This is a genomic window from Bordetella ansorpii (assembly GCF_900078315.1).
In the GTDB taxonomy this organism is placed as follows: Bacteria; Pseudomonadota; Gammaproteobacteria; order Burkholderiales; family Burkholderiaceae_B; genus Bordetella; species Bordetella ansorpii.
Genome location: NZ_FKBS01000029.1, coordinates 481,654 through 537,949, shown reverse-complemented (window position 1 = coordinate 537,949; position 56,296 = coordinate 481,654). Strand labels below are relative to the sequence as shown.

General features: G+C 67.1%; 52 protein-coding genes, 2 tRNA genes and 1 pseudogene (1 of these 55 cut by a window edge). 42 read left to right on the top strand and 13 right to left on the bottom strand.

Annotated features, from left to right (window positions below; genetic code table 11):
* The 6 genes and pseudogenes from dnaG to A7W11_RS24145 all read left to right on the top strand — a co-directional run.
* Window positions 1–2,095 carry the 3' portion of a DNA primase gene (dnaG, locus tag A7W11_RS24170; RefSeq protein ID WP_066420263.1) on the top strand. Its footprint begins 20 nt before the window's first position, so 2,095 of the gene's 2,115 nt are visible here — the last part of the coding sequence; the start codon falls outside the window, past its left edge; the stop codon is at window positions 2,093–2,095.
* A gap of 1,009 nt (window positions 2,096–3,104) precedes the next feature.
* Window positions 3,105–5,360: an RNA polymerase sigma factor RpoD gene (rpoD, locus tag A7W11_RS24165; protein WP_066420261.1), complete on the top strand. Its 2,256-nt coding sequence runs from the start codon at window positions 3,105–3,107 to the stop codon at window positions 5,358–5,360.
* Window positions 5,361–5,367: 7 nt separating this feature from the next.
* Window positions 5,368–5,446: transfer RNA gene (locus A7W11_RS24160), tRNA-Ile, on the top strand.
* A 164-nt stretch (window positions 5,447–5,610) separates the two neighbouring features.
* The gene (locus A7W11_RS24155; protein ID WP_066420260.1) at window positions 5,611–6,567 is read left to right on the top strand and encodes a tripartite tricarboxylate transporter substrate binding protein; all 957 of its coding nucleotides are present in this window, start codon (window positions 5,611–5,613) and stop codon (window positions 6,565–6,567) included.
* 327 nt (window positions 6,568–6,894) lie between these two features.
* Complete coding sequence (locus A7W11_RS24150; protein ID WP_066421708.1) at window positions 6,895–8,451, top strand: PAS domain-containing sensor histidine kinase; 1,557 nt, start codon at window positions 6,895–6,897, stop codon at window positions 8,449–8,451.
* 106 nt (window positions 8,452–8,557) lie between these two features.
* Window positions 8,558–9,292: pseudogene (locus A7W11_RS24145) on the top strand (YoaK family protein); the annotation flags it as partial.
* A gap of 46 nt (window positions 9,293–9,338) precedes the next feature.
* Here A7W11_RS24145 and A7W11_RS24140 read toward each other — a convergent pair.
* Window positions 9,339–9,662 (bottom strand): hypothetical protein, encoded by a 324-nt coding sequence (locus A7W11_RS24140; protein WP_235816961.1) that lies wholly within the window; start codon window positions 9,660–9,662, stop codon window positions 9,339–9,341.
* Between the two features lie 108 nt (window positions 9,663–9,770).
* Here A7W11_RS24140 and A7W11_RS24135 point away from each other — a divergent pair, with 108 nt between their 5' ends.
* The gene (locus A7W11_RS24135; protein ID WP_066420254.1) at window positions 9,771–10,016 is read left to right on the top strand and encodes a hypothetical protein; all 246 of its coding nucleotides are present in this window, start codon (window positions 9,771–9,773) and stop codon (window positions 10,014–10,016) included.
* A 115-nt stretch (window positions 10,017–10,131) separates the two neighbouring features.
* On the opposite strand, the gene A7W11_RS24130 is transcribed toward A7W11_RS24135, so the two are convergent.
* Window positions 10,132–11,589 (bottom strand): aminotransferase-like domain-containing protein, encoded by a 1,458-nt coding sequence (locus A7W11_RS24130; protein WP_066420252.1) that lies wholly within the window; start codon window positions 11,587–11,589, stop codon window positions 10,132–10,134.
* Window positions 11,590–12,117: 528 nt separating this feature from the next.
* On the opposite strand from A7W11_RS24130, the gene A7W11_RS24125 reads away from it, so the two are divergent.
* The 6 genes from A7W11_RS24125 (at window position 12,118) to A7W11_RS24100 (ending at window position 15,461) form a co-directional block, all read left to right on the top strand.
* Window positions 12,118–12,194 (top strand) — tRNA-Met (locus A7W11_RS24125).
* Window positions 12,195–12,435: 241 nt separating this feature from the next.
* Window positions 12,436–12,762, top strand: coding sequence for a hypothetical protein (locus tag A7W11_RS24120; protein ID WP_066420250.1), 327 nt, complete (start codon window positions 12,436–12,438; stop codon window positions 12,760–12,762).
* Between the two features lie 117 nt (window positions 12,763–12,879).
* Window positions 12,880–13,017, top strand: coding sequence for an entericidin A/B family lipoprotein (locus tag A7W11_RS24115; RefSeq protein WP_066420248.1), 138 nt, complete (start codon window positions 12,880–12,882; stop codon window positions 13,015–13,017).
* Window positions 13,018–13,128: 111 nt separating this feature from the next.
* Entirely contained in the window at window positions 13,129–13,554 is a 426-nt protein-coding gene (locus A7W11_RS24110; RefSeq protein ID WP_066420243.1) for a BPTD_2524 family lipoprotein, read from the top strand.
* A gap of 6 nt (window positions 13,555–13,560) precedes the next feature.
* Entirely contained in the window at window positions 13,561–14,010 is a 450-nt protein-coding gene (locus tag A7W11_RS24105; RefSeq protein ID WP_066420233.1) for a hypothetical protein, read from the top strand.
* Window positions 14,011–14,162: 152 nt separating this feature from the next.
* A complete protein-coding gene (locus tag A7W11_RS24100; protein ID WP_066420232.1) occupies window positions 14,163–15,461 on the top strand; it encodes an aspartate carbamoyltransferase in 1,299 nt (432 codons plus the stop codon).
* A 130-nt stretch (window positions 15,462–15,591) separates the two neighbouring features.
* On the opposite strand, the gene A7W11_RS24095 is transcribed toward A7W11_RS24100, so the two are convergent.
* Entirely contained in the window at window positions 15,592–16,491 is a 900-nt protein-coding gene (locus A7W11_RS24095; RefSeq protein ID WP_066420226.1) for a recombination-associated protein RdgC, read from the bottom strand.
* 152 nt (window positions 16,492–16,643) lie between these two features.
* Here A7W11_RS24095 and A7W11_RS24090 point away from each other — a divergent pair, with 152 nt between their 5' ends.
* Window positions 16,644–16,862, top strand: coding sequence for a hypothetical protein (locus A7W11_RS24090; protein WP_066420224.1), 219 nt, complete (start codon window positions 16,644–16,646; stop codon window positions 16,860–16,862).
* 357 nt (window positions 16,863–17,219) lie between these two features.
* On the opposite strand, the gene A7W11_RS24085 is transcribed toward A7W11_RS24090, so the two are convergent.
* The 3 genes from A7W11_RS24085 to A7W11_RS24075 all read right to left on the bottom strand — a co-directional run bounded on the left by A7W11_RS24085 (window position 17,220) and on the right by A7W11_RS24075 (window position 21,235).
* A complete protein-coding gene (locus A7W11_RS24085) occupies window positions 17,220–18,893 on the bottom strand; it encodes an MFS transporter (RefSeq protein WP_066420223.1) in 1,674 nt (557 codons plus the stop codon).
* A 154-nt stretch (window positions 18,894–19,047) separates the two neighbouring features.
* Window positions 19,048–20,427, bottom strand: coding sequence for a sensor histidine kinase (locus A7W11_RS24080; RefSeq protein ID WP_156523257.1), 1,380 nt, complete (start codon window positions 20,425–20,427; stop codon window positions 19,048–19,050).
* Window positions 20,428–20,545: 118 nt separating this feature from the next.
* Window positions 20,546–21,235, bottom strand: coding sequence for a response regulator transcription factor (locus A7W11_RS24075; RefSeq protein WP_066420217.1), 690 nt, complete (start codon window positions 21,233–21,235; stop codon window positions 20,546–20,548).
* A gap of 297 nt (window positions 21,236–21,532) precedes the next feature.
* Here A7W11_RS24075 and recA point away from each other — a divergent pair, with 297 nt between their 5' ends.
* Complete coding sequence (gene recA / locus A7W11_RS24070; protein ID WP_066420215.1) at window positions 21,533–22,606, top strand: recombinase RecA; 1,074 nt, start codon at window positions 21,533–21,535, stop codon at window positions 22,604–22,606.
* Window positions 22,603–23,310, top strand: a complete 708-nt coding sequence (gene recX / locus A7W11_RS24065; protein ID WP_412778746.1) for a recombination regulator RecX — start codon at window positions 22,603–22,605, stop codon at window positions 23,308–23,310. Before recA ends, recX begins: the two co-directional genes overlap by 4 nt.
* Before the next feature lie 156 nt (window positions 23,311–23,466).
* Here recX and A7W11_RS24060 read toward each other — a convergent pair whose 3' ends face one another.
* Window positions 23,467–24,387, bottom strand: coding sequence for a LysR family transcriptional regulator (locus A7W11_RS24060; protein WP_066420210.1), 921 nt, complete (start codon window positions 24,385–24,387; stop codon window positions 23,467–23,469).
* Window positions 24,388–24,533: 146 nt separating this feature from the next.
* On the opposite strand from A7W11_RS24060, the gene metE reads away from it, so the two are divergent.
* The 16 genes from metE (at window position 24,534) to A7W11_RS28195 (ending at window position 39,783) form a co-directional block, all read left to right on the top strand.
* Window positions 24,534–26,831 carry a 5-methyltetrahydropteroyltriglutamate--homocysteine S-methyltransferase gene (metE, locus tag A7W11_RS24055; RefSeq protein WP_066420208.1) on the top strand — a complete coding sequence of 766 codons (2,298 nt, stop codon included), beginning with the start codon at window positions 24,534–24,536 and terminating at the stop codon, window positions 26,829–26,831.
* 350 nt (window positions 26,832–27,181) lie between these two features.
* Window positions 27,182–27,808 (top strand): DUF2889 domain-containing protein, encoded by a 627-nt coding sequence (locus tag A7W11_RS24050; protein WP_066420205.1) that lies wholly within the window; start codon window positions 27,182–27,184, stop codon window positions 27,806–27,808.
* Window positions 27,809–27,818: 10 nt separating this feature from the next.
* Window positions 27,819–28,982 (top strand): ADP-forming succinate--CoA ligase subunit beta, encoded by a 1,164-nt coding sequence (sucC, locus tag A7W11_RS24045; protein WP_066420203.1) that lies wholly within the window; start codon window positions 27,819–27,821, stop codon window positions 28,980–28,982.
* A gap of 22 nt (window positions 28,983–29,004) precedes the next feature.
* Window positions 29,005–29,886 (top strand): succinate--CoA ligase subunit alpha, encoded by an 882-nt coding sequence (gene sucD / locus A7W11_RS24040; protein WP_066420201.1) that lies wholly within the window; start codon window positions 29,005–29,007, stop codon window positions 29,884–29,886.
* A 308-nt stretch (window positions 29,887–30,194) separates the two neighbouring features.
* The gene (locus tag A7W11_RS24035; protein WP_066420198.1) at window positions 30,195–30,893 is read left to right on the top strand and encodes a TerC family protein; all 699 of its coding nucleotides are present in this window, start codon (window positions 30,195–30,197) and stop codon (window positions 30,891–30,893) included.
* A 199-nt stretch (window positions 30,894–31,092) separates the two neighbouring features.
* Window positions 31,093–31,809: a TerC family protein gene (locus tag A7W11_RS24030; protein WP_066420193.1), complete on the top strand. Its 717-nt coding sequence runs from the start codon at window positions 31,093–31,095 to the stop codon at window positions 31,807–31,809.
* Window positions 31,796–31,918: a hypothetical protein gene (locus tag A7W11_RS29020; protein ID WP_268874744.1), complete on the top strand. Its 123-nt coding sequence runs from the start codon at window positions 31,796–31,798 to the stop codon at window positions 31,916–31,918. Before A7W11_RS24030 ends, A7W11_RS29020 begins: the two co-directional genes overlap by 14 nt.
* 5 nt (window positions 31,919–31,923) lie before the next feature.
* Window positions 31,924–32,868, top strand: coding sequence for a hydroxymethylbilane synthase (hemC, locus tag A7W11_RS24025; protein ID WP_066420191.1), 945 nt, complete (start codon window positions 31,924–31,926; stop codon window positions 32,866–32,868).
* A gap of 16 nt (window positions 32,869–32,884) precedes the next feature.
* Window positions 32,885–33,703 (top strand): uroporphyrinogen-III synthase, encoded by an 819-nt coding sequence (locus tag A7W11_RS24020; protein WP_066420189.1) that lies wholly within the window; start codon window positions 32,885–32,887, stop codon window positions 33,701–33,703.
* A 36-nt stretch (window positions 33,704–33,739) separates the two neighbouring features.
* The gene (locus tag A7W11_RS24015; protein ID WP_066420187.1) at window positions 33,740–34,963 is read left to right on the top strand and encodes a uroporphyrinogen-III C-methyltransferase; all 1,224 of its coding nucleotides are present in this window, start codon (window positions 33,740–33,742) and stop codon (window positions 34,961–34,963) included.
* Window positions 34,964–34,966: 3 nt separating this feature from the next.
* A complete protein-coding gene (locus A7W11_RS24010) occupies window positions 34,967–36,607 on the top strand; it encodes a heme biosynthesis HemY N-terminal domain-containing protein (RefSeq protein ID WP_066420183.1) in 1,641 nt (546 codons plus the stop codon).
* A gap of 3 nt (window positions 36,608–36,610) precedes the next feature.
* Window positions 36,611–37,141, top strand: a complete 531-nt coding sequence (ppa, locus tag A7W11_RS24005; RefSeq protein ID WP_066420179.1) for an inorganic diphosphatase — start codon at window positions 36,611–36,613, stop codon at window positions 37,139–37,141.
* 172 nt (window positions 37,142–37,313) lie between these two features.
* The gene (locus A7W11_RS24000) at window positions 37,314–38,009 is read left to right on the top strand and encodes a fumarylacetoacetate hydrolase family protein (RefSeq protein ID WP_066420177.1); all 696 of its coding nucleotides are present in this window, start codon (window positions 37,314–37,316) and stop codon (window positions 38,007–38,009) included.
* Between the two features lie 23 nt (window positions 38,010–38,032).
* The gene (locus tag A7W11_RS23995; RefSeq protein ID WP_066420172.1) at window positions 38,033–38,164 is read left to right on the top strand and encodes an entericidin A/B family lipoprotein; all 132 of its coding nucleotides are present in this window, start codon (window positions 38,033–38,035) and stop codon (window positions 38,162–38,164) included.
* Between the two features lie 246 nt (window positions 38,165–38,410).
* On the top strand, window positions 38,411–38,878 hold the full coding sequence (locus tag A7W11_RS23990) for a type III secretion system chaperone (protein ID WP_066420169.1): 468 nt from the start codon (window positions 38,411–38,413) through the stop codon (window positions 38,876–38,878).
* Between the two features lie 11 nt (window positions 38,879–38,889).
* A complete protein-coding gene (locus tag A7W11_RS28195; RefSeq protein ID WP_156523221.1) occupies window positions 38,890–39,783 on the top strand; it encodes a hypothetical protein in 894 nt (297 codons plus the stop codon).
* 73 nt (window positions 39,784–39,856) lie between these two features.
* Here the strand turns inward: A7W11_RS28195 and A7W11_RS23980 are convergent, their stop codons facing one another.
* Both A7W11_RS23980 and A7W11_RS28190 read right to left on the bottom strand, forming a co-directional pair.
* Entirely contained in the window at window positions 39,857–42,106 is a 2,250-nt protein-coding gene (locus A7W11_RS23980) for a phosphocholine-specific phospholipase C (RefSeq protein WP_066420164.1), read from the bottom strand.
* Window positions 42,107–42,150: 44 nt separating this feature from the next.
* On the bottom strand, window positions 42,151–42,342 hold the full coding sequence (locus A7W11_RS28190; RefSeq protein WP_156523220.1) for a hypothetical protein: 192 nt from the start codon (window positions 42,340–42,342) through the stop codon (window positions 42,151–42,153).
* A gap of 405 nt (window positions 42,343–42,747) precedes the next feature.
* Here A7W11_RS28190 and A7W11_RS23975 point away from each other — a divergent pair, with 405 nt between their 5' ends.
* Genes A7W11_RS23975 through A7W11_RS23935 form a run of 9 tightly spaced genes read left to right on the top strand, consistent with a single transcriptional unit; the run spans window position 42,748 to window position 51,466 of the window.
* Window positions 42,748–43,014, top strand: coding sequence for a hypothetical protein (locus tag A7W11_RS23975; RefSeq protein WP_066420162.1), 267 nt, complete (start codon window positions 42,748–42,750; stop codon window positions 43,012–43,014).
* Window positions 43,011–44,375 (top strand): hypothetical protein, encoded by a 1,365-nt coding sequence (locus A7W11_RS23970; protein ID WP_066420160.1) that lies wholly within the window; start codon window positions 43,011–43,013, stop codon window positions 44,373–44,375. Before A7W11_RS23975 ends, A7W11_RS23970 begins: the two co-directional genes overlap by 4 nt.
* Window positions 44,372–45,028, top strand: coding sequence for a hypothetical protein (locus tag A7W11_RS23965; RefSeq protein WP_066420159.1), 657 nt, complete (start codon window positions 44,372–44,374; stop codon window positions 45,026–45,028). The genes A7W11_RS23970 and A7W11_RS23965 overlap by 4 nt, the downstream gene beginning before the upstream one ends.
* A gap of 28 nt (window positions 45,029–45,056) precedes the next feature.
* Window positions 45,057–45,791 carry a hypothetical protein gene (locus A7W11_RS23960; protein WP_066420158.1) on the top strand — a complete coding sequence of 245 codons (735 nt, stop codon included), beginning with the start codon at window positions 45,057–45,059 and terminating at the stop codon, window positions 45,789–45,791.
* The gene (gene cpaB / locus A7W11_RS23955) at window positions 45,788–46,615 is read left to right on the top strand and encodes a Flp pilus assembly protein CpaB (protein WP_066420157.1); all 828 of its coding nucleotides are present in this window, start codon (window positions 45,788–45,790) and stop codon (window positions 46,613–46,615) included. Before A7W11_RS23960 ends, cpaB begins: the two co-directional genes overlap by 4 nt.
* Entirely contained in the window at window positions 46,612–48,084 is a 1,473-nt protein-coding gene (locus tag A7W11_RS23950; protein WP_235816960.1) for a type II and III secretion system protein family protein, read from the top strand. The genes cpaB and A7W11_RS23950 overlap by 4 nt, the downstream gene beginning before the upstream one ends.
* On the top strand, window positions 48,081–49,748 hold the full coding sequence (locus A7W11_RS23945) for an ATPase, T2SS/T4P/T4SS family (protein WP_082887457.1): 1,668 nt from the start codon (window positions 48,081–48,083) through the stop codon (window positions 49,746–49,748). Before A7W11_RS23950 ends, A7W11_RS23945 begins: the two co-directional genes overlap by 4 nt.
* Window positions 49,745–50,590, top strand: a complete 846-nt coding sequence (locus A7W11_RS23940) for a type II secretion system F family protein (protein ID WP_066420155.1) — start codon at window positions 49,745–49,747, stop codon at window positions 50,588–50,590. Before A7W11_RS23945 ends, A7W11_RS23940 begins: the two co-directional genes overlap by 4 nt.
* Window positions 50,591–50,599: 9 nt before the next feature.
* Window positions 50,600–51,466, top strand: a complete 867-nt coding sequence (locus tag A7W11_RS23935; RefSeq protein WP_066420152.1) for a type II secretion system F family protein — start codon at window positions 50,600–50,602, stop codon at window positions 51,464–51,466.
* Window positions 51,467–51,796: 330 nt separating this feature from the next.
* Here the strand turns inward: A7W11_RS23935 and A7W11_RS28905 are convergent, their stop codons facing one another.
* Together A7W11_RS28905 and A7W11_RS23925 are read right to left on the bottom strand one after the other, a co-directional pair.
* The gene (locus tag A7W11_RS28905) at window positions 51,797–52,600 is read right to left on the bottom strand and encodes a BPSS1780 family membrane protein (protein ID WP_066420151.1); all 804 of its coding nucleotides are present in this window, start codon (window positions 52,598–52,600) and stop codon (window positions 51,797–51,799) included.
* A 65-nt stretch (window positions 52,601–52,665) separates the two neighbouring features.
* Window positions 52,666–53,634 (bottom strand): homoserine kinase, encoded by a 969-nt coding sequence (locus A7W11_RS23925; protein ID WP_066420149.1) that lies wholly within the window; start codon window positions 53,632–53,634, stop codon window positions 52,666–52,668.
* 241 nt (window positions 53,635–53,875) lie between these two features.
* On the opposite strand from A7W11_RS23925, the gene dusA reads away from it, so the two are divergent.
* A complete protein-coding gene (gene dusA, locus A7W11_RS23920; RefSeq protein WP_082887456.1) occupies window positions 53,876–54,904 on the top strand; it encodes a tRNA dihydrouridine(20/20a) synthase DusA in 1,029 nt (342 codons plus the stop codon).
* A 93-nt stretch (window positions 54,905–54,997) separates the two neighbouring features.
* On the opposite strand, the gene A7W11_RS23915 is transcribed toward dusA, so the two are convergent.
* Window positions 54,998–55,486, bottom strand: coding sequence for a CBS domain-containing protein (locus A7W11_RS23915; protein WP_066420145.1), 489 nt, complete (start codon window positions 55,484–55,486; stop codon window positions 54,998–55,000).
* A 51-nt stretch (window positions 55,487–55,537) separates the two neighbouring features.
* The coding region (locus A7W11_RS28900) for a YhjD/YihY/BrkB family envelope integrity protein (protein WP_235816959.1) at window positions 55,538–56,296 on the bottom strand (759 nt) is incomplete at its 5' end.

Below are 56,296 nucleotides of genomic sequence, written 5' to 3'. Positions count from 1 at the left end.
TCAGGATCTGCTCGCCCGGGTTGATGTCGCAGACATCGTCGGGCGATACGTGCAGTTGCGTAAGGGTGGGGCCAACCTGCTTGGCCTGTGCCCCTTTCACAACGAAAAAAGTCCTTCTTTCACCGTCAGCCCGACGAAGCAGTTCTATCACTGCTTCGGCTGCGGCGCCCATGGCAGCGCCATTACGTTCCTGATGGAACATACCGGCGCCAGCTTTCCCGAGGCCGTGCGCACGCTCGCCGGCTCGGTGGGCATGACGGTCCCCGAAGAGCCCCGCAGTCCTCGCCAACAGGCCGAATCTGCTCGCCGCAAGGCGGAAGAGTCGCGCCACACCAAGGTGCTGGACGCCGCGCAGGCGCATTATCTGCGCCTGCTGCGCGCCTCTCCCCAGGCTATCGCCTACCTCAAGCAGCGTGGCCTGACCGGCCAGATCGCCGCGCATTTCGGGCTGGGCTGGTCGGGCACCGACCGCCACGGGCTTTCCAAGGTATTCGACAACTACGACGACCCCACGCTGGTCGAGGCGGGCCTGGTCATCGAATCCGAGGATGGCCGCCGCTACGATCGTTTCCGCGAGCGGGTCATGTTCCCGATCCGCAATGCGCGCGGCACGCTGGTGGGCTTCGGCGGGCGCGTCATCGGCAAGGGCGAGCCCAAGTACCTCAACTCGCCCGAGACGCCCGTCTTCTCCAAGGGGCAGGAGCTCTACGGCATGTGGGAGGCCCGCCAGGCCATCCGCCAGGAAGGCGTGGTGATCGTGGTCGAGGGCTATATGGACGTGGTGGGCCTGGCGCAGTTGGGCATCGCCAACGCCGTGGCCACGCTGGGTACGGCCACCACGCCAGATCATGTGAAGAAGCTGCTGCGCGCCAGCGACAAGGTCGTCTTCAGCTTCGACGGCGACAAGGCCGGGCGTCGCGCCGCATGGCGGGCGTTGCAGGCCTGCCTGCCGGTGCTGCGGGACGACATCAGCATCCGGTTCCTGTTCCTGCCCGACGAGCACGATCCGGATTCGTATGTGCGCGAATTCGGCGGCGAGGCCTTCCGCACCAGCCTGGGCGAGGCCTCGGCGCTGTCGCGCTTCCTGCTGGACGAACTGACCTCGCATCACAATATGGAAGAGGCCGAAGGGCGGGCGAGCTGCCTGCACGAGGCCGGTCCGCTATTGGCGGCCATTCCGGAATGCGCCCTGCGCCTGCAGATCGAGCGCGAGCTGGCGCGCCACGTCATGCTCACGCCCGAAGAGATGGCGCAGGTGCTGGCGCGCCAGCAGGCGTCTCGCGCGCCGCTGGCCGGCAGCGCGCCGGGTGGTGCCGCTGGGGCGGCCAAGGCGCCCGCGGTGGCCGCGCGCCGTCCCGCTGATGGTGACGGGGCGGCGCCCGCCGGCCACGACGCTGCCCCATCCTGGGAGAGCGAGGGCCATTTCGAGCCCGACGGCTACGTTCCCGAATACGGGGATGCCGAGCCCTACATCGATGTCGAGTCCTTCGCGGGCAGCGGCGCCTCCGGCGGCTTGCCGCAGGAAAGCCAGGGCTGGCAGGGCGGCAAGGGGGGCGGCAAGCGCGATTGGAAGAAGAACGACTGGAAGAGCAAGGGCGACTGGAAAGGCAAGGGCAAAGGCGACTGGAAGGGCCGCCGCGACCAGGAGCAGGGCTACGAGGGTCCTCGCACCATGCCGTCGCTGCCGCGCCATCTGCTGTGTCTGTTGCTGGCCCATCCCGAGCTGGTCGACAGCATGGGAGACCAACAGCTTGAAGTTATCGACCATGCCCCCCATCTGGGATTGGTGCGCGACCTGATCGTCCTGGCCCAGGCCAGCGGCGCACGGCATCTGGGCGCCTTGCTGGAGGCCGCCGACGACGATTCCGATCTGTACGTGGCGTTGAAGGGGTTGCGCGCCGAGTTGCTGGCCCAGGAGGATTTGCCCGATCCGCAGGCCGAATGGAATGACGCGCTGCAGCGCATCGAGGTCAGCGCGGTCAAGGCCGAGATCGATGCCCTGGTCAAGCAGGGCCTGGGGTCGGATGAGGCAAAAGCCCGTTACCAGGAACTGTCGAGCCGATTGATGGTCTTAAAAGCTGCAGGGCAGGGTTGATTTGGGGTAATATTTAGGGTTTTCGTCCAAGGGCGATTGCGAGCCTGGCGGTCGGAAGACGCAGGCGCGGCTGCGCAGGGATTTTCCCGGGCGGCGGCGGGCTTGAAAAGGCAGGCTGAAAGGCCGGGTTGAAAAGCGGGCTGAAGGATGAGGGCTGAATGCGGTCTCTCAGTTGTGTCTTAAGGTTGTGCCATCACATTGAAACATCGGCTGGTCCGATGCGGCGGCGGATCCGCCTGGTGGTACAACCCAAGGGCACGAACAGGGCAGCTTCTGTCCGGTCGGGCGGCAGCGGATGCGCGTAGGCAGTTTGCGCGGCGCATCACGGCATGCCGTCTGAAACCCTTTCGTGCCTGAGATGTCGACCTGCGCGTGCAAGAACCCTAAACGACGAAAGCCGTAGTAAGGCGACACGGTATCCGGCAATGGCGGCAAGCCCACCCGGATGCCTCGATGAATGACACGCAGGCCCGTGAACCGGGCTTGTGAACCACTGGCAAACTACCGGATCATGACTGCGAGGCCAGGAATCTGTTACTGTCAGTTGCCCTCGGTTGCCTGTTGCCGACGGCGGCTCGCGGAGTATTCCTGCTGAGGTGTATCCGGTACGTATTACCAAGTTTGTCAGTTTTGCAGTATAGCCAGACGGCAGGTCAGGCGGTTCGATCCGTTCCGGCTGCCGGCAATGAGGCAGGAAGTTGTATTGCGTCGAACAGCAACGCGCGGAAACCCCGGCAAAGCTGGCCAGCCTGTTACAGGCACGACAACTTCCCCCGTTGCCCGGTCGGACCCATCGAATGGAAATGCGATGCCACATGTCTTCGTGCCCCCAAGCGGGCCAGAGAGGACAGGGCTGGGCTCTCGAGAGCCGTTCCGCGCCCAACGCGGACGCGCGATTCCAGCGGACGCTGCCGGTTTTACCCGTGCCCGGGCATTGCGCGATCGCGCAAGCCGTGCATGATGACTCAGCCTCCCAACATTATGGGTTGCGATGACGACGGAAGCGATTATGACCAGATCCACAGGCAAATCCACCTCTGAAATCGATACGGACCAGGTTCAGGCCAAGGCAGCCAGCCGCACTCGTACCGCCACCAAGGCGGCCGAGAAGGCGCCTGCCAAGGTTGCCGTGAAGGTCGCGAAGACGGCGACCAAGACGGCCGCCAAGAAGGTGGCTGCCGCCGACAAGCCGGCGACGGCGCGTGCCAAGAAAGCCGAAGACAAGCTGGCTGACCTGGTTGCCGCGGCGCGTCCGGCTGGCGGCACGGGCCGCCGCCCTGGTCGTCCCGCGAAGAACGCGAACAACGACTCCGACGGTTTTGAAGACACGATGGACGGCGAAGGCGAAGTGCTGCCTGACCTGAAGCCGCCCAAGCGCGGCGGCAAGCGCGGCAAGGGGGATCCGAAGGATCTGATCGCCCGCGGCCCGGTCACGCCCGAAGAATACGAAGCCCGCCGCAACCGCCTGAAGCAGCTGATCAAGCTGGGCAAGGACCGCGGCTACCTCACCTACGGCGAGATCAACGACCATCTGCCCGACGACCTGGTCGACGCCGAGGCCATCGACGGCATCATCAGCACGTTCAGCGACATGGGGATCGCGGTCTACGACCAGGCCCCCGACGCCGAAACGCTGCTGATGAGCGAAAACGCGCCCGTGGCCTCGAACGACGACGATGTCGAAGACGAAGCCGAAGCCGCGCTGACCACCGTCGACTCCGATTTCGGCCGCACCACCGACCCCGTGCGCATGTACATGCGCGAAATGGGTTCGGTCGAGCTGCTGACGCGCGAAGGCGAAATCGAGATCGCCAAGCGTATCGAAGACGGCCTGAAGCACATGGTCATGGCCATCTCGGCCTGCCCGACCACCATCAACGAGATCCTGAATCACGTCACGCGTGTGCGCGAAAGCCAGGCGCAGATCGATGAGGTCGTCGACGGCCTGGTCGATCCGGAAGACGGCGAAGAGTACGCCGGCGCCGGCGTGACCGCCGAGGAAGACGAGAACGACGAAGGCCCGGCCGGCGGCATGTCCAGCAAGCAGTTGGAAGACCTGCGCGTGAAGGCCCTGTCGAAGTTCGACGAGGTCGGCCGCCAGTTCGATCGCATGCGCCAGTCGTACGAGAAGGACGGCTACAAGTCCGACGTGTATCTCAACGCGCAAGAGACCATCCAGAACGAACTGATGGGCATCCGCTTCACGGCCAAGATGGTCGAGAAGCTGGCCGACACGCTGCGAGCCCAGGTCGAGGAAGTCCGCCAGCTCGAGCGCGCCGTGCTGCATACCTGCGTGGACCGCGCCGGCATGCCGCGTTCGCACTTCCTGAAGGTGTTCCCCGGCAACGAGACCAACATGCAGTGGGTCATCGACGAGGTCGCCGCGGGCCATCCGTACGCCGAGACGCTCGAGCGCCAGATCCCCGCCGTGCAGGAACTGCAGCAGAAGCTGATCGACCTGCAGACCCGCGTGGTGTTGCCGCTGAAGGACCTGAAGGACGTCAACAAGCGCATGGCCACCGGCGAAGCCAAGGCCCGCAAGGCCAAGCGCGAAATGACCGAGGCCAACCTGCGCCTGGTGATCTCGATCGCCAAGAAGTATACGAACCGTGGCCTGCAGTTCCTGGACCTGATCCAGGAAGGCAACATCGGCCTGATGAAGGCGGTGGACAAGTTCGAATACCGTCGCGGCTACAAGTTCTCCACGTACGCCACGTGGTGGATCCGCCAGGCCATCACGCGTTCGATCGCCGACCAGGCGCGCACCATCCGTATCCCGGTTCACATGATCGAGACGATCAACAAGATGAACCGCATCAGCCGTCAGATCCTGCAGGAAACGGGCGCCGAGCCCGATCCCGCGACCCTGGCGCAGAAGATGGACATGCCCGAGGACAAGATCCGCAAGATCTTGAAGATCGCGAAGGAACCGATCTCGATGGAAACCCCCATCGGCGACGACGACGATTCGCACCTGGGCGACTTCATCGAGGATACGTCCACGCTGGCGCCGTCCGACGCGGCCCTGCACGGTTCGATGCGCGATGTGGTCAAGGAAGTGCTAGACTCCCTGACCCCTCGGGAAGCCAAGGTCCTGCGCATGCGTTTCGGTATCGAAATGAGCACGGACCAGACGCTGGAAGAAGTCGGCAAGCAGTTCGACGTCACGCGCGAGCGTATCCGTCAAATAGAGGCCAAGGCACTGCGCAAGCTGCGCCACCCCAGCCGCGCCGACAAGCTCAAGAGCTTCCTGGAAGGGCAGTAAGTTTTCAGGGCCTCTAGCTCATGCCTGGTTAGAGCAGCGGACTCATAATCCGTTGGTGCCGAGTTCGACTCTCGGGGGGCCTACCAAAGACATCCCGAGCGATCGGGAATAAAGACAGCCGCCAATATGGCGGCTGTCTTGTTTTTGCGCGTCAGGCTGGGCTGGCCGTCTGCCTGGCAACGGATGCGCCAGTGGCGATCCATCAGTGGCAATCTTCTACAATGCCCGGCTGTTTTGGAGAGAGACCGCCATGTTCAAGAAACTCATCGCCGGCGCCACGCTGGCCGCGGCAAGCTTCGCCGCGCATGCCCAGTACCCCGACCACGCCATCCGCCTGATCGTGCCGTTCCCGCCGGGACAGGCCACCGACATCTTCGCGCGGGCGCTGGCCGAAAAGCTGGGCAGCGACCTGAAGCAGGCGGTCTTCATCGACAACCGCGCCGGCGCGGGCAGCAACATCGGCATGACGCAGGCCGCGCGCGCGCCCGCCGATGGCTACACGCTGGTGGTGGCGGGCAGCGCCGCCGCCGTCAACCAGACGCTGTACAAAAAGCTGGAATACAGCCTGTCGGACGATTTCACGCCGGTGTCGGGCATTTTCTCGGTGCCGCTGATGTTCCTGGCCAACCCGAAGTCGGGCATCAAGACGATGGGCGAGCTGGTCAACGTGGCGCGCGCGCAGCCGGGCGAACTGGCCTATGCCAGCGCCGGCATCGGCGGGACGCAGCATCTGTCGGCCGAGATGTTCAAGGCGGCCGCCAAGCTGGACATCCGCCACATCCCCTACAAGGGCAGCGGCCCCGCGCAGGCGGATTTCCTGGGCAACCAGGTGCCGCTGATGGTGGACTCGGTGACCGCCGGCATGCCGCACGTGCAAAGCGGCAAGGCGATCGCCCTGGCCGTCACCACCGCCGAGCGCCTGCCGCAATTGCCCGAGGTGCCGACCGTGGCCGAATCGGGCTATCCGGGCTTCGAGGCCATCGGCTGGGCCGCGGTGCTGGCGCCGCAAGGCACGCCCGAGCCCATCGTGACGCTGTTGAACGAACGCATCGGCGCGATCCTGGGCACGCCTGAAATGCAGGCTTACCTGCGCGAGCGCGGCGCGGAACCCATGATCATGACGCCCGCCGATACCGACGCCTTCATCGCGAAGGAAGTGAAGAAATGGGGGGCTGCGGTGAAGGCATCGGGCGCCGAGGTCGATTGAGAAAACGGGCGGGGCGGCGATACCGCGGGCGGGTATGGCCGTTTTGTTCAAGGCATCAAGTCATTATCGGTGGACGTCCACCCCTTGTTTCCGGTACTTTCGACTCGGGAACGTAATATGCTGTCGTAGTCGGTCGCTTTGTTGCGCTTCGTCGCGCGGGCACGCCATACAACTGACGCCAATGCGAATGGTCCACGCTTGCGGCCGGCGGGTGATGCATAATCCCTTGGATATTGTGTTCGTGCCTGGCGGCAAGGTGTTCGCTCGAGATGAACAAGCCGCGGCTGAATGCTGGCCGCCTCGACCTACCAGGAGATCCTTCCCGCCATGACTTTCCCCGAGCGCCGTCCCGTGATCTCGGAGTTGCTCACCGGAGAGCGCCGCTTCCAGTTGCTGGTAGAGGCCGTGAAGGACTACGCCATCTACCTGCTGGACGCCGATGGGTACGTCAGCAGCTGGAACACCGGGGCCGAACGCTTCAAGGGCTACACGGCCAATGAAATCATCGGCCGCCACTTCTCCGTGTTCTACACGCCCGAGGACCGCGCCGCCGGCGTGCCGTGGCAGGCGCTCGAGATCGCCGCCCGTGAAGGCCGTTTCGAATCCGAGGGCTGGCGGCTGCGCAAGGACGGGTCGCGCTTCTGGACGCATGTGGTCATCGATCCCATCCGCGACGAGGCCAACCAGCTGATCGGCTACGCCAAGGTCACGCGCGACGTCACCGAAAAGCGACGCGCGGAAGAAGACGTGCAGCGCGCGCGCGACGAGCTGCATCACGCGCAGAAGATCGAGGCCATTGGCCGCCTGACCGGCGGCGTGGCGCACGACTTCAACAACCTGCTGACCGTGATCCGTTCCTCGGCCGAGCTGCTGCGCCGGCCGACCATCGCTGACGACAAGCGCGCGCGTTATCTGAACGCCATCGTCGAGACCGCCGAGCGCGCCGCGGCGCTCACGCGGCAGTTGCTGGCCTTTGCACGCCGGCAGCCTCTGGATCCCGAATACTTCGACGCACGTGATCGCATCGAGGGCATGAGCCAGCTGATCAACACCACGGTGGGCGCTACGGTAAAGGTGTTGCGCGCAGCGTCGGCCGCGCCCTGTGTGGTTCATGCGGATCCGGGCCAGTTCGAGGCCGCGCTGCTGAACATCGTGGTCAATGCCAAGCAAGCCATGCCCAATGGCGGCGAACTGCACGTATCGGTCGACCAGGTCGAGGGCGTGCCGCTGTCGCGGCCGTATCGGGCGCTCATCGGCAGCTTCGTGGCGGTGTCGCTGCGGGATACGGGCGAGGGCATCGCGCCAGATCTGCTCGAACGCATTTTCGAACCCTTCTTCACGACCAAGGCCGTGGACAAGGGCACGGGCCTGGGCCTGAGCCAGGTGTACGGCTTCGTCAAGCAGTCGGGCGGAGAAGTCACCGTCACCAGCAAACAGGGCGAGGGCACGACCTTCACGCTGTATCTGCCCCGGGCCGAATGCGAGGTCGTGCAGAAGGCGCCAGCGCTGGAGCGCGCGTTCGAAGGGCAGGATCTGCCGCGCCGCAGGATCCTCGTGGTCGAGGACAACGATACGGTGGGCGGCTTTGTCACCAACCTGTTGACCGAAATGGGCCAGGAGCCCGCCTGGGTCGTCGACGCCGGTGCGGCGTTGCGCGCGCTGGAAGACAGCCAGGGCGGGTTCGACATGGTGTTCACCGACGTCGTGATGCCTGGCATGAACGGCGTTGAACTGGCCAAGCGCATCCGCGCGCAATGGCCTGCCATCCGCGTGGTGCTGACCAGTGGCTACAGCCACGTGCTGGCCGAGCAGGGCGCGCATGGGTTCGAGCTGGTGCAGAAACCGTATTCGGTCAACGTGCTGATCGCCACGCTGTCGAAGTAGGGAGGCCCTGTAAGGGACGCTCTGTAATCCGGCAGCGTCCGGCGCATACCGTGCAAGGGGCGCTGCGCAGGCATAGAATGGCCCATCGAGTCCGTCCTGCGCCGCCATGCCCATCCCCTATCTGCGCCAACTGACCGGGAGCGTCCGCAGCCCGGCGGCCAACCGGCAGTTGGCCTGCTACCTGACCTTCGTGGCCGGGGCTGCCAATGCGGGCGGCTTCCTGGCCGTGCAGCAGTACACCTCGCACATGTCCGGCATCGTCTCGGCGATGGCCGATCATATCGTGCTGGGCTGGACGGCGCTGTTCCTGCAAGGCCTGGCGGCGCTGCTGTCATTCATCCTGGGGTCGGCCAGTTCCGCCATCATCATCAACCTGGCGCGCCGCGCGCGCCTGCGCAGCGAATATGCGCTGCCGCTGATGATCGAGGCGGGACTGCTGATGTGCTTCGGGCTGCTGGGCGGGCACCTGGGCCAGTTGCGCTGGCTGTTCGTGCCTGCGACCGTGATGCTGCTGTGCTTCATCATGGGTTTGCAGAACGCGATGGTGACCAAGGTGTCGCGCGCGGAGATCCGCACCACACACGTCACGGGGATGGTCACCGACGTGGGTATCGAGCTGGGCAAGCTGGTGTACTGGAACGTGTCCGCGTCGGACGAGACGACCCCCGCGGTGCGCGCCAACCGGGACAAGCTCGGGACCCTGAGCTTGCTGATCGCGCTATTTTTCGGCGGCGGCGTGGTGGGAGCGCTGGGATTCGCGCACATCGGCTTCGCGGCCACGTTGCCGCTGGCGGCCTTGCTGCTGGTGCTGGCCTCGGTGCCTGTGGCGGAAGACTTGCGGGATTGGGTGCGGGGCTGAGCCGGCCGCACCGGTGCGGCGTGCCGCGCTACGACGCCGCCTTGCCGGCAGGAGCACTGGGCTCGGGCAGGGCTTCGCAACTGAAGGTGACGATGGCCTCTTTGGGCATCAGGCCGGTGGCGTGGTTGGACGTGACTTCCGGGCGCACCATGCGCTGTCCCTGCGCCTCGCAGTAGGCCTTGGCGCGGTCCCGCGTGGCGTTCTTCAGTTCGACCCAGGTCATCGCGCGCATGCCGGCGTTGTACGACACACGGTACTGGTCTTTGCCGGCGGGCGTGACTTCGCTGATGCTCGAACACGCGCTGAGCAACAGCAGGCAGGACAGCAGGGGCAGGTGGCGCAAGGGCTTCACGAGATCGATCCGATGAGGGAAGCCGACAGTTTAACGTGAGCGGCATGGCCGCCGGTGTGGCGCGGCTGCGTGCTAGCATCCGGGCCGAACCCTGCACGCGAGGTCATCATGGAATTGCAAGAACAGATTGCGGTCATCGTCCACACCATTTCCCATCAGGGCGGCCGCATCGAGGCGCTGAACGCCACGCTGGGCGCCCTGCTGCACCTGGCCAAGGCCTCGCCCAACCTGAGCGAAGCCATCGAGGCGCAGTTGGAGCAGCAATATGCCAGCCTGCTGGCGCGCTCCGAGAACCCGCAATACGTGGCCGGCTATGAAGCCGTGCGCGAGACGGTGCTGTCCGCATTGAAGTAAACGCCAGCCCGACTTGCCCACAGCTTCTGTGGACAAGTCTTGGGATAGTGTTCTGACAGAACGGAAAAGCGCTTTCCGTTCAAAGGCTTGGGAAACGTGCTCAGTCCGGGTGCGTTCAGGCCGCGGCGCGCGCCGTGCGGGGCATTTCCGCCTCGACCGCGTCGGCCAGCAGCCGCAGCGCGCGGATCGTGGCCGGCGTGCAGGCTTCGCCGAAACTGACGCGCAGGAAGTGCTCGTAGCGCTCCGAGTTCGAGAAGATCGCGCCGGGCGCCACGCGCACGCCATCGCGCAAGGCGCGTTCGAACACGGCGGTGCCCGAGGTGCCGGCAGGCAGTTCGACCCACAGCAGCATGCCGCCCGAGGGTGTATTCAACCGCGTGCCCGGCGGAAAGTAGCGGGCGATGGCATCGGCCATCTCTTCGCGCTGCGCGCGCAGCCGGGTGCGCAGGCGCGCCAGGTGCCGGTCGAAGGACTTCGAACTCATCACATCGGCGGCCGCGACCTGGCCCAGCGGTTCGTTGGGACGGCTTTGCGCGTACTTCAGCATGTCGATGCGGCGGCGCCAGCGCCCGCCCAGCATCCAGCCCAGGCGCATGCCGGGGGCCAGCGTCTTGTGCATCGAGGCGCAGTAGATGACGTTGCCGGTGCGGTCCCAGGCCTTGAGCGCGGTCGGCGCGCCGTGGTCGCCCAGGGCGCCGTAGGTGTCGTCTTCGATCAGCGGCACGCCGCGCTGTTCGCACAGGGCGACCAGGCGTGCCTTCTCGGCATCGGGCATCACGCAGCCCAGCGGGTTGTGGTGGTTGGGAATCGAGACCACGGCACGGATGTCGGGATACGCCTGCAACGCCAGTTCCAGCGCATCCACGGACAGGCCGTGCTGGGGACGCGTGGGGATTTCCAGTGCGCGCATGCCCAGGCTTTCCAGCACCTGCAGCAGCCCGAAATAGGTGGGAGATTCGACCGCGATCACGTCGCCCGGCTGGGCCACGGCCCGTAGCGCCAGGTTGATCGCCTCGATACAGCCGTGCGTGACGATGACCTCGTCGGGCCGGGCCTGCACGCCGAACTCCAGCGCGCGCCGGGCGAGCACCGTCCGCAGCGCGGGGTGGCCCTGGGGCGGCACGCGGCTGCACAGCATCTCGGGGTGGCGGCGCAGCGCGCGCATCATGGCCTGCTTCAGCGGCTCGACCGGCAGGAATTCGGCCGGTGGCGCCGCCAGCGCGAAGTTGGCCCCGGACCCCTGCGATTCGCACTTGGCGATGAAGGCCGATACGCGGTCGTGGATGCCGACGTATTGCGCGGGATCGGGCGTGCGCAGCACTTCGGGTTCGGCGATGGGCGCCAGCACCGGCCGGCGTGGCCTCAACACGAAATAGCCCGAACGCGGACGCGCCTCGACCAGGCCCTCTTCCTCCAGGCGCCGGCAGGCCTGCACCGCGGTCGACAGGCTGACCTGGTGCGATTGCATCAGGGTGCGTACGGAAGGCAGGCGGTCGCCCGGCGCCAGCACGCCGGTATCGATGGCGCGGCGGTAGTGCGCGGCGACGCGCTGATAGAGAAGCTCGGTGTCCATGCGTGCAGGATGCCTGCGCGGCGCGGGGCGCAACAGGTACAGATCGATCGAAAAACCACCATAACAGAGGTCGGGTTTCCTGGCTGTTGCGCTACAGAAACACCGGGCGTGTGCCTGTTGCGCAAGGCCGGGGAACCGTACGCTGTCTCCATCGAAACATGCTTGTGGAGCAACGCAATGTCCCTCTTTACCGCCCCCCATGACGAGGACCGCAGGCTGACGCTGGCGCCAGGGCAGGAAACCCGCGTGCAGGCCGCTGCCGGCACGATCATCGCCTGCGTCGACGGTGCAATCCTGGTGCGGGAGAGCGCCACGCCGGGCGGCGATGACTGGAGCGTGCTGCGCCTGCCGTTGCAAGTGCCGCTGGCCACGGGACAGGTGCATCGGGTGGAGCAGGCGGGCGCCGTGTTCCTGCATTCCCTGGGCGGGGCCCAGCTGTATTGCGTGGCGCCACCGTCGCCAGTGCGGGATTTTCTGGCTGCCCGCTTGCATGCCATTTCAAAATGGGTTAATATCTTTTTCTTCAGACGCGGGGTGGAGCAGTCTGGCAGCTCGTCGGGCTCATAACCCGAAGGTCGTAGGTTCAAATCCTGCCCCCGCAACCAAGTTTTATCGAAAAAGCCCTGGTTTCTTACGAAATCGGGGCTTTTTTGTCTGCATGCGGCGTTCTCCTTACTTGGGGCTCTATCCAGGGGTGCCAATCAGAGGGGGCCAATCAGGGCTTCCCATTCACCGGTTTGGCGTTTTCCCTGCCTTGGCGATGCGACCGCCTGGCCCCGGCCTGCGATACCATGAGCCGTCCGCGCCGCAAGGGCGGCGTGCCTGGACCAACCGGAGGAGGGCTGCATGGGTACTGCCAAATACAACCATCCCGGCTACATTGCCGACCTGGGCGAGCAGGGCTGCTATCAGATCGGCGTGTGGCGCCCGCACGGATTTCCCGCGCACATTCACATCGGCAAACAGGGTACGCCCGAGGCTGCCATGCTGCGGTTGCGCATCTCGGACAGCGTCTTCCAGTCGCTGCCCGACGACATGGAAACCCTGTGCCGGCGAGCCTTGGGGCAGGTGGTCGACGAAGGCCTGTTGAACGCCTCGCAGGCGGCGTTCCAAGAGACGCGATTCCATCCCGACGCCGAGCCCTGGCAGGGGCCGTTGTTGCAGGCGCAATGACGCGCCACGAGGCCCGGCTGCGCGTATGATGGGCAGGCAGTTACACGCATGGGGCGCGGAGCAGGTGCTGCGTGCCCGGCGGCCTGCTCGACACCCACTTTTCAGCAAGGAATAGCCATGAAGAACAAGGCCCTGATGGTTGCGCTGCTCGTGATGACGGCTCTGACGGCGGGTTGCAACACCATGTCCGGAGCAGGCAAGGACATCGAAAAGGGTGGTCAGGCCATCCAGAATTCCGCCGAGCGTAACAAGTAGTCGCCGGCGCACGACAGCGCCGCCGTTTTGGGGCCGCGAGCAGCATGCCGCGGCCCTTGTCTTTGGCGCGTGATGCATAATTCGGCAATTGTGGTGCAGGCAGGAAAAGCAATGCGCAAATTTCAATGGATCGGCGTTCTGACAGTGGCCGGCGTGCTTGGCGGTTGCGCCAACACCGGGCTGAGCGAGCAGCCGGGCATCTCCGAAACCTTCAGCGTGGCGGCCGACTATCAGGCCGCCTATCGGCGAGCCGGCGAGTACGTGCGCGTCTGCCACGAAAATCGTACGCACCGTTTCGGCACCGTTTATCAGTCCACGCGCGCGCTGGGCGTGCGCGATGCGCCCAACACCGTCCAGGTGTTCAAGAAGGGCGAATCGCTGCGCATCCTCGAGGTGCTGACCGCCGCGATGGACGGCCCCTCCAATTCCAAGGTGACGGTGCGCGTGCTGGGCGAAGCGCCCTGGGACAAGGAAGAGCTGGCCGCCGCACGGCGCTCCATCGAGACCGCCACGCCCGTCTGCAGGGCGATGGAGTAACACGGCATGCGTGGCGTTCCCTACGCGCTGTTGGGCGCGGCAATCCGCATGGCTGGCTGGCTGAACGGCGTGGCCGCGCTGGCCCTGGCGTGTTTCTCGCTGGGCATCGTGGGCGGCGACGTCGCCCCGCCCGACGATCTGCAGGTGCCGCTGGCGTGGTTCCTGATCGGTCTGCTGGCCACCGGCCTGGCCGCCGTGCTGGCGTTCCTGGCGCATCTGGGCTGGGTACGCCGTCGCGCCGATGGCCGGGTGTCCCTGCGTTGCAGGGGCGCGCTGGCGCTGGCCCTGGCGGCGTATCTCGTGGCGCTGGCGGGCTTCGGCCTGGGTTGCTGGACTTCTCTCACCGAAGACCTGCCCGTGGATGACGGCGGCGATGCCTCGCCGGCGGGCGCGTTCTACACGCAGGTGGTGGCGCCGGCCCAGCGGCCATTCCTGCGTACAGGCGGCGCTATCTGAGCGCTGCCCGCCGGGCCGGTGGCTCGGTGCGCAGGCATTTTTGCCACACGCATCGGCGGCCGGATCGCGGTAGCGTTTTTTTAATGGACGCTCGTGGGGTGCAGGCGTAATATGCGCATTGCGTATATTCACCTATCTCGTCAAGGCGCGCCATGTCCATCTCCCAGCAAGCTTTCCTGCGCGACGCCATGCGTCGCCTCAACCTGACCCGCGACGTGTTCGCCGCGCGCATCGGCGTCAAGCGCCGCGCGCTCGATACCTGGCTGCTGCCGGAAGGCTCGCAGGAATTCCGGGCGATGCCCGAGGTGGTCGAGCGTTTCGTCAGCGAAATCGTGCAGAACCGCGATCTGCTGGAAAAGTATACGCAAAGCGCACAAGCGGGCCCGCTGCGCGAGCGCATCGCCGTCGAAGGCAAGCATCAGTTGCTGTCGGTCGACCAGTTCACGCGTGAATCCGTGGAAGACCTGTTCCGCGTCGCCGACATGATGCAGCCCATCGCGCGCCGCCAGAAGGTGTCGCGCGTGCTGGAAGGCGCGGTGCTGGGCAACCTGTTCTTCGAGGCCAGCACCCGCACGCGCGTCAGCTTCGGATCGGCGTTCTGCCGGCTGGGCGGCTCGGTGTGCGACACCACGGGTTTCACGTTCTCGTCGATGGCAAAAGGCGAGTCCATCTACGACACCAGCCGTGTGATGAGCGGCTACGTGGATGCGATGGTGATCCGCCACCCCGACCAGGGCTCGGTGGCCGAATTCGCCCAGGCCACGAACATCCCGGTGGTCAACGGCGGCGATGGTCCCGGCGAGCATCCCAGCCAGGCGCTGCTGGACCTGTACACGATCCTTACCGAGTTCTCGCGGTTGGGCAAGCTGCTGGACGGTGCGCACATCGCGATGGTCGGCGACCTGAAGTACGGACGCACCGTGCATTCGCTGATCAAGCTGCTGGCGTTGTACAAGGGCGTGAAGTTCACGCTGGTGGCGCCGCCAGGCCTGGAAATGCCCGACTACATCGTAGAGAAGGCCACCCGCAACGGCAATGTGATCGAGCAGAAGGCGTCGCTGGCCGAGGGCCTGCCGGGCGCCGACGTGATCTACGCCACGCGCGTGCAGAAAGAGCGTTTCGCATCGGAAGAAAAGGAAGGGGAAGGCTACACGCCCGAGTTCCAGATCTCGCGCGAGATCATCGATACGTACTGCTCGCCCGACACCATCGTCATGCACCCGCTGCCGCGCGACAGCCGCCCGGGCGCCAACGACCTCAGCGTGGACCTGAACCACGATCCGCGCCTGGCCATCTTCCGCCAGACCGACAACGGCATTCCCATCCGCATGGCCATCTTCGCGGTGCTGCTGGGCGTGGAAGACCTGGTGCAGCATTCGATGCGCGACGTCACGTGGAAGCACCCGTCGCACATCGGGCCGGACGACTCGGTGTTCCACGGCCTGGATTGATGGGCGTGCGCCCGCGGCCATGAGCGGTGGGCGCTCTCCGTTCCGAGGCTTGCGCTGCCGCAAGCGGCAATGAAAAAGGACGCTTCATTCGAAGCGTCCTTTTTGCATGGGGCGGGATGCCGTCGGCGCGTCAGTCGCGCTTCTCGCCGCCCAGGGCCTCGACCAGGTCGGTCATCAGCTTGGCCAGTTCGCCCGTCATCAGCGTCATGTCGGAGTCGAACTTCTCGTCGTCGTTCTGCATGACGGTGTCGGCGCCTTCCTTCAGCACGTCCAGCGGCGCGACGCGCTTGATGTCCAGGGATTCGGTCAGCACGAAGGACACGCGGTCGTTCCAGGTCATGGCCAGGCGCGTGCACTGCTTGCCCGACTGGATGTGGCGGCGCACATCTTCCGTGTCGATGGTGTGCTTGACGTAGCGGATGGCGGCACGGCTTTCGCCGGAGGCGCGCAGCTCGGTGTCCTGGTCGATCGTGAAGTTGGCCGGGGCTTCGTCGTCGGCCAGCCAGCCGGTCATGGCCGAGGCGGGCGATTGCGCCACGTACAGATTTTCCAGTGGCAGCGGATCGACGGTCTTGGCCAAGAGGCCGATGACCTCGTCGGCCTTGGCCGAGGCGGCGGCGTCGATCACCAGCCAGTGGTTGGTGGTGTCGATCCACACGCGCGTGTCGCGGTAGATGCTGAAGGCGCGCGGCATCAACTCTTCGGTGACGCGTTCCTTGATTTCCTTCATCTGCTTGCGGCCGGGCTTGTAGCCTTGCTTTTCCTCGATCTCCTGCGCACGAGCCTTGGAGACCTGGTTGATCACCGTGGTGGGCAGGAGTTTCTTTTCGGCGCGCAGGGACAGGAGGACCTGCTTGTTGACGGTATGGGCCAGGCCGCCGTTCTCGCGCGGCGGAATCCAGCCCATGCTTTGCATGTCGAGGGAGTTGCCGCTTTTGAAGGCGTGCGCGGACAGGGCGTCCTCGAGTGGTTCACCCATGAGCGTCCAGGGCGAGGAGAGTCGGTAGATCCGGAGATTCTTAAACCACATGGCGTCGGGGCAAAAGGGTGGATTCTATACGAGCCTGCGGGCCGAGGCGTGTCTGTTTCCGCGCCGTTGCGAGAGACACGATCTGTGACGGACAGGGGACGGATGATCCGGTACTGTCCGCTTCACCATCAACTCCATGAAGGAGAAAGCCCATGAAACCCGTGTCCATCGTGGGTGCCGTGCTGATCGTGCTGGGGATCGCAGCACTGGCCTATAAAGGCTTCAACTACACCTCGGAAGAGACCGTGCTGCAGGTCGGTTCCGTGAAGGCGACGGCTGAGACCGAGAAGTCGGTGCCGATTCCCGCCTGGGCCGGCATCGCCGCCATCGTGGTGGGCGTGCTGGCCGTTGGCGCGGGCATGCGCCGCTGACAGGAGCGACAGCAAAAAAAAGGCCCGACACATCGTGTCGGGCCGTACGGGGCACACAATACCGCATCAAGAAAGGCTCGCGGGGGATACGGTATCGGTGTCAGAATATGGCCCTGCCTGCTTCGTGCAGGGGATCGTTTGCCTGAAGCAGTCGTGCAAGACCGTGATCTGAGCGCTCAGTCTAAATCCGCAGGGCTGACATGGCCCTGAACCTGCGCCCCGATCCCGCACGATTTCGCGCCCATCATTTCCTGCTGCCGTTTCCTGGTCCGCGATCCGCGAACGAAAAAAAAGCTCCCTGAGGGAGCTTTAAAAAGCCAGGTCGGCGCAGCGGTCCGACCCGGCGGGGGAAAAAGATCACGCGTTGATGTCGTTGTCCTTGGATTCGCGCACGAACAGCGTGCCGATCACCAGGGTCATCACGGCGATGATGATGGGATACCACAGGCCGTCGTAGATGTTGCCCGTGGCGGCCACCACCGCGAAGGCCACCGGAGGCAGGAAGCCGCCGAACCAGCCGTTGCCGATGTGGTATGGCAGGCTCATCGAGGTGTAGCGGATGCGGGTGGGGAACATCTCGACCAGCATGGCGGCGATGGGACCATAGACCATGGTGACGTACAGCACCAGGATCGCCAGCAGCAGCGTCACCATCACGTTGTTCGTTTGGGCCGGATCCGCCTTGGCGGGGTAGCCGTGGCTGCGGATCGCGGTGGTCAGCGACTTGTCGAGTTCGGCGGCCTTGGCCTTGAAGTCGGCCGGGGCCATGCCGGCGCCTTCGAACGCGGTGAACTGGTCATTGCCGATCTTGACGATCGCCACCGAGCCCGCCGGCGCGGCCTGGTTCTGGTAGTTCACGGCGTTGCGCGCCATGAACGACTTGACCACGTCGCACGAGCTGGTGAAGGACGCCGTGCCCACCGGGTTGAACTGGAACGAGCACGTGGCCGGATCGGCGATGACGGTGACCGGGGCCGAGGCCTGGGCCGCTTCCAGCGCGGGGTTGGCGTAATGCGTGATGCCCTTGAAGATCGGGAAGTACGTCACCGCGGCGATCAGGCAGCCCGCCATGATGATGGGCTTGCGGCCGATCTTGTCGGACAGCGCGCCGAAGATCACGAAGAACGGCGTGCCGATCAGCAACGCGACCGCGATCATGATGTTGGCGGTGTTGGAATCGACCTTCAGCGTCTGTGTCAGGAAGAACAGGGCGTAGAACTGCCCGGTGTACCAGACCACGGCCTGGCCGGCGGTCAGGCCCAGCAGCGCCAGGATCACGACCTTCAGGTTGGACCACTTGCCGAACGCGTCGGTCAGCGGGGCCTTCGAGCCCTTGCCTTCGGCCTTCATGCGCTGGAAGGTGGGGGATTCGTTGAGCTGCAGGCGGATCCACACCGAGATGCCCAGCAGGATGACCGAGATCAGGAACGGGATGCGCCAGCCCCAGGCGCGGAAGTCGTCCTCGCCCATGAGCACGCGAACGCCCAGGATCACCAGCAGTGACAGGAACAGGCCCAGCGTGGCGGTGGTCTGGATCCAGCTGGTGTAGAAGCCGCGGCGGCCGTGCGGGGCGTGTTCCGCCACGTAGGTGGCCGCGCCGCCGTATTCGCCGCCCAGCGCCAGGCCCTGGAGCAGGCGCAGCACGATCAGGATGATCGGGGCCGCGATGCCGATGCTGGCGTAGCTGGGCAGGACACCCACGAGGAACGTCGACAGGCCCATCAGCACGATGGTGACCAGGAAGGTGTATTTACGGCCGACCAGGTCGCCCAGGCGGCCGAACACCAGCGCGCCGAAGGGGCGCACCGCGAAGCCGGCGGCGAAGGCCAGCAGCGCGAAGATGAAGGCGGCGGTCGGGTTGACGCCCGAGAAGAAGTGCGCGGCGATGATGGCCGCCAGCGAACCGTAAAGGTAAAAGTCGTACCACTCGAAAACCGTGCCGAGCGAGGACGCGAAAATCACGCGTCGCTCTTCGCGCGTCATGGGACGCGGCTGCGCGGAGGAATTCCCTGCCAGGGTGCTTGTGCTCATGGTGTCTCCTCGTTGATGGCCGGTGGTGTTCCACCGTGCTCGCTCCGGCTGCCCAATGCGCTGCGCGCCGGATTGCCTGACAAGGTAGGCGCGCTGGCTGACGAGGGTCTGACGTGCCCCTTACTCGAATCTTACTTGTGAAACTAAATGTAATTTACGCATCGAAACCTTCCGTCGCGCCTGCCTCGGGGGGCGGGAAGGCGATCCAGATGCGGGTGCCGGGCAACTCGGAGAACGGCGTGGGATGGTCCTCGATCCCGAAGCGTGCGCGGTGCTTCTGCGCGATCTCGCGCACGATGGCCAGGCCCAGGCCGCTGCCGTCGGACTGCGTGCCCAGCACGCGGTAGAAGCGGTCGAACACGCGTGACCGCTCGGTCAGCGGAATGCCGGGGCCCGAGTCCTCGACTTCCAGCACGCCTTCGCCGTCGTGCAGGCTGACCCGGACGGTGATGTGCCCGCCGCGCGGCGTGTAGCGCAGGGCGTTGTCGATCAGGTTGTTCAGCAGCTCGGCCAGCAGGATATGGTTGCCGTTGATCAGCACGGGCGTCTCGGCGTCCTCGAAACCCAGGTCGGTGGACAGGGCCAGCGCCTGTGGCACCCAGTGCTGGGTCTGCTCGTAGGCGATCGCATTGAGGTCCGCGGGCGCGAGGCCGGCCGAGTCGGGATGTTCGGCGCGGGCCAGCAGCAGCAACTGGTTCACCAGCCGGGTGGCACGCTCCGAGCCCGTCACCAACTGGCGCAGGCTGGACTGCATTTCCTCGGGGCTGGCGTCGCGCAGCGCCAGCTCGGCCTGGGTGCGCAGGCCCGCCAAGGGCGTCTTCAACTGGTGCGCGGCGTCGGCCACGAAGCGGCGCTGCGCGTCCACGTTGGCCGACAGCCGGTCCAGCAGCTCGTTCATGGCGCCCACCAGCGGCGCGATCTCGGTGGGCGCGGCGCGCTCGTCGATGGGCGACAGGTCGTCGGGCCGGCGCGCCCGCAGCCGCTGCTGCAGCGCGTTCAACGGCGCCACGCCCCGGCTCAGGCCGAACCAGACCAGCAGCACCGCAATGGGCAGCACCACGAACTGCGGAATGATGACGCCCTTGATGATGTCGTTGGCCAGCCGCGTGCGGCGTTCGACGGTCTCGGCCACCAGCACCAGCGCGAACCGCTCGTCGGGCAGCTTCAGGTCTACCCACGTGTAGGCCAGCCGTACGCCGAAGCCGCGCAGCGCGTCGTCCGCGTACAGCACCTGGCCGGGCTGGGGCGCGCCCAGGTTGGCGGGCACGGGCAGGGCGCGGTCGCCGCCCAGGTACTCGCCACGGCTGCCCAGCGCCAGCCAGAAGACGCTGCCCGTCTCGTCCACGCGCAGCACCTGGCGCGCGGGATCGGTCATGTTCAGTACCGCGCGGCCGCCTTCGGCATGCACCTGGTGCGCCAGGACGCGCAGGCTGTTGGCCAGCGCCTGGTCGTAGGGGACGTTGGCGATGTTCTGCGCGACCACGTAGGTGATGGCCACGCTCATGGGCCACAACAGGAACAGCGGCGCCAGCATCCAGTCGAGGATCTCGCCCAGCAGCGAGCGCTGCGGCGGCATGAAGGCCGGCCCCTGCGCGCCGCCCGACAGGGCGTCCAGGGCCTCCTGGTTCAGCGGTTCCGGCGGGACTGCGGCGTCAGTGGGGTTGGACCGAGGCACCCTGTTCGCGCTCCAGGCAATAGCCCAGCCCGCGCACCGTGATGATCTTCACGCCGCTGGGTTCGAGTTTCTTGCGCAGCCGGTGCACATAGACCTCGATGGCATTGTTGCTGACTTCCTCGCCCCATTCGCACAGGTGATCGACCAGTTGCGTCTTGCTGACCATGCGGCCGCTGCGCGCCAGCAGGATCTCCAGCAGGCTGACTTCGCGCGCGGACAGGTCCAGCGTCTGGTCGTCGACGGTGGCCACGCGGCCGGTCTGGTCGAACACGAGGCGGCCGTGGCGCACCATGGTGGATCCGCCGCCCGCGCCGCGGCGGGTAAGGGCGCGCACGCGCGCCTCGAACTCGGACAGGGCGAACGGCTTGGCCATGTAGTCGTCGGCCCCCAGGTCCAGGCCCTTGACGCGCTGCTCGACGCTGTCGGCGGCGGTCAGGATCAACACGGGCAGGGCGGAGTTGCGCACGCGCAGGCGGCGCAGCACTTCCAGGCCCGGCATCTGCGGCAGGCCCAGATCCAGGATCAGCAGGTCGAAGGGCTGGACGGCCAGCGCGGAATCGGCGGCCATGCCGTCGCGTACCGCATCCACCGCATAGCCGTTATGGCGCAGCGAGCGGGACAGGCCGTCGGCCAGGATGCTGTCGTCTTCGGCGATCAGAATGCGCATGCGGCGTTGTCTCGGTATCGTTGATATGGGGCCGGCACAGCAGGATGGCCGCATTCTGGCATGGTGCACGGGGCCTTGCCACTGCGGGTATACGAGGAAAAATTTGGCATACTGGATTTTTATCCAGTACAATCCGATGCAATAATCGCCGTCGAATTCATAGGGTTGAATTCCCAGGGCGGCCCAGCTTGCCGCGCGCCAAGACACCCATTGCAGGGGTCTGGCCCGCCGGCGGCAGGCGCATCGCAGCGCCGTGCCGCCCAGCCAAACCCAGCACGTCCAAAAACAGGATCTTCCATGACTGACAAGACCAGCAAGGCCGCCTCCGCAGAAAAAGCCAAGGCCCTGGCCGCGGCGCTCTCGCAGATTGAAAAGCAGTTCGGCAAGGGCTCCATCATGCGCTACGGCGACAACGAGGTCGAACACGACATCCAGGTCGTGTCCACGGGCTCGCTGGGGCTGGACATGGCGCTGGGCGTCGGCGGGCTGCCGCGTGGCCGCGTGGTCGAAATCTACGGTCCGGAATCGTCGGGCAAGACCACGCTCACCCTGCAGGTCATCGCCGAAATGCAGAAGCTGGGCGGCACCTGCGCGTTCATCGACGCCGAGCACGCACTCGACGTCCAGTACGCCTCCAAGCTGGGCGTCAGCCTCACCGACCTGCTGATCTCGCAGCCCGACACCGGCGAACAGGCCCTGGAAATCACCGACGCACTGGTCCGCTCGGGCTCGATCGACCTCATCGTCATCGACTCGGTGGCCGCCCTGGTGCCCAAGGCCGAAATCGAAGGCGAGATGGGCGATTCGCTGCCCGGCCTGCAGGCCCGCCTGATGAGCCAGGCGCTGCGCAAGCTCACCGCCACCATCAAGCGCACCAACTGCATGGTCATCTTCATCAACCAGATCCGGATGAAGATCGGCGTCATGTTCGGCAGCCCCGAAACCACCACCGGCGGCAACGCGCTGAAGTTCTACGCCTCGGTCCGCCTGGACATCCGCCGCATCGGTTCCATCAAGAAGGGCGAGGAAGTCATCGGCAACGAAACCCGCGTCAAGGTCGTCAAGAACAAGGTGTCGCCGCCCTTCAAGCAGGCCGAGTTCGACATCATGTACGGTGCCGGCATCTCGCGCGAGGGCGAAATCATCGACCTGGGCGTGCAGGCGGGCGTGGTCGACAAGTCGGGCGCCTGGTACAGCTACAACGGCAACCGCATCGGCCAGGGCAAGGACAACGTCCGCGAGTACCTGAAGGAACACCAGGACATGGCTTTCGAGATCGAGAACCGTGTCCGCGAGAACGCGGGCATCGTCAGCCGTGCCGCCGCCTTCGTGGCCACCGCCGAAGAAGCCGACGAGGGCAGCGACGAGTGACGCGTCCGCCCGGCATCCGCCGCGGGTCCGATCCGGCCGACCTCGATGACGAGTTCGAGACGGTACGGCCTCGCGGCGGCGCAGCCGGCAATTGCCAGCCCGGCGATGGCGACCTCCCCGAAACCTTCGGGGGCGAAGCCATCACCCGTACGTCTTCTCGGTATGCCGCTTCCCGTAAGCGGTCCTCGTCCAGATCGTCCTCGGATGATCCGGTTGCTCAAGACGCCGCCGAAGACGGCGCATCCGGCAAGCCCGCGCCACGCGGGCTGTCGCTCAAGGCGCGCGCGGTGAACTACCTGTCGCGCCGCGAGCATGCCCGCAGCGAACTGGCCCGCAAGCTGGCGCCGCATGCGGAAAGCCCCGAACAGATCGAAGCCCTGCTCGACGATCTGCAGCGCGAAGGCTGGCTAAGCGACGAACGTTTCGCGCAAAGCCTGGTGCATCGCCGCGCGCCGCAACGCGGCACGGCCCGTGTCGTGCAAGAGTTGAAGCAGTACGGCCTGGATGCCGACAAGGTCGCCGAATTGCGCGACCAGATGCGCGCCACCGAATACGAGCGTGCGCTGGAGACCTGGCGCAAGCGTTTCGGCGAGAAGCCCGCCGATCGCGCGGCCTATGCCAAGCAGGCCCGTTTCCTCACCAGCCGTGGCTTTGCCCACGACGTCATCCGCCGCATTCTTGGCGAAGGCGACGACGAGTCTTAACGATTCGCTCGTTATTTGCTGCTTGGGGCAGACATTGTCCAAGCACGCGCGCCGCATGCCCGCGGAACGACTCGCTGCAAGGGCATCTCGGCGAGGTCCATGCCTGCTGCATTGAACGTCGAGACTGCGTGCCGGCCGACCTTCTTCCTTCACGGTTCAGCTACGCGCCGCCTTGATGCCTTCCAGGGTCTTGAAGCACACATCCCGCGCGATCGTCAGGAACTCGTCGATGTACGTGGTCTCGCTGTCCTCGGTGCGCACCGCGGCATACAGCGTGCGCCACACGCCCTGCGGGCCCAGGTGGCATACGCGCAGCCAGCTCTGGTGCAGATACTCCGACAGCGCCCAGTTGGGCAGGGCGGCCACGCCCCGGTTGCTGGCCACCAGTTGCGCGATGATCGGCGTCAGCTCCGCTCGGCGGATGGCCGCCGGCTCGACGTCGGCAGGATCCAGGAACGCGGTGAACACGTCCAGCCGCTGGCGGTCCACGGGATAGGTAATCAAGGTCTGGTCGGCCAATTGCTCGGGCGCCACATGGCGCACCGCCGCCAGCGGATTCTGCGCCGACACCGCCAGCACCATCTCGTACCGGAACAGCGGCAGGTACGCCACGGCCTCCAGTTGTTGCGGGTCCGACGTCACCACCAGATCCAGGTCGCCCCGTACCAGCGCGGGCAGCGGCGCGAACGAGAACGCCGCCGACAGGTCCAGCGCCACGTCGGGCCATTGCACGCGGAATGCATCCATGGCCGGCATCAGCCATTGGAAGCACGAGTGGCAATCGATCGCCAGATGCAGGCGCCCGGTGCGGCCGGCCGCCAGCCGTTGCAGTTCGCGCTCGGTGGCGCGCAGGCGCGGCAGCACGTCGTCGGCCAGCGCCAGGATGCGCAGGCCGGCCGTGGTCAGGCGGGCAGGGCGGGTGCGGCGGTTCAGCAAGGGCACGCCCAGGCGCGTCTCCAGATCCCGCAACTGATGCGACAGCGCCGATTGCGTCAGGTGCAACCGCTCGGCGGCCTCCAGCAGGCTGCCGCCGTCGCGGATGGCGGCCAGGGTTTCCAGGTGGCGGACTTCAAGCATCGGGCGCTCACATCGGCAAAAGGCGAATCCCGCAATTATATGAGCGAGTTTCAACTAATTAATGTGGAGATTGATTTTGTCTCACGTTGAGATACGCGCAGAATACCGAAAACGTTGAGAGTTTTTTGCCTAAATCGAGGTTTTATATGAATGTGATTCATAACCTTGGATTCCCGCGCATCGGTGCCCAGCGCGAACTGAAGCGCGCTGTCGAAGCTTATTGGGCGGGCGAGCAGACCGCCGGCGAACTGGCCGAGACCGGTCGCCGATTGCGCGCCGCCCATTGGCGCCTGCAGGCCGAGCGCGGGCTGGCCTTCGTGCCGGTCGGCGATTTCGCCTGGTACGACCACATCCTGGAGTGGTCCACGCTGTTGGGCGCCGTGCCGGCCCGCTTCGGCCAGCGCGACACCGAGCCCGTGTCGCTGGATACGTTGTTTCGCATGGGCCGTGGCCGCGCGCCCAGCGGCAATCCGGCCGCCGCCTGCGAAATGACCAAATGGTTCGACACCAACTACCACTACATCGTCCCCGAGCTGACTCCGGCCCAACAATTCCGCATCGCCCGCGAATATCTGTTCGAGCAGGTGCAGGAGGCGCAGGCGCTGGGCTTGCAGGCCAAGCCCGTCATTCCCGGTCCGCTGACCTGGCTGTGGCTGGGCAAGGGAGATGCCTACGCGCAGGGCGCCGCCGACCCCGCCAAGCTGGAACTGCTGGCCGCCTTGCTGCCTGTGTACATGCAGGTGCTGCAACGCCTGGCCGCCCAGGGCGTGCAATGGGTGCAGATCGACGAGCCCATCCTGGTGCTGGACCTGCCGCAAGCCTGGCGCGATGCCTATGCCCAGGTCTACGCGCAACTGTCCGAGGCGCCGGTGCGTGTGCTGCTGGCCACCTATTTCGACGGCCTGAAGGACAACCTGGCCACCGTGGCCAACCTTCCCGTGGCCGGCCTGCACGTGGATCTGGTGCGCGCGCCCGGGCAACTGGCCGAGGTGGCTGCCGCCGTGGGCCCCGCGCAAGTGCTGTCCGCCGGCGTCATCAATGGCCGCAACATCTGGCGCACCGACCTGGACGCCGCCGTGCAGGCGCTGCGGCCGGTGCGCGAGCAACTGGGCGGGCGCCTGTGGCTGGCGCCGTCGTGCTCGCTGCTGCACGTGCCGGTGGACCTGGCCCATGAAACGGAACTGGATGGCGAATTGAAAAGCTGGCTGTCGTTCGCCGCGCAGAAGCTGGACGAGCTTCGCCTGCTGGGCCAGGCGCTGGAGGATGAGACGGATTCCGCTGTGCAGCAGGCCTTGGCCGCGCAGCGCGCCGCCCTGCAAGCGCGCCAGGCCTCGCCGCGCATCCACAATCCCGCCGTGGCGCAGCGCATGGCCGGCCAGGCCCTGATGCCGCGCGACCGCGCGCCGTTCGCCCGGCGCATCGCCACGCAGCAGGCCGAATTGAAACTGCCCGCGTTCCCGACCACGACCATCGGCTCGTTCCCGCAGACCGCCGGGATCCGCGCGCTGCGCCGCGACTGGAAGGCCGGCGTGATCGGCGACGCGGCCTACGAAGCGTCGATCCGCAAGGAGATCGAGGAAGTCATCCGCTTCCAGGAGAAGGTCGGCCTGGACGTGCTGGTGCACGGCGAGCCCGAGCGCAACGACATGGTCGAGTACTTCGGCGAACTGCTGGCCGGCTTCGCGTTCACGCGCAACGGCTGGGTGCAGAGCTACGGCTCGCGCTGCGTGAAGCCGCCGGTCATCTTCGGCGACGTGGCGCGTCCGGCACCGATGACGGTGGGCTGGTCGTCATACGCCCAGTCGCTGACCGACAAACCGGTCAAGGGCATGCTGACCGGGCCGGTCACCCTCCTGCAGTGGTCGTTCGTGCGTGACGACCAGCCGCGCGAGGCGACGTGCCGCCAGTTGGCACTGGCCTTGCGCGACGAAGTGCTCGACCTGGAAAAAGCCGGCATCCGCGTCATCCAGATCGACGAGCCGGCCATCCGCGAAGGCCTGCCGCTGCGCCGCGGGGACTGGCAGGCTTACCTCGACTGGGCCGTGGACTGCTTCCGCCTGTCCACCGCCGGTGTCGCCGAAGGCACACAGGTGCATACCCACATGTGCTATTCGGAGTTCAACGACATCATCGCGTCGATCGCCGCGATGGACGCCGACGTCATCACCATCGAGACCTCGCGCTCGAACATGGAACTGCTCGAGGCGTTCGAGGACTTCCGCTATCCCAACGACATCGGCCCGGGCGTGTACGACATCCATTCGCCCAACGTGCCGGACGTGGGCGGGATGGTCGACCTGATGCAGAGGGCCGCTGCCCGCCTGCCGAGGGAGCGTCTGTGGGTCAACCCGGATTGCGGCCTGAAGACCCGCGCCTGGCCGGAAACCGAAGCCGCCCTGATCGGCATGGTGCAGGCAGCCCGCGCGCTGCGCGAAGCGGGCTGATCGAGGGCGAAACCCTTCCCGCCGGCCGGGCCTGGATGGACAGCCCGGCCATTCCGTGGACACCGGGCTGAGGCTCCGCCCGTCCCGCACGGCGCGGCGAACCGGGTGCGGCGCTCGGTCGCGGGGGCCGGCTGCGTTATACTTCGACAGATTTGCTGCCCTGCGGCAAACGGTCGCACCCTGGCCGTTGCCCCGAAACCGTGTTGCGCGGTGCTTGCGGGTGTCGAACCCGGACTCGAATCCGGCTGGTATAGGCACCCGAGGACGGCCCTGAAAGGGCCGGCAGCTCGATAGCAAAGTCGCCGCGGTGGGGCAGGCCAACCCGCCGCACGGCCAGAAACAGGCCCTATATGCCCTTGCCAACGCCGGACTATCCTCGCCAGCCCATACACACGCGTTCGATACGCGTGCAGTCTTATGGCCGCGACGATGGACTCTGGGACCTGGAAGCCGAACTGATCGACTACAAGGGCTACGACTTCACCAAAAGCGAAGGTGAGGTCATGAAGGCGGGCCAGCACATCCATCACATGCACCTGCGCATCACCATCGACGAAAGCTACACCATCGTCGCCGCGCAGGCTGCCTACGACGCAGCTCCCTACGATGCCTCCTGTACGGCCATAGACAAGGCCTATGCGGGCCTGGTCGGCATGAACCTCCTCAAAGGGTTCCGCCACCAGGTCAAGGACCGTTTCTCGGGCATCGAGGGCTGTACCCATATGACCGAACTGTCGCTGGTGCTTCCCACCGCGGCGGTGCAGACCATGGCCGGCCGCCGTCGCGAGCAGAACGCGACGTCCGACCGGCGGCCGTTCCAGCTGGACGGCTGCCATGCGCTGCGCACCGACGGTGAGGTCGTACTGCAGCACTACCCCAGGTGGTACACGGGGCGGTCCGACAGCCAGGCGGACGAATCCGATTCCGAAGCCGGGCCACGGTCCATCGATTCACCTTCTTTTTCCCATACGTCCTGACAGGTAACACATGAAAATCCACGAGTATCAAGGCAAGGAACTGCTGAAGCAGTTTGGCGTCCCCGTGCCGCGCGGCATTCCCGCTCTTTCCGTCGACGAGGCCGTGGCAGCCGCCGAGAAGCTGGGTGGTCCGGTCTGGGTCGTGAAGGCGCAAATCCACGCGGGTGGCCGCGGCAAGGGCGGCGGCGTCAAGCTGGCCCGTTCGATCGAAGACGTGCGCAAGCTGTCCTCCGAAATCCTGGGCATGCAGCTGATCACGCACCAGACTGGCCCGGAAGGCCAGAAGGTCAACCGCCTGTACATCGAGGAAGGCGCTGACATCAAGAACGAACTGTACGTGTCGCTGGTCACCGACCGCGCCACCCAGAAGGTCGCGTTCATCGCCTCCAGCGAAGGCGGCATGGACATCGAGGAAGTGGCCCACTCCACGCCCGAGAAGATCATCAACGAATACATCGACCCGCAAGCCGGCCTGACCACCGAGCAGGCCAAGAAGATCGCCGCCGCGATCGGCCTGTCGGGCCAATCGGTCGACCAGGCCGTCGACCTGTTCCAGAAGCTCTACAAGTGCTACATGGACACCGACGCCTCGCTGGTCGAGATCAACCCGCTGAACTGCGACAGCAAGGGCAACCTGATCGCCCTGGACGCCAAGTTCAACTTCGATCCGAACGCGCTGTTCCGTCACCCGGACATCGTCGCCTACCGCGACCTGGACGAAGAAGATCCCGCTGAAATCGAAGCCAGCAAGTTCGACCTGGCCTACATCCAGCTCGACGGCAACATCGGCTGCCTGGTCAACGGCGCCGGCCTGGCCATGGCCACCATGGACACCATCAAGCTATTCGGCGGCGAGCCGGCCAACTTCCTGGACGTCGGTGGCGGCGCCACCGCCGAGAAGGTCACGGAAGCCTTCAAGATCATGCTCAAGAACAAGAGCGTGGAAGCCATCCTGGTCAACATCTTCGGCGGCATCATGCGCTGCGACGTCATCGCCGAAGGCGTGATCACCGCGTGCAAGGCCGTCAACCTGAGCGTGCCGCTGGTCGTGCGCATGAAGGGCACCAACGAAGAGCTCGGCAAGAAGATGCTGGCCGAATCGGGCCTGCCGATCATCAGCGCCGACACCATGGCCGAAGCGGCCACCAAGGTCGTCGAAGCGGCCGCCAAGTAAAAACAGCCCCAAGGATTCACAAATGTCGATTCTGATCAACAAAGACACCAAGGTCATTACCCAGGGCATCACGGGTAAGACGGGCCAGTTCCACACGCGCATGTGCCGCGACTACGCGAACGGCAAGGCCGCGTTCGTGGCGGGCGTGAACCCCAAGAAGGCCGGCGAGGACTTCGAAGGGATTCCGATTTTCGCTTCGGTGAAGGAAGCCCGCGCCGACACCGGCGCCACCGTGTCGGTGATTTACGTGCCGCCCGCCGGCGCCGCCGCCGCCATCTGGGAAGCCGTCGAGGCCGAACTGGACCTGGCCATCTGCATCACCGAAGGCATCCCGGTCCGCGACATGCTGGAAGTGCGCAACCGCATGAAGGCCATCAACAGCAAGACGCTGCTGCTGGGCCCGAACTGCCCCGGCCTGATCACGCCCGATGAAATCAAGATCGGCATCATGCCCGGCCACATCCACCGCAAGGGCCGCATCGGCATCGTCAGCCGCTCGGGCACCCTGACGTACGAAGCCGTGGCGCAAGTCACCGAACTGGGCCTGGGCCAATCCAGCGCCGTCGGTATCGGTGGCGATCCCATCAACGGCCTGAAGCACGTCGACGTCCTGAAGCTGTTCAATGACGATCCCGACACCGACGCCGTCATCATGATCGGCGAAATCGGCGGTCCGGACGAAGTGAACGCCGCCCAGTGGGCCAAGGACAACATGAAGAAGCCGGTCGTCGGCTTCATCGCCGGCGTCACGGCCCCTCCGGGAAAGCGCATGGGCCACGCAGGCGCCCTGATCTCCGGCGGCGCCGACACGGCCGACGCCAAGCTGGAAGTGATGGAAGCGTGCGGCATCCGCACCACGCGCAACCCGTCCGAAATGGGCAAGCTGCTGAAGTCGGTGCTGTAAGGCATCGCGCTGCCGGCTTTGTCCGGCACTGAGAACGGCCCGCTTCGGCGGGCTGTTTTCATTGGTGCGGGCGGACGCGGTGGGAGGGCAGGGGGCCTGTGTTACGCATTCCCCCCGCCATGCTTTCAATCTGACAGCCCCTTGAAACTATAATCACGGGCTGACCTCGCGTTTTCCGTTTACAGAACCGTCGCTCGCGCATGCCTCAAGACGGTCCCGGCTCGCGGGTCTGCGCACGTCGGTCGTCGCGGGCCGCATGCGCTTATATACGCGACACGGGGATCCTATACACATAGGAAAAGAGAGGCATGGAACTGAGTTCTGCAGCATTCTGGATCGCATTGCTCCAGATCATTTGGGTCAACATCCTGCTGTCCGGCGACAACGCCGTGGTGATTGCGCTGGCCGCGCGCTCGCTGCCGCCCGAGCAACAGAAGAAGGCCATCGTCATCGGGTCGGCCGCGGCCATCGTGATGCGTATCGTCCTGACGCTGGTGGCGGCCAAGCTGCTGATGCTGCCGTACCTCAAGCTGATCGGCGCCGCCCTGCTGGTGTACATCGGCGTGACGCTGCTGCTGCCCGAAGGCGATGACGACGGCGGCGAGAAGAAACACAGCACGCTGATGACGGCCATCCGCACCATCATGATCGCCGACCTGGTCATGAGCCTGGACAACGTGGTGGCCGTGGCCGCCGCGGCGATGGGCGACACCACGCTGCTGGTCGTGGGCCTGGCCATCAGCATCCCGCTGGTGATCTTCGGCAGCACACTGCTGCTGAAAGTCATCGAGCGCTTCCCGCTCATCGTGTGGATCGGCGCGGCGCTGCTGGGTTTCATCGCCGGCGAACTGCTGGTGGGCGACCCGGCCCTGCAAGGTCCTGTCGAGCGTATCGACACGGCCCTGGGCGTGACGCATCATGCCTTCGGCATGATGGTCGGCGTGGCCGGCGCCCTGCTGGTGCTGGCGCTTGGAAAAATTTTCCTCGCCCGTCAAAAAGCTGACTGACGGCTGAACTACAATAGCCGGCTTCCCCCCTCCTGGTCCCCGAAATATGCGGGTCCGAAGGGGGGGCCGGTTTTGTTTTTTCTGGCCGTCAGGCCGCACCCAGACAGCAAGCCCATCCCGACGGGCCGACCGCCTGGGAGGCGGCCCGGTGGTCTCGTTTCAACAGTGTCAGTAGACGACGATTTCGGGGGATTTCACAGTGCTCGAGTTTTTCCAGACCCTCAGCTGGGCAGCCGTATTCCAGATCATCATGATCGACATCCTGTTGGGTGGCGACAACGCCGTGGTCATCGCCATGGCCTGCCGCAACCTGGCGCCCAAACAACGCCTGCAAGGCATTCTTTGGGGCACCGCGGGCGCCATCATCCTGCGCGTCATCCTGATCGCATTCGCGCTCACCCTGCTCACCATTCCCTTCCTGAAGGTCGTGGGGGCGCTGCTGCTGGTCTGGATCGGCGTCAAGCTGCTGATTCCCGAGGATGAAGGTCACGAAGTGACGGGCGGGGCCTCCATCTGGGCCGCGGTCAAGACCATCATCGTGGCCGACTTCGTCATGAGCCTGGACAACGTCATCGCCATCGCCGGCGCCGCCCAGAACGCCCACGCCGACCATCAGCTCGGCCTGGTGATCTTCGGCCTGGTCATCAGCGTGCCCATCATCATCTGGGGCAGCACGCTGGTCCTGAAGCTGATCGACCGCTTCCCGCTGGTGGTCACGTTCGGCGCCGCGCTGCTGGGCTGGATCGCGGGCGGCATGCTCGTCACCGACATCTTTGTCGTGGAACAATTCGGCGTTCAGCCCACCGCGGTTAAAATCGGCGTCGAAATTGCTGGCGCGCTGCTTGTCGTAATCCTGGGACGGTGGCTGGCCAGCCGCAAAACCGCTTCCAAGGAATCCTCGCATGGCGCTGCATAAGACGGCCAATTCCCAGCAATCCGAGTCGGGCCTGAGCCTGCTGCAAGGCCTGTTCATCCTCGCCGTCATCGGCGTGGTGGCCACGGTGATCCTGTCCCGATTCGTCTGACCATCGTGTCGGAACCGCAACGCCTGGTCATTGCCACGCGCGCCAGCAGGCTGGCGCTGTGGCAGGCCGAATACGTACGCAGCCGCCTGCAGGCGCTTTATCCCGCCTGCACGGTCGAGCTGCTTACCCTCACCACCCGTGGCGACCAGATCCTGGATCGCACGCTGTCCAAGGTCGGCGGCAAGGGCTTGTTCGTCAAAGAGCTCGAGACCGCGCTGTTGGACGGCCGGGCCGATTTCGCCGTGCACTCGCTGAAAGACGTGCCGGTCGACCTGCAGCCGCCGTTCGAGCTCTGTACCGTGCTCGAACGCGCCGATCCGCGGGATGCTTTCGTCTCCAACGACTACGCCTCTCTGGCCGAGCTGCCGGACGGCGCCGTCGTGGGCACGTCCAGCCTGCGCCGGGAATCGCAGTTGCGCGCCCGCCATCCGCGTCTGCGCGTGCAGCCGCTGCGCGGCAATCTCGACACGCGCCTGGGCAAGCTGGACCGTGGCGAGTACGCGGCCATCATCCTGGCCGCGGCCGGGCTGCAGCGCCTGGAACTGGGCGGCCGCATCCGCGCGTTGATCGATCCCGCCGACAGCCTGCCGGCGGCGGGACAGGGCGCGCTGGGTATCGAGATCCGTGACGATCGCCCCGATCTGCGCGCCTGGCTGGCGCCGCTGGCCCATCCCGACACCGCCGCCTGCGCGGCCGCCGAGCGCGCCGTCTCGCGCGCCCTGGGCGGTTCGTGCCAGGTGCCGCTGGCCGCTTACGCCTGCGTGCAGAACGGCCAGTTGTCGCTGCAGGCCCTGGTGGCCTCGCCCGACGGCACCCGCATCGTGCGGGCCGACGGGCAGGGCGATGCCACACACGCGGCCGACATCGGCGCCGACGTGGCGCGCCGGCTGCTGGCCGATGGGGCGCAGGACATCCTCGCCGTCCTGCTGCAGGACGATTCCTCGTCCTGAGCGCAGTGGCCGCGCCATGTCGCCGATCGCCATCCTGACCCGGCCCGCCGGCCGCAACGAGGCTCTGGCGCAACGCCTGTCCGCCGCGGGCTGGCAGGCGCTCTGCCTGCCCGCGCTGGCCATCGAGCCCTTGCCGGCCGATGGCCCGTTGCCCATGCCGCATGACTACGACCTGGCGGTGTTCGTCAGCGGCAATGCCGTGCGGCTGTATCTCGACCGCCTGGCGCCGCATCTGCCGCAGGGGTGGCCCGCCGGCTGTACGCCCGCCACGGTGGGGGCGGCCAGCGCGCAGGTCCTCCAAGCCTCCGGGCTGCTGGGGGCCGATAGCGCCGTGCTGCATCCCCCCGCCGATGCCGACGCGCACGACTCCGAGGCGCTGTGGAACCTGCTGTCTTCCCGGCCCTTGCCGCGCCGCGCGCTGCTGGTGCGCGGCACGCAGGGGCGCGACTGGCTGGCCGACCGGCTGGCCGAGGGCGGGGTCGAAGTCACGCGCCATGCCGTCTACCGGCGCCTGCCCGCCGCCTGGCCCGACGACGCCGTGCGGGCGTTGCGGCAGATGGCCGCGCGCGGCATCGCCGCCACCTGGTTGTTGACCAGCGGCGAGGGCATCGCGGCCACGGCCGCCGCGGTCCGCGCCGCGGGGCTGGACGCCTGGTGGCGCGGCTGCCGCTTCATCGTCACGCACGCGCGCCTGGCCGATGCGGTGCGCGCGGCAACGGCTGTGCCGTTTGGTAACGCCGCGGCACCCGCTGTCGATGACGCCGCGACCGACATGGTGGTACAAATCTGTATGCCTGCCGATGAGGCGATCTTCGAGGCCTTTGTTGCCGCTTGAGTCGTCGTCCAAGCCTCCAACGAATACAATCGCGTCATGACAGACAACACCTCCGATATCCGTCCGACCACATCGTCGGACGCTTCCGGCGGCGCCACGCCCGCAGCTTCCTCGTCGAGCGTGCCGCCGTCGCGGCCCGAGGCGCCTGCCAGGCAGGCCAAGCCGCCGCGCCCGCGTTCGGTCAGCAGCACGCTGATCACCGCGTTCGTCATTGTCATCCTGCTGGCCATCGGCCTGGGCGGGGCGCTATGGACGCAGCGGCGCCAGGCCATGCAGGCCGGCCAGGAAGTCGCCGCGCGGCTGGACCAGATGAATCGCGAACTGACGCTGGCGCGCCAGGATGGCCGTCAGGCCCTGGCCCTGGCGCAGGCGCAGACCAACCAGGTCGCCGACCTGGAAGGCCGCATCCGCGACGTGCAGACGCAGAACAGCGCGCTGCAGCAGGCCTGGCAGACCTTCAGCAGCGGCGCCAGCGACGAGATCCTCGTCAACGACGTCGAGCGCATGGTCACGCTGGCCAGCCAGCAGCTGCGCCTGGCGGGCAACGTCAACAACGCCATCGTGGCGCTGGAGACCGCGCAATCGCGCCTGGCGCAGGCCGACCGTCCGCGCCTGGCGGGCCTGCAGCAAAGCATCAACGGCGACCTCGACCGCCTGCGCGCCGTCACCACGGTCGATATCCCCGCGCAATCGGCCCGCATCGAACGCCTGATCGCCATGGTGTCGCGCGCCCCGATGCTGGTGCCCGACGACGCCGCGCCCAACCCGCAACCCGACGACTACAAGACCGATGCGGCCCCTGCGCAGGCCGCGGCCCCCATAGCCGAGTTGCCGGCCGATGCCCCCTGGTGGCAGCGTTGGCGCGTCGAGGTCGAATCGTGGCCGTCGCGCGCCGGCCAGGCCGTGGCCCATGAACTGGGCGACCTGATCCGCGTGCAGCGGGTGGACGAGCCCGCCGCGTTGCTGCTGTCGCCCGAGCAGGCCGCCACGGTGCGCTCCACGCTGCGCCAGCGCCTGATGACGGTGCAACTGGCCATGCTGATGCGCCAGCAGCCCATCTGGAAGACGGAACTGGACAATGTGCAGGACACGCTGGCGCGCTACTTCGATACGCGCTCGCCCGATACCGCCGCCGCCCGCGCCCTGGCGCGCGACCTGTCGCAGGTCGAAATCGCCGTGAAGGTGCCGGATGTGTCCGACAGCCTGAGCACCCTCGCGGCGCTGCGAGCCGCCGGCAACCAGGCAGACGGGCAGGACTGACGCATGCGTACCTGGCTCTGGACTTTATTGCTGGCCGTGGTGGCCGTGGCGCTGGCGGTCATGCTGCGCCAGCATTCCGGCAATGTGCTGCTGCTGATCTGGCCGTGGCGTATCGAAATCTCCCTCACGCTGGCGGTGCTGCTGCTGCTGGCGGCATTCGTGGCGCTGTACGTGGTGCTGCGCCTGCTGTCGTGGCTGCTGGCCATTCCCGACCGCGTGCGCGCCTGGCGCGGCCGCCGTGCGCAGGCGCGCGATCACGAACTGCTCGAGCGGGGCTGGATCGGCATGCTCGAAGGCCGCTTCGCGCATGCGGAGAAAGACCTCACGCGCCTGTTCGAACAAAGCAAGGTGCGCAGCCGCCGCGTGCTGGCGGCGCTGGCCGCGGCCCGTTCGGCGCATGGCCTGGGCGAGTTCGACCGCCGCGACCGCATGATCGAGGCCGCCCGCGACCAGGCGGGCGAGGACGCCGGCCTGCAGGAAGCCACCGCCACGGTGGCGGCAGACATGCTGCTCGACCAGGGCAAGGCTCAGCAGGCCCTGGAAACGCTGGCGCCGCTGCAGGATGGCGGCGCTCGGCACCTGCATACCTCGCGCCTGCTGCTGCGCGCCGAGACGGCCCTGGAGCACCATGAGCGCGTCTTCACGCTGGCTCGCGGGCTGCTGCGCCGTAACGCGCTGGACAAGGCCGAGGGCGCGCAACTGATCGACCTCGCCGGGGCTGCGCGCCTGCGCGCCGGCATGGCCGGCGACGGCTGGCGCATCATCTGGAAAGACCTCAAGGCCGAAGAGCGCCTGCTGCCCAACATCGCGCTGGCGGGCGCCGCCGCCTTCGAGGCGGACGGCGAGGGCGCCGAGTCCGCCCGCATCCTCGAGGCCGCCATCGGCGACCGCTTCAATCCGGTGCTGGTGTCGGCCTATGCGCGTTGCGATGCCTCGCAGGTGCCACGCCGCCTGGCCAAGGCCGAGACGTGGCTGGCGCAGCGTCCCGCCGATACCGAGCTGCTGACCGCGCTGGGCGTGCTTTGCCTGAACGGCCAGCTGTGGGGCCAGGCCGAACGCTATCTGCAGCGCAGCCTGGCGCGCCGCAACGATGCGCAATGCCATGCCCTGCTGGGCAGCCTGTACGACCGCCTGGACCGTCCGGCCGACGCCGCGCGCCACTGGCGCCTGGCCACGGCCGCGCGCCAGGCCCTGCCGGTGCTGGCCACCGACGGCGCGCTGCCCGCCGCCGACATGGGCGCGGATCCGCATCACCTGGACAGCGAAGGCGAGTACGACGCGCTGCTACCCGCCAGCTACGCCACGCCGGTCGCCGCCGAGCCCGTGCCCGAGCGCGCGCCGGTTGCCGACTACGTGCTCGATCCGGATGCGCGCGAACTGAACGAGCGTCCCGAGGCCGTCGACATGCCGGCGCCCGTGCCGCAGCGTTCGGCCATCGACATCGAAGACTACTTCGACAGCGCGCCCATTCCGCCGTCCGCTTTCGAGGCGCCGGTATCGCGCTACACGCCCGCCGCCGAGCCCGAGCAGCCGCCAGCCGCCGCCACGGCGCCGGCCAAGGCGCAGCCCGTGCCCGCGCAGGCGGCGCCCAAGCCGGCCGCGCCCGCGCAATCCCCCGATTCCCCTTCAGACAACAAAGGTTGAACCATGAGCCTTGATCGCGTCGGTCCCGGCAAGAAGCTGCCGGAAGACTTCAACGTCATCATCGAAATCCCCATGAACGCCGATCCCGTCAAGTACGAGGTCGACAAGGACACGGGCGCGATCTTCGTCGATCGCTTCATGCTGACCGCCATGCACTATCCGTGCAACTACGGCTACATCCCGCAGACGCTGTCGGAAGACGGCGACCCCGCCGACGTATTGGTCGTCACGCCGTTCCCCATCCAGATCGGTGCCGTGGTGCGCTGCCGCGCCATCGGCGTGCTGGAGATGGACGACGAGTCGGGCGGCGACGCCAAGCTGCTGGCCGTGCCGGTCGAGAAGCTGTACCCGCCTTACCGCAACATCAAGTCCTATGAAGACCTGCCGGCCGAAGACATCAGCCGAATCCAGCACTTCTTCGAGCACTACAAAGACCTCGAAAAGGGCAAGTGGGTGAAGGTCAAGGGCTGGAAGGGCGTGGACGCCGCGCACGAAGAAATCACGCGCAGCGCCGAACGCTACACCAAGGGCTGATCGCCTTTCGGGCTGACTTGTTCAGCCTCATGACAGCGGGCGGCCTTCCGGGGCCGCCCGTTGTGCTGTGCGGCATGCCCGGCGCTTTGCTTGACGTGTCAACTAGCGTATAAAGTCGCGTTGCTTTTACTCCGGTCGCGTCCGCGGCCCCACGCATACAGAGGTCTTGCAGATGGATTTCGTCATTTCCCCGATCCCGCCCGTCTCGCTGCCCGTCGTCGGCAGCAGCGCCCGTTTTCCGGTGCGCCGCGTTTACTGCGTGGGCCGCAACTACGCCGAGCACGCCAAGGAAATGGGCTTTACCGGCCGTGAAGATCCGTTCTTCTTCTGCAAGCACCCCGACAGCCTGGTCAGCGTGGCCGACGGCGAAACGGGCGCCATGCCCTATCCGCCCAAGACCTCGAACCTGCACTACGAAATGGAGCTGGTGGTGGTGCTGGACAAGGGCGGCAAGAACCTGTCCGTCGAAGCCGCCGCCGAATGCGTGTGGGGCTACGCGCTGGGCCTGGACATGACCCGCCGCGACCTGCAGGGCGAAGCCAAGAAGCAGGGCCGTCCGTGGGAAGTGGGCAAGGCCTTCGACTTCGCCGCGCCCATCGGTCCCGTGCATCCGCGCAGCAAGACCGGCACCTTGGACAAAGGAGCCATCTGGCTGGACGTCAACGGCCAGCGCAAGCAGGTCAGCGACATCTCGCAGATGATCTGGAACATCGCCGAAAGCATCGCCTACCTGTCGGGCCTGTTCGAGCTGCAGCCGGGCGACGTCATCTTCACCGGCACGCCCGAAGGCGTGGGCGCGGTGGTGCAGGGCGACGTCATGGTCGGTGGCGTCGATGGCCTGGGCGAACTGCGCGTGCGCGTGGCCTGAGCAACGAGGCAGGGATCTTCATCATGCGCAGTAAATTCATGCTGGCGACGCTCATCGTACTGGGCCTGGTGCTGCAGGGTTGCAATACCGTGTCGGGCGTGGGCAAGGATATTTCGCGGGCAGGCAACGCGATCAGCAACGCGGCGGACCGGTAGCCTCGCCCGTCCCATGGCCGTGCAAGCGAACGCCGTCCCTCGGGGCGGCGTTCCTGTTTTCCGCAGGACGCGTACGCATTCAGGCGCGAGGCGGACCGCCGCAAGGGAACTACCGTGCCCAGGGCGTTACTCAGTAGCGCAGCCGCAAGGAAACCTTCCACGAATGCCCGGCTGCGCTGCGTAGGCCCGGCCCGCGGACGCACGACTCCAGGGCCGGGGCCTTTCCCCGTCTCCAAGGAGCCCGCTATGAACTTCTCCCGCTTCATCGACGAGCTGAATGCACGTTTGTCCGGCGCCGCCCAGACCGCCGGCCAGAGCGCCCAGTTGCTTACCCTGACCCTGCCGGCCAGCGGTATCGAGATCACCCTGGAAAGTCTGCACGATGGGCAGGTGTGCGCCGTGTCGGGGCTGATCTGCCGCTACCCGCCCGACGCGCAGCGCCTGGCGCTGTTCGACCGTCTCATGCAGGCGCATGCCTACGGCGTGGTCACCGATGGTGCCTATTTCGCCGCCAGCGCGCAGGCGGGCAAAGTGGTGCTGGCCAAGGTGCTGCCGCTGGAAGGACTGTCGTTCGACCAGATCCTGGCCTTGCTGGAGACCTTCGCCGGCCATTACCAGGCCTGGCGGGTCGCCTACGACGCGGGCCAGCTCACCGGCGAGTCCGCCTCGCCCGCCGCGGCGCCGATACCGGCTCCTGTGTTCAACATGGCCTGAGGGAGACGGACATGGCATACGTTGGAAACATTCCTGTCGTAGGGCCGCTCTTGACGACAACGGGTTCCGCGCTGAATTCGGTGGCGTCCACGGCCGCATGGCTGACGGGGGCCACGCTGACCGTAACGGCAAAAGGCATGGACGTGGTGGTCGATGGCGTGGCGAACATGACGGGCCAGGAAGGCTCGGCGTTGCACAAGACCGCACAGGTGGGCGTGTCGCTGCTGGACGTGGGGGCGTCGATGACCAAGATGTACGACCTCGCCGTGGGCAATACGGCAACGGATATTGCCACCGTCACGGCCAGCCCGACGATTCCGCAGACGGTGAGCCAGATCATCAACGGGGCGGGCCCGGGGGTGGACGAGCACAGCCAGGCCCTGGTCGCCACGCTGGCCAATTACAGCCAGTTCGTCGTGCCGCAAAACGGCATGACGCAGGATGAATTCGTGTCCGCCGTGTTCTCGGGCGCGCACGTGGTCGTGGCCGACGAAGGGCTGCAGTTCGCCCGGTGGGCCAGCGACGAGAACCTGCAGTGGCAGCCGCGGCAGTCCTCGCATTATCAAGAGGCTCGCCACTCGGGCACGGACATGATGTCGGTCGTGGCCGACAAAGTGAAGGACAAATTTTCGCCGCTGAGCGAAACGCCGCAATTGGGTATCGATCTGCCGCGTGGGCTGGGCCATCTTCTGGTCGGCCGCATGCCCGAGTCCGAAGGCGGGCACACGTTCTTCCAGCTCGAGGCGCATGGCTGCAGCGCGCGCGACTTTCTGCCGCACATGGCCGACTTCCTGCTGCACAAATCGTCGGGAGATGCCCAGGTCGGGCCGCAAGGGCTGATCCATGCGACGGAAAAGCAGGGTACCCACTTCGTGGTGAACCCGGGCGATCCCACCCGCCTCTGACGCCGTTCACGCGGACGGCGGCGCCACCCAGGGCGCAGGGCGGGATGCCTGGACATCCCGCCTTCCGTCGCGTTTACTCGCTTGCCGCCAGACCCATCGCCGGATCGGTCACCGAATGCTGGCCATTTTCCAGATGGCCCGCGAAGCGCCGCTGCATCGACGGCGCCGCGTCGCAGGTCACGGAGAAGTCGTACCACTGGCCGGTGTCGCCGACCTGCCAGCGCAGGTCCAGGATCTCGCCCGGCTCGACCGCCGCGACCCAGGGACCGTCCGTGCGATAGGCGTTGGCCGTGGCCGTGAAGGTCACGCGCTTGTCGCCCGGGTTGTGCATCTTCACCTGGACTTCGGGCGGTTCGCACAGCGCGTAGCAGACCTGGATCTCGGGGCTGCCGGCGGCGATCTGCTCGTTCACGTCGCCGATGAACTCGCGGTGATAGCCGTTGGGGCCCAGCACCCACAGGTGGTACTTGCCGGCGTCGTCGGCCAGGTTCCATGCGCCGCTCAGCTGCTTGCCCGATTCCACGGCATAGCGGCGCGGGATGCGGTCCAGGTGCAGCTTGTCGTAGACATGGAAGACTGCGCCGGCCTCGCCGCGGCTGTCGTTGGCGAACACCAGCGTGACCTGGTCGCGGCCCGCGCGCAGCGTGGTGTGCAGCTCGTAGGGCAGGGCGCGCGCGGGACGCGTGCCCGTGTCCTGCGGCGGCAGCGCCGAATCCGTGGTGGCCGCGGGCACGGGAATGGCCGCCGACGCCGTCTGCGACAAGGCCAGATTGTCCACCGTGGTCTTGTCGGCGCGGCCGGCCAGTGTGGGCAGGCTTTCGCCATTGGGGTTCTCGAAGTTGAACGCCGAGGTCAGGTCGCCGCACACCGCGCGGCGGTACTGGCTGATCTGCGGTTCCTTCACGCCGAAGCGTTTCTCCAGGAACAGCAGCGTCGAGGTGTGATCGAACACCTGCGAGTTGATCCAGCCGCCGCGGCTCCAGGGCGACACGACCCACAGCGGCACGCGCGGGCCGGGGCCGAAGGGCTTGCCGTCCTGGTCGGGCTGGTTGTCGGTGGCGGGCGTGTAGTTGAAGTACTCGAACGCCATGTCCGCGTCCGACAGCGTGCTGGCGCCGTGCAGTACGCCGCTCTCGTCGCGCGACGGCGCCGATGGCGGCGCCAGGTGGTCGAAGAAGCCGTCGTTCTCGTCGTAGTTGATCAGCAGCACCGTCTTGCTCCAGACCTCCGGATTGGCCGTCAGCACGTCCAGCACCTGCTGCACGTACCAGCCGCCCTGCGCGGGGCTGGAGGGGCCGGGATGCTCGCTGTAGACCGACGGCGGAATGATCCACGACACCGAGGGCAGCTTGCCGGCCGCCACGTCGTCGCGCAGCGATTGCAGGAAGCCATCGGGCATGGTGTTGCCGAAGCCCTTGGCCAGCGGGCTCAGCGGGTCGTCGGTGGCGGCGTCGTAGAACGGCGGCAGGGGTGTGGCCAGGTTCACCGGGGCATACACGGGACGGCGTTCCACGGGCATGCCTTCGATCTCGGCGCGCCAGTGGCGGAAGCTCATCATCTCGTTGCAGCCGAAGTTGTCCGACAGGCTCTGGTAGACCTTCCAGCTGACGCCGGCTTCCTGCAGGCGGTCGGCATAAGTGGTCCAGGTCCAGCCTTCGGTGGACGGGCCCACGTCGTTGCCGCCGTTGAACTCGTTGACCAGCGCGGCCACGGTGACGTCGCTGCCGTCGGCCGGGTTGACGCCGCCGGGGCCACAGGTGCCGCTCCAGTAGTACAGGCGGTTCGGGATGGTGCCCGTGTGCATCGAGCAGTGATAGGCATCGCACAGCGTGAAGGCATCGGACAGCGCGTGCTGGAACTCGACCTCGTTGGCTTCGTAGTAGCCCATCGACAGCGGTCTCTTCGCCACCGGCCAGGCGTTCATGCGGCCGTGGTCCCAGGCGGCCTGCGCATCGGGCCAGGTGTGCGGCGTGCTGCCGGCGCGCTGGGCATTGCCCTTCGTTTCGTCCAGGTGGTAGGGGATCAGCGTGTTGCCGTCTTCATCGGTCTGGTAGAAGGCGTTCCTGCCATTGGGCATGGGCACGGCGAAGCGGTCGCCGTAGCCGCGCGCGCCCTTGAACGTGCCGAAGTAGCTGTCGAACGAACGGTTCTCCAGCATCAGCAGCACGACGTGCTCGACGTCGTCGATGGTGCCCGTGACATTGTTGGCCTCGATGGCCAGCGCGCGCCGGATCGCGGGCGGGAACATGGATAGCGCAGTGGCCGAGGCGGCGCCGCCCAGCGTGGTGCGCAGGAATTTCCGTTTGGAAGAGTTGATGCTCATACGGTGTTTTGTCGCTCGAAGAGGTCGGAGGGGCGCGAGGCGCCTCAGGGGGCAGGGGCGCAATGCGCGCTGGTGCAGGTGGCGGGGGGCGTGCCGCCGCCACCGTCGCCCGGCGGCGGGGACGTGTCGTTGTCGTCATCGTTGCCACAGGCGGACAGCAGCAGCGCCAGGCACAGCGCGCCGCTGGCCAGCAGGGGCCGGCCTATCTTCTTCTGCAAAACGGGTGGGATGGTCATGGGTATCGGAACGGTTTCAGCGTGGTCGGGCCGAGCGCATGCCTGGCGTATGCGCCATGGCGGTCGGCACGGGAAACGGCGGGTGCTTGTCGAGGGGTCTGATGCCCTGCGCACGGTTCGCCGCGATGCTTGGTTGAAGCCGTCGGTAGTCAGCGCGTGGTGCGTGCTGGGGCGGACGGCACGGGCATTCTGCGACAAGGCATGTGTCAGTCCGGTGACGGCTGCAAGGCTGTTTCAGGTCGAAGCGTCACGTCATATTTTCGGCGCGCAGTCTTGCTGGAAGAGCTTTGCGAGATGTGTCAAGACAGTGTGAGCGGGTCTGTCCGCCTCGGCATCTGCGAATAGTCCGGCCGCTTGCCGCAACCCATACTGCCTCCCATGTTCAACACCGCCCTTGGGGGGTATATGCAGGTTCTCAAGCAACGTCAGCGCGGCCAGGGAATGACCGAGTACATCATCGTGGTCGCGCTTATCGCGGTGGCGGCCATCGCGGTGTATCAGCTGTTCGGGCAGGTCGTGCGCTCGCAGACCGCGGCCATGGCGCGCGAACTCGCGGGGCAGGACGGCTCCACGCAATCGCGCGAGGCCCGCACGGCGGCAAGCTCGGCGGGCGACCAGACCAAGTCGAAGTCGCTGCAGTCCTTCACCGGCAACGCGCAGGCCGCCAAATGACGTGCGTGCCTCGGGTCCGCGCATCGGGACAGGCCCTGGTGCCCGCGGTGGCCCTGCTGGGCCTGTGCGCGGTGGCGTGGGTCAGCCTGTACAACGTCGGTCAGACGGCCGCGGCGCGCACGCGACTGACGCACGCCGCGGATGCCGCGGCCTACAGCGCGGCCCTGGCGCAGGCCCGCACGTTGAACATGCTGGCCTACGTCAATCGTGCGCAGATCGCGCATCAGGTGGCGATGGCTCACCTGGCCACGCTGGCGTCGTGGGCGCGGTTCTCGGGCACGCAGGCGCAGCGCCGCGCGGCAGGCAATCCGCCGGCGTATCTCATCGGTTCGATGTTCGGCGCGAAGGCGCTGCAGGGCTACCTGGCGGCGCAGGCAACGTCCGGCATGGCGGCGCAATTCGCGCGGCGCCATGCCGAGCACGATGCGCTGGTGCACGGCACGCTGGCCCAGGTGGCCAACCGCCAGGTCAGCCAGTTGCCCGCACAGCGCCATGCCATGCTGCGCGCGGTGCTGCGGGCCAACTATCCCGAGTGGGACGGAGCGTCGGACGCGCCGCAATGGCGTGTGCTCGATGACGGCCTGCCCGGTTTCGTGCGCGCGCAGCGCGGCGGCGATGCGTCGGACATGGCGCGCATGGTGCGCACGGCGGCGGCGCGCTACGAGTTCCTGCGGCCGCGCGACATCACGCGGCGCAATGCCTGGATGGTGTCCCGCAGTTGTCCCGAACGGCGGCATGAGCTGCGCCGGCGTGGCGCGACGCAGATGGATGCGCGGGGCCGCTGGTCGGCCAACGACACGCTCTCTTATCACGCATTGCGCGAAAACCACTGGATCGGTTGCCACTACCGCGAATACGCCATGGGATGGGGGCTTGCCGGCCGTGACGACGGCAAGCCGATCCAACGGGCGCCCGAGGATTTCTCGCAGGAAGACTTCTGGCGCTGGGTCGATCAGAACACCTCGTGGGACATCATCATGGGCGTCACCAATCCGCTGGCCTCCGCCTATGGCGAGCAGGCGCGCGTGTCATTGTCCGGCCGCGGGATGGCGGGCTATCACGAGGTGCCCGAGTCGCGCGCCGGGACGCCGCTGCGCTTCGCCGTGGCCGTGCGCCAGGACGGCGCGTCCGTGCCCACCACCGCAGGCAGCAGCTCGGTCGGGGTGGCGGGATGCTTCGACTGGCGGGCCTTGCAAGGCGGCTCGTTGACGGTGACGTCCGCGGCCGAGACCTTCTTCGCGCGGCCGCAGCCGCGTGACGATGGCAAGGACGAACTGGCCACTTTGTTCCGGCCGTACTGGCAGGCGCGCCGCGTCGCGGTGACCAAGGCCGAGTCCTTGGCAGCGAGGCGGTTGCCATGATGGGCGCAGGCATCGGCATGGGGTTTCACGCGCGCCGTCAGCATGGTCAGGGCATGGCCGAGGCCCTGCTGGCGGCGGCCGCGCTGGCGGGATGCGTGCATGCGGTCGCCTGGACGGCGCGCGTGCAGTTCAACGGGCTCGAGGTCTCGCAGGCCAGCCGCCTGGCGGCTTTCTCGGCGGCACGCGCGCGGCAGGCCGTGCCGGACGACGACGCGACGGCAATCCGGCTGTATCGGCCCATTGGCGATACGGCACGGGGATTGCCATCGGACGCGGTACGCGGGCAATTGGCGGCGCAGTGGCTGCGAGTGGATGACAGCCTGCTGGCCGCACAGGCGCGGCGGCAGGTTGCGCCGAATGGCGGCTGGGACAGCGTGGGGCGCGACGCCCGGCCGCTTGTCCTGCTGCGCCATACCGCGTTGGCGGCGCAGGCAGGGCATGCCACCTCCGATGCCCACGCCCAGCAACGCCTGGCCGAGAGCCGAGCAGGCTGGTCGGGTGTTGCCGATGCTTCGCGCGGCCTGTCCCGCACGCTGCGCAATCGGGCCGGCGAGGTGGACGCCGCGTGGGGCGGCCGCAAGCCTGGCGACGACTGGGTGTCTGCTTGGCAAGACCTCGTGCCGGCGGGCCGCCTCGTGCCGCGCAAACCCTAGGGCCTGTTCACACTAAAAGGAGCCCATCATGGATGCCCTTGTTCGCCTCGGGCGTTGGCGATGCGCGCTGGCCGGCCTGGCTTTGCTGTGGGGGGCCGTGCCGGCGTTCGGCGCGGCCCACGCGCAGACGCACGCGATGACGCCCGCCTGGTCGCTGCCGCGTGGGGCGGTCCGTACCTCCATCGCGCAGCAGGCGTCGCTGTATGGCGCGCCGGCCGACATTGCTTACTACGAAGCCCCCTTGAGCGTGTCCGGCATGCTGTCGCATTTCCAGAAGCATCATCCCGAGTTGCGCGACTTGACGGTGCAGCAAGGCATGGCAATCCTGTCCGAGCGGCAGGGCGAATGCCTGCGAACCGCCACCGTGACCGGCCTGGACCGCGCGCGCAGCGCGGGCACCTTGTCCCGTGTGTGCTGGCCTGACTCGGCCCCGCAAGCGGTCCAGGCGCCGCAATGGCTGCCGGCGGGCGCGCGGCTGGCTTTCGACTTTGCCACGCGCGAGGCGCAGGGCCGCCACGTGCAGCAGGTCTGGCATCATCCCGACGCGCCCGCGTCGGTACGCGGCGCGTTGCGCCGTAACCTGCTGCGCTTGGGCTGGCTGCCCGCGCCGGACGACGCGGCGGGCACGCAGCAATGGGTGCAAGGGGCCTCGGCATTGGCCATCGATGTCGTGGCGGCCCCCTCGGGCAGCGCCATCGTCATCGGCGTGCAGGACTATGAAGGGGCGCTGGCCGCGCCTGTGCCGTCGGAGCGTCAGCCATGAGTCTGGCGCGATGGATGCAACTGGCGCGCGCGTTCGGCGGTTATCTGTTCGCGGGCGTGGCTGGCCTGATCGCCGCCTGGGCCGTGCGAGAGCATATCCAGCAGCGCACGCTCGAACTGGAAGCGCAGGGGCGCGTGCCGATGGTGTCGCGTGTGGTGGCGGCCGCCGATCTGCCGGCGGGTGCATCGCTGAGCGTTGGCCAGCTCGCGGTGCGGGACGTTCCCGCGGCGTGGGCGCCCTCCGACTCCGTGCCGCCCGATGCGCTCGAACAGGTGGATGGCGGCATGCTGGTGCTGCCGCTGAAGGCGGGAGAACCGGTGCTGCGGCATCAGGTCAGGCTGCAGGCGCCGCCCGAACCCGTGGCTCGTCAACTGGGCGCGGGCCGGCGCGCGCTCAGCCTGCCGCTGAGCGAGATACGCGATCTGCCGCAACCCGTGCGGCCCGACGACCGCATCGATCTGTACGTGTCGTTCTCGCATGGCGGGCGGCAATTGACGATGCCGTTGCTGCAGGCCGGCAAGGTGCTGGCAGTGGACGCGGGAACCGACGGCGCGCCGCCCAGCATCACGCTGGAGGCGTCGGTCAGCGATGCCATGAAAGTGGTGGCGGCGCGCCAGGATGGCGTGCTGACGGCGATGCTGCGGCCTGTCCAGGACTCGGGTGGCATGGAGCAAGGGCGCGCGCAGGATCTGCCGGGCATGCTGGGACTGCGCCAGCCCGCTCCTGCGCGTTCGCGGGAGATCCGCATCATCTATGGCGACCGCCTGGAGGGGGCATCCGTTTCCCTGCCCGCAGGGGCGGACGTGCCGGGAGAGGCGCCATGACAAGCGCGCCTGGCCGATACCGCTGGCGCGCCGCGCGAGCCGCCGCGCTGGCCGCCGCGCTGGCCGTCCTGTTGGCGGCGCCCATGCCCGCGCGGCCCCAGCGGCATGCGCCGCCGCGTCCCGCGGATGCCGCCGCCACATTGGCCGCGGCGCAGGCCGAGTCCGTCCCGACGGACATCGAACTGGAGGTTGGCGAAAGCCGCGTGCTGGCGGCGCCTGGCGCGCATCGCGTCGCGGTGGGCAATGGCCAGGTGATCAGCGCCATGGCGGTCGATGCACGCGAGGTCGTGCTGTTCGCGCGGCAAGAGGGCACGTCCACCGTGCACATCTGGACCGGCCCAGCGGCGCCCGTGGCGTACACCGTGCGCGTCTACGCGGCCGGCCTGCGCCGCATGCGTATCGAGGTGGACAAGCTGCTGGAAGGCATTCCGGCGGCGCGCAGCACGCAGATCGGCGGCAACATCGTCATCGAAGGCAACGACCTGTCCGACGATGACCGCGCGCGTATCGCCGCGCTGGCCGAACGCTATCCCGGCGTGCTGGACTTCACCGGGCAGGTCGGATGGGATCGCATGGTGCTGCTGGACGTGCAGGTGGTCGAACTGCCGCGTTCGCGCCTGCTGGAGTTCGGCGTGCGCTGGGATTCGAGCAGCCAGGGTGGATTGCAGGCAGGGCTGGCCTGGGATGGCGGATCGGCGGCCGGATCCTTGACCGAACGCCCCGGCCAGCCGCCGCTGGCCATGCCGCTGCCCACCGGGCGGGCAGCGGGCTATTTCGGCGTCAATGCCTTGCTGGCCGCCAGCCTCTCCGCGCTGGCGCAGCGGGGCGAGGCCGTGCTGCTGGCGCAACCGCAGTTGCTGGCCCGCAGCGGCAGCACGGCCTCGTTCCTGGCGGGCGGCGAAGTGCCCTACGCCACGACTGACAGCAATGGCGGCAGCAATACCCAGTTCAAGCCTTATGGCGTGTCGCTGCAGATCACGCCGCGCATCGATCGCAACGGCACGATACGGTCGCGCATCGAAGTCGAGGCCAGTTCCATCGATGCCTCGATGAGCCTGCCATCCGGCCCCGCGCTGCGTACCCGCCGCGCCATGACCGAGTTCAACGTGCGTTCGGGCCAGACGCTGGTCCTGGGCGGTTTCCTGTCCAGAGAGCGTTCCGTCGAGCGCACGGGCCTGCCCCTGCTGTCCGACATCCCCTTGCTGGGCAACCTGTTCTCGACCCGGCGCACCCAGGTGCGAGACACCGAGCTGGCCATCTTCGTCACGCCCAGCATCGTGTCGCACGACTACGCGGGGTTCGACCAGACCGCGCGCCGGGCGCAGCGGGCGTTGCAGCAAGCCTTTCCCGAGCCGCCGCAAATGGGGCCTTTGCCACCTGCCACGCCGGGACGCGGTTGGGTCGGCCCGAACGGCGCGGGTTCGCAATGGCAGACGCCTGGCGCTTTTCCTTCTTCCGGAGCCTATTGATCATGCTCGAACTCGAACTGACTTTCGAAGACGGCGCGCAACGCCTGCACGTCGGCGCGCCACCGCTTACCATCGGCCGGGGCGTGCAATGCGACGTGCGCATCGCCAACTGGCGCGTGGGCAAGGAGCATGCCCGGCTGGTGCTGCGCGGCGACAGCATCGTGCTGGAAGACCTGGGCACGTTGGCTGGCACGCTGGTCAACGGATTACGGATCGCCACTCATGCGCCCGTGCTGCCCGAAGACCGGATCGTGATCGGGCCATGCCGGATCCGCGTGCGCCATGCCTTGCCGCCGCAGCAAATGGCGGTCTCGATAGACCCTCCGCCCGAGTCGCGGGCAGCCGATGCCGTCCCCGCCGAGCCTCCCGCCCACCATGATCCCGTGCAGGATGCCATGGGGCTGTTGCCGTACCACCGGCGCCTGCATGCGGCGTTGCTGCAGGCGCTGGACTTGCGGCGGCGCGACGTCGCGGGAATGAGCGACCAGGCCCTGCGGGCGGAGGCCGAGAAACTGCTGGACGATCTGGTGGGGCAGGACACCGATCTGCCGCCGCACGTCGACCAGGCGAGACTGTGCCGCGCCGTACTGGACGAAGCCGTGGGCCTGGGACCGCTGGAATCGCTGCTGGCCGATGCGGGAATCACCGAGATCATGGTCAACCGCCACGACGAGGTCTACGTCGAGCGCGGCGGAAAACTGTCGCGGCACGATGCCGTGTTCAGCAGCGAACAGTCGGTGCGCTGGGTGATCGAACGCATCGTTGCGCCGCTGGGCCGGCGTATCGACGAAAGCTCGCCGATGGTGGACGCGCGGTTGCCGGACGGGTCGCGCGTCAACGCGGTGATTCCGCCCATCGCCATCCGCGGGCCCAGCCTCACCATCCGCAAGTTTCCGGTAAAGCGTCCGCACATGCCGGATCTCGTGCGCTACGGCTCGCTGGACATGGCCATGGCGGGCCTGCTGACCCTGTGCGTACGTCGCCGCAAGAGCATCGTCGTGTCGGGTGGCACGGGATCGGGCAAGACCACGCTGCTGAACATCCTGTCCAACGCCATTCCCGAAGGCGAGCGCATCGTCACCATCGAGGATGCCGCCGAGCTGCGCCTGCATCACGCCCATCTGGTGTCGCTGGAGGCCCGCCCGCCCAACCTGGAGGGCCGGGGGCGGGTCGACATCCGGGACCTGGTGCGCAATGCCCTGCGCATGCGGCCCGACCGTATCGTGGTGGGCGAGTGCCGCGGCGCCGAGGCCTTCGACATGCTGACCGCGATGAACACGGGGCACGAAGGCTCGCTGACCACCCTGCACGCGAACTCGCCGCGCGATGCGCTGGGCCGGCTCGAAGCCATGACGCTGATGGCCGGCCTGGACTTGCCGCTGGCCGTCGTGCGAGAGCACATCGCTTCCAGCGTCGACATCCTGGTGCAGCAGGCGCGGCTGTCCGACGGCCGGCGCATGGTGACCGCCATCGTCGAGATCACCGGCATGGAAAGCGGCCGCATCCAATTGCAGGAATTGTTCCGCTACGATCCGGCGCGCGGCTTCGTGGACACGGGATTGCGGCCGACGTTCATGGATGGGCGCCAGGACGATGAGGCGGCGATGGCCGGGGGCGTGTCGTCCGCGCAGTACATGGCCGCCCTGCAGGACAGCGCGCCATGATCTGGCTGGCCTTCGCCATGACCGGGTTGGCGGTGGGGGCGCTGGTGTGGCGCGCCCAGGCCTGGGTGGGGCCGGCGCTGCAGCGCTATCGCCAGATGTACACCCACGAGGCCGGGCTGAAGCTGGGCGAGATATTCCTGTTCATCGATCCCGCGCAGCTCTGGTTCGCCGCGGTGGTGTGCGGCCTGCTGCTGGGCCTGTTGACGTGGGGCGCGACGCAAAGCCTGCTGGCGGCGGGCATCGCCGCCGTGCTGGCCGTGCGCGTGCCGAGGAGGCTGGTCGAAGGGGTACGGCGCAATCGGCAACTGCATTTCGAGAAGCAGTTGCCGGCTGCGTTGATGTCGCTGGCGGGTGGCCTGTCCGCGGGCGCCAGCCTGGCCGTGGCGTTGAAACACATCGTGGAGCAGAGCGAGGCGCCGCTGTCGCAGGAGTTCGGCCTGATGCTGCGCGAGCAGCGGCTGGGCGTGCCGTTCGCCGAGGCGCTGACGAACCTGCAGGCACGGGTGCCGTCCGAGTCCACCGTGCTGGTCGTGGCCGCGTTGCGCGTGGCTTCGCAGACCGGCGGCAACCTGGCCGAGGCGCTGGAGCGTATCGCCGAGACGCTGCGTGCACGCCTGCAACTGCAGGGCAAAATCCGCGCGCTGACCGCGCAGGGCCGCATGCAGGCCTGGATCGTGGGCGCGTTGCCCATTCTGCTGGCCGTGGCGTTGGATCAGTTGGAGCCCGACACCATGGCCCTGTTGTGGCATACCCCGCTGGGCTGGGCCGTGGTGGCGGTGGTCGTGGTGTTGGAAGTGGCGGGCGTGCTGCTGATCCGCCGCATCGTGGACATCGATATCTGAGGAGTCGGCATGTTGATCGCATTGGCGATGGGCCTGGCGGCCCTGTGCGCGGGCTTGGCGGCCTACGCGCTGTGCGTGCCGCTGTGGCGCGGCGAACGCGCGCCGCGCACCGATCCCGTCCTGCCCTGGTGGTGGCGAAGCGCCTGGCCCTGGACGTCCTGGCTGGCGCGATCGGCCGGCCCCCTGTTGTCCTGGGGCGCGCGGTCGCGGTGGAACCGGCTGATGGGGCGGGCGGGCCTGCCTCGCCAGATTGCCGAGACCGACCTGGCCGCGCTGGCCTGGCTGGCATCGCTGGCCGCGGGGACCATTGCCGCGGCACTGGCCTTGCGCATGGCGGCGAATCCGCTCATGCCCGCCGTCGCCTCGGCCATCTTGGCGGGCCTCTGGCCGCGGCTGTGGCTGAGGCGTCTGGCCACGCGACGCCGATTGCGCATCGATCGCGACATGCCTTTCGTGCTCGACCTGATGACGCTGTGCGTCGAGGCCGGCCTGGGATTGCATGGGGCCTTGCAGCAATCCGCGCAATGTGCGCCCGGCGGACCGCTGCGCGACATGCTGGAGGGGGCGCTGGCCGACATGCGAGCGGGAATGGGCCGGACCGCGGCATTGAAGGCCATGGCGGTCCGCAGCGGCAGCACGGCCTTGCAGGCCTGGGTGGCGGCGCTGGCGCAGGCGGATTCGCTGGGGATGAGCCTGGGACCGCTGATGCGCGGACAGGCGGCTCAATGCCGCTCCGACCGCTTCCAGCGCGCGGAGCGCCTGGCGATGGAGGCGCCGGTGAAGATGCTGTTGCCCTTGATCGGCTGCATCTTCCCGTGCACCTTCATCGTGCTGGGATTCCCGATCCTGATGCAGTTGCTGCCGGCGCTGGGATAGGCCGCCATGCAGACTTGCCCGCTGCAGCGTAGCCCGCAACAAAATTTCCTGCGGCACGATTGCCAACCGCAGGATGGCGGGATTGCGCCGCCTGCATCCGGCCGGGCGCTGCCAAGAGACCGCCTGCGCCTGTTGTCCCTTACCCGGCCCATCGGCCGCCTGTTCGGCCTGTTGCCGCGCAGGCGGCCGCCCGGCCCGCGCAGCGGTGTCTGGCTGCGGCCGTGCCGGGCCGTGCATACGATGGGGATGGCCTATGCCATCGACGTCGCCTTCATCGGCCGCGATGGCAAGGTGTTGAAGGCGGTCACGCTGAAACCGTGGCGCGCCGCCTTATGCGTGCGCGCCGTCGCGGTGGTCGAGGTTCGCGCTGGCGTCCTCGATATTGAACACCGAGGCATAGGCTGGATAGAAGCTGGCGTACAGCACCGCGCACGCCGAGATGTTGACGGGCATCTGCAGGGTGCTGACCAGCGTGACCGGCAGGCCGGCGGCGATCATCAGGCCGGTGGCCAGGTCGATGAACATGAAGATCATCGCCCAGGCCACGCCGTACACCAGGAAGGCCCACTTGTTGCGCCAGCAGGCCACGCCCGAGAAGAACATGGCCTGCGTCATGCGCAGGCCATGCCAGCCCACCAGCACCGGTGCATGCCAGAACAGGGCGGCGATGGGGATATAGAGGATGACGAACAGGATCAGCGGCTGCTGCATGGCCGCCATCATGGGCGCCAGGTCTTTGCTGGCAGTGGCCAGTTCCATGCCCGCGACCACGTCGCGCGTGAAGGGCAGCACCGCCACGATCTCGGCAATCAGCACGGCCACGGCGTACATCACGCCCATCAGCGTCAGCTTCTTGAAGACGCCGGGAAGCTGCAGGGGCTTGGGCCACATGGACGGCAGCATGGTGCGGCCGGCCTCGATGTGCTTGGCGGCCGCGATGCTCATCATGGCCACGATGGGCATCAGCACCGGCAGCAGCAGCGGGCCGATGGGCAGGGTGAGCACGGCGAACAGGACGAACAGGCCCACCACCGTGGACCACGCGAACATGGCCAGGGGCTGTTTCAGGAACAGCTGCAGGCCGGTGCGGATCCATTGCCAGCCAGAGGTTGCGGGTAGCGATGCTGCTTGCATGGGGGTCTATGTACTGGAGGTCAGCGCGTTTCGCGCACCATGTTCGATTATGCGGATGGGCGGGATCAGGACAAGGCGGGCAGGGCGCCATGGTGGCGCGCCTGCAACACTCGTTCGAAATGGCGCGGATCGTGCGGCTTGAGCGTCTGCGCCGGACGCGGCAGGTAGAAGTCGTACAGGCGCGAGACCCAGAAGCGCAGCGCGGCCGCGCGCAGCATCAGCGGCCAGGCGGCGCGTTCCTCGTTGGTGAACGGGCGGTGCTCGGCGTAGGCCGACAGCCAGGCCTGGGCCAGTTCGGGCACGAACTCGCCCGTTTCGCGCACGATGCACCAGTCGTTCAGGCTGACGGCCACGTCGAACAGCCAGGTGTCGCAGCCCGCGAAATAGAAGTCGATGATGCCGCCCATGCGCGGCGATTCGAACGTGCCGGCGAACAGCACGTTGTCGCGGAACAGGTCGCAGTGCGCCGGGCCCGAGGGCAGCGACCGCCATTGCGGCGTGGCGGCGGCTTCCGTCTGGGCCAGCAGTTCGCTTTGCAGCAGGCGGGCTTGTTCGGCTTGCAGATACGGCAGCACTTTGGGCACCGTCTGCTGCCACCAGGACAGGCCGCGCAGGTTGGGCTGATACAAGCCGAAGTCGCGCGCGGCCAGGTGGGCGCGCGCCAGCGTGGCGCCGGCCTGCGCGCAGTGCAGCGGGCCGGGCGCGGGCTCGTAGCCGCCCGGCAGGCGGCTGACGATGGCGCAGGGCTTGCCGTGCATCGTGGTCAGGCGCGTGCCGTCTTGCAGCGTCTGGGGCTCGGGCACGGGCACGCCGCGCTGCGCCAGATGGTGCATCAGCTCGATGTAGAAGGGCAGTTGTTCCTGCGTCAGCACCTCGAACAGCGTCAGCACATATTCGCCGGTGGTGGTGTGCAGGAAGAAATTGGTGTTCTCGATGCCGGCCGTGATGCCGCGCAGCGACACCAGGTCTCCCAATTGGTAGCGCGTCAGCAACGCGCGTGCATCATCGTCGGATACAGGAGTGAATACGGCCATTGGCTCAAAGCGGACGGAGTTGTCGGACGCGCGGGCCACGCCCGGAGCGGCTCGCGCGGCAATTTTAGACTACGCCGGGCACGAGCCTGGCCGCGCCGCAGCGGGTGGCATGTTCCGGGCAATCCGGCAGGCTCCGCCCATCCCTGACGGGGCTCGATTCGGCTTCGGCGGGCCGGGGTACCCGCCCGCCGGCCACCCGCCGTAAAATAGACGATTCCCTGCGTTTTCCCGAGCGATTTTCTTGGATTCCTCCGACTGGCGACTTTGCGTCGCTCCGATGATCGACGTCACCGACCGTCACTGCCGCTTTCTGCACCGGCTGCTGGCGCCGCGCGCGCGCCTGTACACCGAGATGATCACCACCGGCGCGCTGCTGCACGGCAAGGTGGGGCGTCACCTCGATTTCGACGCCGCCGAGCATCCGGTTGCCCTGCAACTGGGCGGCAGCGAGCCCGACGCGCTGGCGCAGGCCGCCCGTCTCGGCCAGCAATGGGGTTACGACGAGATCAACCTGAACTGCGGCTGCCCGTCCGAGCGCGTGCAGCGCGGTGCGTTCGGCGCCTGCCTGATGGCCGAGCCCGACCTGGTGGCCGATTGCATCAAGGCCATGCAGGACGCGGTCGACGTGCCAGTCACGGTGAAGCACCGGTTGGGCCTGGATTACGACGAATCCTACGATTTCGTCCGCGACTTCGTGGGCAAGCTGTACGACGTGGGCTGCCGGGTGTTCGTGGTGCATGCGCGCAACGCGGTGCTCAAGGGCCTGTCGCCAAAAGACAACCGCGAGATCCCGCCGCTGCGCTACGACGTCGTGCGCCGCCTGAAGCAGGATTTCCCGGATTGCGTCGTGGTGCTCAACGGCGGCCTGGCGGATGCGCAGCAGTCCCTGCAGGCCGCCCACGATTTCGACGGCGTGATGCTGGGCCGCGCGGCCTGGCACACGCCGCGCGTGCTGTCCGAGATATCGCTGCGCCTGTGGCCGTCCACGCGCCTGCCCACGGACGCCCAGGTGGTCGATGCCATGACCCGCTACGCCGCGCAGCAGGTGGCGCAGGGCCAGCCGCTGCGCGTCATTGTGCGGCCCTTGCTGGGCCTGGTGAATGGCCAGTCGGGGGCTCGCCGCTGGCGCCGCATGCTGTCGGACCAGCGTCTGTTGTCCCGCAACGATGCCGGCCTGATCTACGAGGCGTGGCGCACGCTGCAAAGCGCGGACCGCGACGAGCGTGACGATTTCGGCCCGGACGCGGACTCTCCGCTGGCCGCGGCGTAACGCCGCGGGGCGCCCACGGCGCCTCTGTTCCAGCATGCCGGTCACGCCCGGCACGGTATTCACGCCCGGCCCGCAAGGCAGGCCGGGCCGTCCTCAGGACTTGGTGGGTTCGGCTTGCGGCTCGCCTTCGGCGTCGCTGCTGTCCATGGGCCAGTCGCGGATGTAGGCCTTGAGCATGTTGTTCTCGAACTGCTGGGCCGCCACGATGGCCTGCGCCATGTCGTAGAACGAGATCACGCCCAGCAAGGTGCCGCCGTCCATGACGGGGATGTAGCGGGCGTGTTTTTCCAGCATCAGGCGCTGCACTTCGTCGGCGCTGGTGTTGGGGGTGACGCTGACCGGGGCATCGTCCATGATGCCGCGGATGGTGGCGGAATCAGCCAGCGCGCCGCCGCTCTTGTGCATGTGGCGGATGATTTCGCGGAAGGTGAGCATGCCCACCAGCATGCCGGCTTCCATGATGACCAGCGAACCGATGTCCTGTTCGCTCATGGTCTGGATGGCCACCGTGACCGGCGTGTCGGGTGTGGTGGTGAACAGCGCGTTGCCTTTGACGCGCAGAATTTCGCTGACTTTCAACATGGCTTCCTCCTCGGGGAACGCACTATCTGGCTTGTAGTCAGACTGCCTGGCCTACTTCTCGCCCGTTTCCGACGCAACTACCGCCGCCGGGCGGCGGTCGGGCGTGTCATGTGGCGTATTGTGCGCCTGTCCGGCCAGTTCTTCCAGTGACGGCGGGGCGCCGGCCAGCACGCCGGCCGCGGCCGCGACCACGCGGGGGTCTTGCCGCACACGCCGCTGGCGCCTGTCCAGCAGGAATTGTTCGAAGACAGGCTCGACCGTGGTGCGGTGCGGGTCGCAGGACAGGATCCAGTTCTGGTCGGCCATACGGGCCACCATGCCCATGTCGCTGAGGGTTTCCAGCACGTCGTTCAGTTCGTCGTGGTGCAACTGCAGGCGCTTGGCCAGGGTCGTGGGGCTGAGTCCCGGGGGCACGCTGCCCTGGGCTCGGCGCAATTCGCTCAGCACGTTCAGGGCGTCGATGAAGCCGGCGCCGGCGCAGCGGTTGATCTCCCAACGACCCAGCCGAAGCATCGGCAGGCTGGCCGCGACCGTGGCGCCGAACAGCACCGACAGCCAGGACAGCCACAGCCACAGCAGGAAGATGGGCAGGGTGGCGAAGGTGCCGTAGATGACGGTATAGGTGGGAAAGCGCGTCAGGTAGTACGCAAAACCGGCCTTCATCAGTTCCAGCAGCAGGGCCGCGCCGTAGCCGCCCACCAGCGCATCGCGCCAGTAGACCCGCCGGTTGGGCACGATGACGAACAGCGCCGAGAACGCCGCGCCCGTCAGGATCAGCGGAATGAACGAGATGGCCAGGCTGACGATGTC

Excerpts from the sequence above, each read along its gene's own strand:
- rpoD (WP_066420261.1), top strand. The coding sequence starts at position 3,105 with ATGACCAGATCCACAGGCAAATCCACCTCTGAAATCGATACGGACCAG.
- A7W11_RS24155 (WP_066420260.1), top strand. The coding sequence starts at position 5,611 with ATGTTCAAGAAACTCATCGCCGGCGCCACGCTGGCCGCGGCAAGCTTC.
- A7W11_RS24150 (WP_066421708.1), top strand. The coding sequence starts at position 6,895 with ATGACTTTCCCCGAGCGCCGTCCCGTGATCTCGGAGTTGCTCACCGGA.
- A7W11_RS24135 (WP_066420254.1), top strand. The coding sequence starts at position 9,771 with ATGGAATTGCAAGAACAGATTGCGGTCATCGTCCACACCATTTCCCAT.
- A7W11_RS24130 (WP_066420252.1), bottom strand. The coding sequence starts at position 11,589 with ATGGACACCGAGCTTCTCTATCAGCGCGTCGCCGCGCACTACCGCCGC.
- A7W11_RS24120 (WP_066420250.1), top strand. The coding sequence starts at position 12,436 with ATGGGTACTGCCAAATACAACCATCCCGGCTACATTGCCGACCTGGGC.
- A7W11_RS24115 (WP_066420248.1), top strand. The coding sequence starts at position 12,880 with ATGAAGAACAAGGCCCTGATGGTTGCGCTGCTCGTGATGACGGCTCTG.
- A7W11_RS24110 (WP_066420243.1), top strand. The coding sequence starts at position 13,129 with ATGCGCAAATTTCAATGGATCGGCGTTCTGACAGTGGCCGGCGTGCTT.
- A7W11_RS24105 (WP_066420233.1), top strand. The coding sequence starts at position 13,561 with ATGCGTGGCGTTCCCTACGCGCTGTTGGGCGCGGCAATCCGCATGGCT.
- A7W11_RS24100 (WP_066420232.1), top strand. The coding sequence starts at position 14,163 with ATGTCCATCTCCCAGCAAGCTTTCCTGCGCGACGCCATGCGTCGCCTC.
- A7W11_RS24095 (WP_066420226.1), bottom strand. The coding sequence starts at position 16,491 with ATGTGGTTTAAGAATCTCCGGATCTACCGACTCTCCTCGCCCTGGACG.
- A7W11_RS24090 (WP_066420224.1), top strand. The coding sequence starts at position 16,644 with ATGAAACCCGTGTCCATCGTGGGTGCCGTGCTGATCGTGCTGGGGATC.
- A7W11_RS24085 (WP_066420223.1), bottom strand. The coding sequence starts at position 18,893 with ATGAGCACAAGCACCCTGGCAGGGAATTCCTCCGCGCAGCCGCGTCCC.
- A7W11_RS24080 (WP_156523257.1), bottom strand. The coding sequence starts at position 20,427 with ATGCTGGCGCCGCTGTTCCTGTTGTGGCCCATGAGCGTGGCCATCACC.
- A7W11_RS24075 (WP_066420217.1), bottom strand. The coding sequence starts at position 21,235 with ATGCGCATTCTGATCGCCGAAGACGACAGCATCCTGGCCGACGGCCTG.
- recA (WP_066420215.1), top strand. The coding sequence starts at position 21,533 with ATGACTGACAAGACCAGCAAGGCCGCCTCCGCAGAAAAAGCCAAGGCC.
- A7W11_RS24060 (WP_066420210.1), bottom strand. The coding sequence starts at position 24,387 with ATGCTTGAAGTCCGCCACCTGGAAACCCTGGCCGCCATCCGCGACGGC.
- metE (WP_066420208.1), top strand. The coding sequence starts at position 24,534 with ATGAATGTGATTCATAACCTTGGATTCCCGCGCATCGGTGCCCAGCGC.
- A7W11_RS24050 (WP_066420205.1), top strand. The coding sequence starts at position 27,182 with ATGCCCTTGCCAACGCCGGACTATCCTCGCCAGCCCATACACACGCGT.
- sucC (WP_066420203.1), top strand. The coding sequence starts at position 27,819 with ATGAAAATCCACGAGTATCAAGGCAAGGAACTGCTGAAGCAGTTTGGC.
- sucD (WP_066420201.1), top strand. The coding sequence starts at position 29,005 with ATGTCGATTCTGATCAACAAAGACACCAAGGTCATTACCCAGGGCATC.
- A7W11_RS24035 (WP_066420198.1), top strand. The coding sequence starts at position 30,195 with ATGGAACTGAGTTCTGCAGCATTCTGGATCGCATTGCTCCAGATCATT.
- A7W11_RS29020 (WP_268874744.1), top strand. The coding sequence starts at position 31,796 with ATGGCGCTGCATAAGACGGCCAATTCCCAGCAATCCGAGTCGGGCCTG.
- A7W11_RS24020 (WP_066420189.1), top strand. The coding sequence starts at position 32,885 with ATGTCGCCGATCGCCATCCTGACCCGGCCCGCCGGCCGCAACGAGGCT.
- A7W11_RS24015 (WP_066420187.1), top strand. The coding sequence starts at position 33,740 with ATGACAGACAACACCTCCGATATCCGTCCGACCACATCGTCGGACGCT.
- A7W11_RS24010 (WP_066420183.1), top strand. The coding sequence starts at position 34,967 with ATGCGTACCTGGCTCTGGACTTTATTGCTGGCCGTGGTGGCCGTGGCG.
- ppa (WP_066420179.1), top strand. The coding sequence starts at position 36,611 with ATGAGCCTTGATCGCGTCGGTCCCGGCAAGAAGCTGCCGGAAGACTTC.
- A7W11_RS24000 (WP_066420177.1), top strand. The coding sequence starts at position 37,314 with ATGGATTTCGTCATTTCCCCGATCCCGCCCGTCTCGCTGCCCGTCGTC.
- A7W11_RS23995 (WP_066420172.1), top strand. The coding sequence starts at position 38,033 with ATGCGCAGTAAATTCATGCTGGCGACGCTCATCGTACTGGGCCTGGTG.
- A7W11_RS23990 (WP_066420169.1), top strand. The coding sequence starts at position 38,411 with ATGAACTTCTCCCGCTTCATCGACGAGCTGAATGCACGTTTGTCCGGC.
- A7W11_RS28195 (WP_156523221.1), top strand. The coding sequence starts at position 38,890 with ATGGCATACGTTGGAAACATTCCTGTCGTAGGGCCGCTCTTGACGACA.
- A7W11_RS23980 (WP_066420164.1), bottom strand. The coding sequence starts at position 42,106 with ATGAGCATCAACTCTTCCAAACGGAAATTCCTGCGCACCACGCTGGGC.
- A7W11_RS28190 (WP_156523220.1), bottom strand. The coding sequence starts at position 42,342 with ATGACCATCCCACCCGTTTTGCAGAAGAAGATAGGCCGGCCCCTGCTG.
- A7W11_RS23975 (WP_066420162.1), top strand. The coding sequence starts at position 42,748 with ATGCAGGTTCTCAAGCAACGTCAGCGCGGCCAGGGAATGACCGAGTAC.
- A7W11_RS23970 (WP_066420160.1), top strand. The coding sequence starts at position 43,011 with ATGACGTGCGTGCCTCGGGTCCGCGCATCGGGACAGGCCCTGGTGCCC.
- A7W11_RS23965 (WP_066420159.1), top strand. The coding sequence starts at position 44,372 with ATGATGGGCGCAGGCATCGGCATGGGGTTTCACGCGCGCCGTCAGCAT.
- A7W11_RS23960 (WP_066420158.1), top strand. The coding sequence starts at position 45,057 with ATGGATGCCCTTGTTCGCCTCGGGCGTTGGCGATGCGCGCTGGCCGGC.
- cpaB (WP_066420157.1), top strand. The coding sequence starts at position 45,788 with ATGAGTCTGGCGCGATGGATGCAACTGGCGCGCGCGTTCGGCGGTTAT.
- A7W11_RS23950 (WP_235816960.1), top strand. The coding sequence starts at position 46,612 with ATGACAAGCGCGCCTGGCCGATACCGCTGGCGCGCCGCGCGAGCCGCC.
- A7W11_RS23940 (WP_066420155.1), top strand. The coding sequence starts at position 49,745 with ATGATCTGGCTGGCCTTCGCCATGACCGGGTTGGCGGTGGGGGCGCTG.
- A7W11_RS23935 (WP_066420152.1), top strand. The coding sequence starts at position 50,600 with ATGTTGATCGCATTGGCGATGGGCCTGGCGGCCCTGTGCGCGGGCTTG.
- A7W11_RS28905 (WP_066420151.1), bottom strand. The coding sequence starts at position 52,600 with ATGCAAGCAGCATCGCTACCCGCAACCTCTGGCTGGCAATGGATCCGC.
- A7W11_RS23925 (WP_066420149.1), bottom strand. The coding sequence starts at position 53,634 with ATGGCCGTATTCACTCCTGTATCCGACGATGATGCACGCGCGTTGCTG.
- A7W11_RS23915 (WP_066420145.1), bottom strand. The coding sequence starts at position 55,486 with ATGTTGAAAGTCAGCGAAATTCTGCGCGTCAAAGGCAACGCGCTGTTC.